52 protein-coding genes, 2 tRNA genes and 1 riboswitch (2 of these 55 cut by a window edge) are annotated in these 57,671 nt (G+C 50.8%); of the genes, 46 read left to right on the plus strand and 8 right to left on the minus strand.

Going from position 1 to position 57,671, the window contains the following annotated elements:
- The 13 genes from hflX to PGS38_RS09035 form a co-directional block, all read left to right on the plus strand.
- On the plus strand, positions 1-277 hold the end of the coding sequence (gene hflX / locus PGS38_RS08975; protein ID WP_118749904.1) for a GTPase HflX. The gene continues 959 nt to the left of window position 1, outside the view; only the last 277 of its 1,236 coding nucleotides appear in the window; the start codon falls outside the window, past its left edge; the stop codon is at positions 275-277.
- 247 nt (positions 278-524) lie between these two features.
- Entirely contained in the window at positions 525-2,936 is a 2,412-nt protein-coding gene (locus PGS38_RS08980) for a ribonucleoside triphosphate reductase (protein ID WP_055227013.1), read from the plus strand.
- Positions 2,937-3,094: 158 nt separating this feature from the next.
- Positions 3,095-4,372, plus strand: coding sequence for an O-acetylhomoserine aminocarboxypropyltransferase/cysteine synthase family protein (locus PGS38_RS08985; RefSeq protein ID WP_270476167.1), 1,278 nt, complete (start codon positions 3,095-3,097; stop codon positions 4,370-4,372).
- Between the two features lie 41 nt (positions 4,373-4,413).
- Complete coding sequence (locus tag PGS38_RS08990; protein WP_022463109.1) at positions 4,414-4,896, plus strand: acyl-CoA thioesterase; 483 nt, start codon at positions 4,414-4,416, stop codon at positions 4,894-4,896.
- A 121-nt stretch (positions 4,897-5,017) separates the two neighbouring features.
- Positions 5,018-5,098: riboswitch (ZMP/ZTP riboswitch) on the plus strand.
- Between the two features lie 78 nt (positions 5,099-5,176).
- Complete coding sequence (locus PGS38_RS08995) at positions 5,177-5,890, plus strand: IMP cyclohydrolase (protein ID WP_118749903.1); 714 nt, start codon at positions 5,177-5,179, stop codon at positions 5,888-5,890.
- Between the two features lie 31 nt (positions 5,891-5,921).
- Complete coding sequence (locus tag PGS38_RS09000) at positions 5,922-7,100, plus strand: phosphoribosylaminoimidazolecarboxamide formyltransferase (protein ID WP_117760499.1); 1,179 nt, start codon at positions 5,922-5,924, stop codon at positions 7,098-7,100.
- Between the two features lie 183 nt (positions 7,101-7,283).
- Entirely contained in the window at positions 7,284-7,526 is a 243-nt protein-coding gene (locus PGS38_RS09005; protein ID WP_022463113.1) for a hypothetical protein, read from the plus strand.
- Positions 7,513-8,040, plus strand: coding sequence for a DNA-deoxyinosine glycosylase (locus PGS38_RS09010; protein WP_270476170.1), 528 nt, complete (start codon positions 7,513-7,515; stop codon positions 8,038-8,040). Before PGS38_RS09005 ends, PGS38_RS09010 begins: the two co-directional genes overlap by 14 nt.
- 4 nt (positions 8,041-8,044) lie before the next feature.
- A complete protein-coding gene (locus PGS38_RS09015; RefSeq protein WP_022463115.1) occupies positions 8,045-8,275 on the plus strand; it encodes a hypothetical protein in 231 nt (76 codons plus the stop codon).
- Between the two features lie 38 nt (positions 8,276-8,313).
- A complete protein-coding gene (locus PGS38_RS09020; protein WP_119221113.1) occupies positions 8,314-8,658 on the plus strand; it encodes a metal-sensing transcriptional repressor in 345 nt (114 codons plus the stop codon).
- Between the two features lie 30 nt (positions 8,659-8,688).
- Positions 8,689-9,513: an Mrp/NBP35 family ATP-binding protein gene (locus tag PGS38_RS09025; protein WP_055219741.1), complete on the plus strand. Its 825-nt coding sequence runs from the start codon at positions 8,689-8,691 to the stop codon at positions 9,511-9,513.
- A gap of 335 nt (positions 9,514-9,848) precedes the next feature.
- Entirely contained in the window at positions 9,849-10,076 is a 228-nt protein-coding gene (locus PGS38_RS09030) for an HPr family phosphocarrier protein (protein ID WP_022463118.1), read from the plus strand.
- Between the two features lie 328 nt (positions 10,077-10,404).
- A complete protein-coding gene (locus tag PGS38_RS09035; RefSeq protein WP_270476173.1) occupies positions 10,405-12,897 on the plus strand; it encodes an ATP-dependent DNA helicase in 2,493 nt (830 codons plus the stop codon).
- Here the strand turns inward: PGS38_RS09035 and PGS38_RS09040 are convergent.
- Positions 12,888-13,781 (minus strand): AraC family transcriptional regulator, encoded by an 894-nt coding sequence (locus PGS38_RS09040; protein ID WP_055219743.1) that lies wholly within the window; start codon positions 13,779-13,781, stop codon positions 12,888-12,890. The genes PGS38_RS09035 and PGS38_RS09040 overlap by 10 nt on opposite strands.
- 262 nt (positions 13,782-14,043) lie before the next feature.
- Between PGS38_RS09040 and PGS38_RS09045 the strand changes: the two genes are divergently transcribed.
- The 7 genes from PGS38_RS09045 (at position 14,044) to PGS38_RS09075 (ending at position 23,856) form a co-directional block, all read left to right on the plus strand.
- Complete coding sequence (locus tag PGS38_RS09045) at positions 14,044-15,213, plus strand: galactokinase (protein ID WP_022463121.1); 1,170 nt, start codon at positions 14,044-14,046, stop codon at positions 15,211-15,213.
- Positions 15,214-15,253: 40 nt separating this feature from the next.
- On the plus strand, positions 15,254-16,747 hold the full coding sequence (galT, locus tag PGS38_RS09050; protein WP_055219747.1) for a UDP-glucose--hexose-1-phosphate uridylyltransferase: 1,494 nt from the start codon (positions 15,254-15,256) through the stop codon (positions 16,745-16,747).
- 73 nt (positions 16,748-16,820) lie between these two features.
- Complete coding sequence (gene galE / locus PGS38_RS09055; RefSeq protein ID WP_118749938.1) at positions 16,821-17,837, plus strand: UDP-glucose 4-epimerase GalE; 1,017 nt, start codon at positions 16,821-16,823, stop codon at positions 17,835-17,837.
- Positions 17,838-18,023: 186 nt separating this feature from the next.
- Complete coding sequence (gene ftsH / locus PGS38_RS09060; protein WP_055227005.1) at positions 18,024-19,925, plus strand: ATP-dependent zinc metalloprotease FtsH; 1,902 nt, start codon at positions 18,024-18,026, stop codon at positions 19,923-19,925.
- A gap of 92 nt (positions 19,926-20,017) precedes the next feature.
- Positions 20,018-21,877, plus strand: a complete 1,860-nt coding sequence (gene uvrC / locus PGS38_RS09065; protein ID WP_117509664.1) for an excinuclease ABC subunit UvrC — start codon at positions 20,018-20,020, stop codon at positions 21,875-21,877.
- Positions 21,878-21,971: 94 nt separating this feature from the next.
- Entirely contained in the window at positions 21,972-22,907 is a 936-nt protein-coding gene (hprK, locus tag PGS38_RS09070) for an HPr(Ser) kinase/phosphatase (RefSeq protein WP_022463126.1), read from the plus strand.
- Between the two features lie 4 nt (positions 22,908-22,911).
- Entirely contained in the window at positions 22,912-23,856 is a 945-nt protein-coding gene (locus PGS38_RS09075; RefSeq protein ID WP_117760497.1) for an ROK family glucokinase, read from the plus strand.
- Between the two features lie 91 nt (positions 23,857-23,947).
- Here PGS38_RS09075 and PGS38_RS09080 read toward each other — a convergent pair whose 3' ends face one another.
- Positions 23,948-26,545, minus strand: a complete 2,598-nt coding sequence (locus PGS38_RS09080) for a transglycosylase domain-containing protein (RefSeq protein ID WP_117760496.1) — start codon at positions 26,543-26,545, stop codon at positions 23,948-23,950.
- Positions 26,546-26,750: 205 nt separating this feature from the next.
- On the opposite strand from PGS38_RS09080, the gene PGS38_RS09085 reads away from it, so the two are divergent.
- Positions 26,751-27,446: a YigZ family protein gene (locus PGS38_RS09085; protein ID WP_117760495.1), complete on the plus strand. Its 696-nt coding sequence runs from the start codon at positions 26,751-26,753 to the stop codon at positions 27,444-27,446.
- Positions 27,447-27,459: 13 nt separating this feature from the next.
- On the plus strand, positions 27,460-28,488 hold the full coding sequence (locus tag PGS38_RS09090; protein ID WP_117509660.1) for a S66 family peptidase: 1,029 nt from the start codon (positions 27,460-27,462) through the stop codon (positions 28,486-28,488).
- 72 nt (positions 28,489-28,560) lie between these two features.
- On the opposite strand, the gene PGS38_RS09095 is transcribed toward PGS38_RS09090, so the two are convergent.
- The 5 genes from PGS38_RS09095 to PGS38_RS09115 all read right to left on the minus strand — a co-directional run bounded on the left by PGS38_RS09095 (position 28,561) and on the right by PGS38_RS09115 (position 30,936).
- Positions 28,561-29,244: a Crp/Fnr family transcriptional regulator gene (locus tag PGS38_RS09095; protein ID WP_117509659.1), complete on the minus strand. Its 684-nt coding sequence runs from the start codon at positions 29,242-29,244 to the stop codon at positions 28,561-28,563.
- Between the two features lie 153 nt (positions 29,245-29,397).
- Positions 29,398-29,715, minus strand: coding sequence for a thioredoxin (trxA, locus tag PGS38_RS09100; RefSeq protein ID WP_117509658.1), 318 nt, complete (start codon positions 29,713-29,715; stop codon positions 29,398-29,400).
- Positions 29,716-29,842: 127 nt separating this feature from the next.
- Positions 29,843-30,691, minus strand: a complete 849-nt coding sequence (gene nudC / locus PGS38_RS09105; protein WP_118594608.1) for an NAD(+) diphosphatase — start codon at positions 30,689-30,691, stop codon at positions 29,843-29,845.
- 82 nt (positions 30,692-30,773) lie between these two features.
- A tRNA-Gly gene (locus PGS38_RS09110) sits at positions 30,774-30,845 on the minus strand.
- Between the two features lie 20 nt (positions 30,846-30,865).
- A tRNA-Gly gene (locus PGS38_RS09115) sits at positions 30,866-30,936 on the minus strand.
- A gap of 251 nt (positions 30,937-31,187) precedes the next feature.
- On the opposite strand from PGS38_RS09115, the gene PGS38_RS09120 reads away from it, so the two are divergent.
- The 10 genes from PGS38_RS09120 to PGS38_RS09165 all read left to right on the plus strand — a co-directional run bounded on the left by PGS38_RS09120 (position 31,188) and on the right by PGS38_RS09165 (position 40,986).
- Positions 31,188-31,454 carry a 4Fe-4S dicluster domain-containing protein gene (locus PGS38_RS09120; protein WP_022463134.1) on the plus strand — a complete coding sequence of 89 codons (267 nt, stop codon included), beginning with the start codon at positions 31,188-31,190 and terminating at the stop codon, positions 31,452-31,454.
- A 172-nt stretch (positions 31,455-31,626) separates the two neighbouring features.
- Positions 31,627-32,082, plus strand: a complete 456-nt coding sequence (locus PGS38_RS09125) for an Lrp/AsnC family transcriptional regulator (RefSeq protein WP_022463135.1) — start codon at positions 31,627-31,629, stop codon at positions 32,080-32,082.
- Positions 32,083-32,193: 111 nt separating this feature from the next.
- Positions 32,194-33,318: an alanine racemase gene (alr, locus tag PGS38_RS09130; RefSeq protein ID WP_117509656.1), complete on the plus strand. Its 1,125-nt coding sequence runs from the start codon at positions 32,194-32,196 to the stop codon at positions 33,316-33,318.
- Positions 33,319-33,525: 207 nt separating this feature from the next.
- Entirely contained in the window at positions 33,526-34,380 is an 855-nt protein-coding gene (locus tag PGS38_RS09135) for an amino acid ABC transporter substrate-binding protein (protein ID WP_117509655.1), read from the plus strand.
- Positions 34,381-34,386: 6 nt separating this feature from the next.
- Positions 34,387-35,034, plus strand: coding sequence for an amino acid ABC transporter permease (locus tag PGS38_RS09140; protein ID WP_022463138.1), 648 nt, complete (start codon positions 34,387-34,389; stop codon positions 35,032-35,034).
- Between the two features lie 24 nt (positions 35,035-35,058).
- Positions 35,059-35,817: an amino acid ABC transporter ATP-binding protein gene (locus PGS38_RS09145; protein WP_270476176.1), complete on the plus strand. Its 759-nt coding sequence runs from the start codon at positions 35,059-35,061 to the stop codon at positions 35,815-35,817.
- 167 nt (positions 35,818-35,984) lie between these two features.
- On the plus strand, positions 35,985-37,421 hold the full coding sequence (gene purB, locus PGS38_RS09150; RefSeq protein ID WP_022463140.1) for an adenylosuccinate lyase: 1,437 nt from the start codon (positions 35,985-35,987) through the stop codon (positions 37,419-37,421).
- Between the two features lie 141 nt (positions 37,422-37,562).
- A complete protein-coding gene (locus PGS38_RS09155; protein ID WP_118749898.1) occupies positions 37,563-38,843 on the plus strand; it encodes an adenylosuccinate synthase in 1,281 nt (426 codons plus the stop codon).
- A 25-nt stretch (positions 38,844-38,868) separates the two neighbouring features.
- The gene (locus PGS38_RS09160) at positions 38,869-39,561 is read left to right on the plus strand and encodes a hypothetical protein (RefSeq protein ID WP_022463142.1); all 693 of its coding nucleotides are present in this window, start codon (positions 38,869-38,871) and stop codon (positions 39,559-39,561) included.
- A 27-nt stretch (positions 39,562-39,588) separates the two neighbouring features.
- On the plus strand, positions 39,589-40,986 hold the full coding sequence (locus PGS38_RS09165; protein ID WP_022463143.1) for a glycine--tRNA ligase: 1,398 nt from the start codon (positions 39,589-39,591) through the stop codon (positions 40,984-40,986).
- Positions 40,987-41,062: 76 nt separating this feature from the next.
- On the opposite strand, the gene arcC is transcribed toward PGS38_RS09165, so the two are convergent.
- Entirely contained in the window at positions 41,063-41,992 is a 930-nt protein-coding gene (gene arcC / locus PGS38_RS09170; protein WP_022463144.1) for a carbamate kinase, read from the minus strand.
- Positions 41,993-42,189: 197 nt separating this feature from the next.
- Between arcC and PGS38_RS09175 the strand changes: the two genes are divergently transcribed.
- The 14 genes from PGS38_RS09175 to lgt all read left to right on the plus strand — a co-directional run.
- Positions 42,190-43,665 carry a UDP-N-acetylmuramoyl-L-alanyl-D-glutamate--2,6-diaminopimelate ligase gene (locus PGS38_RS09175; protein ID WP_117801949.1) on the plus strand — a complete coding sequence of 492 codons (1,476 nt, stop codon included), beginning with the start codon at positions 42,190-42,192 and terminating at the stop codon, positions 43,663-43,665.
- On the plus strand, positions 43,662-45,890 hold the full coding sequence (priA, locus tag PGS38_RS09180) for a replication restart helicase PriA (protein ID WP_270476178.1): 2,229 nt from the start codon (positions 43,662-43,664) through the stop codon (positions 45,888-45,890). The genes PGS38_RS09175 and priA overlap by 4 nt, the downstream gene beginning before the upstream one ends.
- Before the next feature lie 63 nt (positions 45,891-45,953).
- Entirely contained in the window at positions 45,954-46,445 is a 492-nt protein-coding gene (gene def, locus PGS38_RS09185; protein ID WP_055219778.1) for a peptide deformylase, read from the plus strand.
- 27 nt (positions 46,446-46,472) lie between these two features.
- The gene (gene fmt, locus PGS38_RS09190; RefSeq protein WP_118660194.1) at positions 46,473-47,444 is read left to right on the plus strand and encodes a methionyl-tRNA formyltransferase; all 972 of its coding nucleotides are present in this window, start codon (positions 46,473-46,475) and stop codon (positions 47,442-47,444) included.
- An 86-nt stretch (positions 47,445-47,530) separates the two neighbouring features.
- On the plus strand, positions 47,531-48,226 hold the full coding sequence (locus tag PGS38_RS09195; RefSeq protein WP_022463149.1) for a zinc metallopeptidase: 696 nt from the start codon (positions 47,531-47,533) through the stop codon (positions 48,224-48,226).
- On the plus strand, positions 48,219-49,583 hold the full coding sequence (gene rsmB, locus PGS38_RS09200) for a 16S rRNA (cytosine(967)-C(5))-methyltransferase RsmB (protein ID WP_117509650.1): 1,365 nt from the start codon (positions 48,219-48,221) through the stop codon (positions 49,581-49,583). The genes PGS38_RS09195 and rsmB overlap by 8 nt, the downstream gene beginning before the upstream one ends.
- A gap of 3 nt (positions 49,584-49,586) precedes the next feature.
- On the plus strand, positions 49,587-50,627 hold the full coding sequence (gene rlmN, locus PGS38_RS09205) for a dual-specificity RNA methyltransferase RlmN (RefSeq protein ID WP_117509649.1): 1,041 nt from the start codon (positions 49,587-49,589) through the stop codon (positions 50,625-50,627).
- A gap of 30 nt (positions 50,628-50,657) precedes the next feature.
- Complete coding sequence (locus PGS38_RS09210; RefSeq protein WP_022463152.1) at positions 50,658-51,401, plus strand: Stp1/IreP family PP2C-type Ser/Thr phosphatase; 744 nt, start codon at positions 50,658-50,660, stop codon at positions 51,399-51,401.
- Positions 51,395-53,662: a Stk1 family PASTA domain-containing Ser/Thr kinase gene (gene pknB, locus PGS38_RS09215; protein WP_117509648.1), complete on the plus strand. Its 2,268-nt coding sequence runs from the start codon at positions 51,395-51,397 to the stop codon at positions 53,660-53,662. Before PGS38_RS09210 ends, pknB begins: the two co-directional genes overlap by 7 nt.
- A 2-nt stretch (positions 53,663-53,664) precedes the next feature.
- Positions 53,665-54,549: a ribosome small subunit-dependent GTPase A gene (gene rsgA, locus PGS38_RS09220; protein ID WP_055219788.1), complete on the plus strand. Its 885-nt coding sequence runs from the start codon at positions 53,665-53,667 to the stop codon at positions 54,547-54,549.
- 1 nt (position 54,550) lies between these two features.
- Positions 54,551-55,234 (plus strand): ribulose-phosphate 3-epimerase, encoded by a 684-nt coding sequence (gene rpe, locus PGS38_RS09225; protein WP_117509647.1) that lies wholly within the window; start codon positions 54,551-54,553, stop codon positions 55,232-55,234.
- A 34-nt stretch (positions 55,235-55,268) separates the two neighbouring features.
- A complete protein-coding gene (locus tag PGS38_RS09230; RefSeq protein ID WP_147342458.1) occupies positions 55,269-55,922 on the plus strand; it encodes a thiamine diphosphokinase in 654 nt (217 codons plus the stop codon).
- Between the two features lie 124 nt (positions 55,923-56,046).
- Complete coding sequence (gene ychF / locus PGS38_RS09235; protein ID WP_022461456.1) at positions 56,047-57,144, plus strand: redox-regulated ATPase YchF; 1,098 nt, start codon at positions 56,047-56,049, stop codon at positions 57,142-57,144.
- A 28-nt stretch (positions 57,145-57,172) separates the two neighbouring features.
- On the plus strand, positions 57,173-57,671 hold the 5' portion of the coding sequence (gene lgt / locus PGS38_RS09240) for a prolipoprotein diacylglyceryl transferase (RefSeq protein ID WP_022461071.1). 377 nt of this gene lie beyond the right edge of the window; only the first 499 of its 876 coding nucleotides appear in the window; the start codon lies at positions 57,173-57,175; the stop codon falls past the right edge of the window.

Raw genomic sequence — 57,671 nt, forward strand, 5'->3', positions numbered from 1 at the left:
GGATAAGCTTCTCGCCCCGATGGTTGTAAAAGATTTCCGGGCAGACGCGAGCCTTGCGGTCTCTGCCAAAACAGGACAGGGACTCGAAGACCTCAAAAATTTACTCTCCTCGTGGATGATGGAGGGAAAAATCTATATCGAGCGCCTCTATCCGTACGATAAGGCGGGAACGATTTCACTGATCCGCGGATACGGAATTCTGCTCGAAGAAGAATATCTGCCGGAAGGCATCCGCGTAAAAGCCTATGTACCGAAGGATATCTATCCGAGGGTATAGAGGTATGGCAAGCGGGCTTAAAAACGGCAGTACATCCCTTTAAGCGCCGTACAGCGCCGAAAAATGGAAGGGACAGAACACAAGTAAAAGTACCATATCTAGTGATGTTAGAAAATTTCACACTAGATATGGTACTTTTTACTATTGACGGGAGAAACATGCTCTGCTATCATATGGTTCAGACACTGCAAAGAGTGGAACCTTAAAAAGGCCTTGCAGAAACGGTTGAATTAACAGGAGGGATTCCATGTTTCAGGTAGAAAAGAGAGACGGAACGATTGCAGAGTTCCAGATGAAAAAGATTACCGATGCGATTGGAAAAGCATTCGGCGCAAAAGATATGCAGTTCAGCGATGACATGCTTCAGATGCTGGCATTGCGCGTAACAGCGGACTTTCAGTCCAAGATCAAAGACGGAAAAATTTCAGTGGAGGCAATTCAGGACAGCGTGGAGAACGTGCTGATCCAGTGCGGCTACGCAGAAGTGGCAAAAGCTTACATTCTGTACCGCAAGCAGAGGGAAAAAATCCGCAACATGAAATCGACGATCGTAGACTACAAAGAGATCGTGGACAGCTACGTAAAAGTAGAGGACTGGCGTGTCAAAGAGAATTCGACCGTAACGTATTCTGTCGGCGGTCTGATCTTAAGCAATTCCGGCGCGATCACAGCCAACTACTGGTTATCAGAGATTTATGATGACGAGATCGCCGAGGCACACCGCAACGCGGATATTCACATCCACGACCTGTCGATGCTGACCGGCTACTGTGCAGGATGGTCGTTAAAACAGCTCATCAAAGAAGGACTTGGCGGCATCAACGGAAAGATTACTTCTTCTCCGGCAAGACATCTTTCGGTTCTGTGCAACCAGATGGTCAACTTCCTCGGCATTATGCAGAACGAGTGGGCAGGTGCGCAGGCATTTTCTTCGTTTGATACGTATCTGGCGCCGTTCGTCAAAGTGGACAACTTAAGCTACGGCGAAGTGAAGAAGTGCATCGAGGCGTTTATCTACGGCGTCAACACACCGAGCCGCTGGGGAAGCCAGGCACCGTTCTCCAACATCACACTCGACTGGACCGTACCGGATGACCTCGCGGAGCTTCCGGCGATCGTCGGCGGCAAGGAGATGGACTTCAAGTACAAAGACTGTAAAAAAGAGATGGATATGGTCAACAAAGCGTTCATCGAGACGATGATCGAGGGAGATGCCAACGGAAGAGGCTTCCAGTACCCGATCCCGACCTACTCCATCACATCCGATTTTGACTGGTCCGATACGGAGAATAACCGTCTGCTGTTCGAAATGACTGCAAAATACGGTACCCCGTACTTCTCCAACTACATCAACAGCGATATGAAACCAAGCGACGTGCGCTCCATGTGCTGCCGTCTCCGCCTGGATCTGCGTGAGCTTCGAAAGAAAACCGGCGGATTCTTCGGTTCCGGCGAGAGCACCGGATCGGTCGGCGTTGTCACCATCAATATGCCGCGTATCGCATATCAGTCCAAAGATGAGAAAGAGTTCTACCGCCGTCTCGATCATATGATGGATATTGCCGCACGTTCGTTAAAGACGAAACGTGAGGTCATTACCCGCCTCCTGGACGAGGGACTGTATCCATATACGAAACGGTACCTTGGAACGTTTGAGAACCACTTCTCAACCATCGGTCTGATCGGTATGAACGAGGCCGGCTTAAATGCCGCATGGCTCGGAAAGGGTCTGGAGGATCCGAAGACACAGCAGTTTACGAAAGAAGTTCTGAACCATATGAGAGAGCGTCTTTCTGATTACCAGGAGGAGTACGGCGATCTGTACAACCTTGAGGCAACTCCGGCGGAGTCGACCGCATACCGTCTGGCAAAACACGACCGTGCAAAATGGCCGGATATCAAGACCGCAGGCCATGAGGGAGATACCCCGTACTACACCAACAGCTCCCATCTGCCGGTGGACTATACCGAGGATATTTTCTCTGCGCTTGATATTCAGGATGATCTGCAGACGCTGTACACCTCGGGAACTGTATTCCATGCGTTCCTTGGCGAAAAACTGCCGGACTGGAAAGCAGCAGCTTCCCTTGTGCGGAAGATTGCAGAGAACTACAAACTGCCGTACTACACGCTGTCCCCGACGTATTCTGTCTGTGCGAACGACGGCTATCTCGCCGGCGAGCATTTTACATGTCCGATCTGTGGAAAAGAGGCAGAGGTTTACAGCCGTATCACGGGATATTACCGTCCGGTCAAGAACTGGAACGACGGAAAACGCCAGGAGTACAAGAACAGAACTGTATATGATATCATCCACTCCAAATCGCCGGAGCAGAAAATGAAATCGTACGGCGCAGCAGAGAAACTGGCAGAGCAGGCCGCTGGAAAAGAAGAGCCGAAAGCCGCTGCAGCAGCAGATAAAATCGAGGAAGACGGCATGTACCTGTTCACGACAAGCACCTGCCCGAACTGCAAAATGGCAAAAGAAATGCTCGCCGAGGAGCAGTATGAGGTGATCGACGCAGAGCGTCACCCGGATCTTGCCGCACAGTACGGCATCATGCAGGCACCGACTCTTCTCGTTGTGGAGGACGGCCAGGCGCAGAAGATTGTGAATGCTTCCAATATCCAGAAATATGTGGATGAATATCTCTCCTAAATCTGTGCGCATATAGTTGCAGGAAAGAACAAACAGAGTTATAATAGGAAAAAGTGATACCCTCGCCCGGGCATCCCGGGTGGGGGTATTATTATGGCGCTGAGCACAGCAGAAATCGGCCCGGTGGACCGGTTTCACTTACAGAAGGGAGAAAAATTATGGGATACAGCCAGGACACAATCTGTGTACAGGGAGGATGGCAGCCGAAAAACGGTGAGCCGCGTGTATTTCCGATTTACCAGAGCACAACATTCAAATATGCAACCAGCGAGGAAATGGGAAAACTGTTCGATCTGGAGGAAGAGGGATATTTCTATTCCCGTCTGCAGAACCCGACGAACGACGTCGTAGCACAGAAAATCTGCGATCTGGAGGGCGGCGTGGCAGCCATGCTCACATCTTCCGGCCAGGCGGCAACGATGCTTGCTGTTACCAACATCTGTGAGGCAGGCGACCACGTTGTCTGCGCGGCAAAGGTTTATGGAGGAACCTCCAACCTGCTCGCCGTTACCTTAAAACGATTCGGCATCGAGACTACCCTCGTGGACCAGGATGCGCCGGCAGAGGAGCTGGAAAAAGCATTCCAGCCGAACACCAAAGCTGTCTTTGCCGAGACGATTTCCAACCCGGCAGGTGTTGTACTTGACATTGACAAGTTTGTTAAACTTGCACATGAGCACGGCGTTCCGATGATCTGCGACAACACCTTTGCAACCCCGATCAACTGCCGTCCGTTCGAGTTCGGTGTAGATATTGTCACCCATTCCACCACAAAATACATGGACGGCCATGCAATGGCGCTCGGCGGAGCGATTGTCGATTCCGGAAACTTCGACTGGGATGCGCATGCAGACAAATTCCCGGGCCTTACTACACCGGACGAATCGTACCACGGCGTGATTTATACGCAGAAATTCGGTAAAAAAGCGTATATCACAAAAGCAACCGCACAGCTGATGCGTGATATGGGAGCGTGCCAGTCCCCGCAGAATGCATTCCTGACGAATGTCGGTCTGGAGACCCTGCACCTGCGCGTGGAGCGCCACTGCAGAAATGCCGAGAAAGTGGCAGAGTTCCTGAAAAATCATCCGAAGGTAGCGTGGGTTGAGTACGCAGGCCTTGCAGACAGCAAATACCATGCACTGGCAGAAAAATATATGCCGAACGGAACGTGCGGCGTTCTCTGCTTCGGACCGAAGGGCGGAAGAGACGGTGCGATGCGTTTTACGAACGGCCTGAAAATGGTAGCAATTGTAACACACGTTGCCGATGCAAGAAGCTGCGTTCTGCACCCGGCAAGCCATACCCACCGCCAGCTGAACGATCAGCAGCTCATCGAAGCCGGTGTTCTGCCGGATCTGATCCGTCTGTCGGTCGGCATTGAGGATGTGAACGATATCATTGCAGACCTTGATCAGGCGCTTGCGAACGTATAAAGATACAAAAAACAGGATGTGAAAAGGAGCGTATTGGTAAAATGGAAGAAATGGCAAAGAAACGCGTAAAAGATTCTGAGACAGAGCAGTCGTATCTTCTGATGCACCGCCATATCAACGGCTATGGCCGTCTGTTCGGCGGCCAGCTGGTCGCGTGGATCGATGAGCTTGCCGGTCTGGTGGGACGCCGCCACTGCGGCCACGAAATCACCACCGCGTGCATCGACAATCTGAACTTCAAGCATCCTGCTTTTCTGAACGACACCGTCGTACTGGTCGGAAGAGTGACGTATGTCGGACGCACCTCAATGGAGGTGCGCGTCGACACGTACGTGGAAGAGCTTGCGACCGGCATTCGGAAAATGATCAACCGTGCCTACGTGGTGATGGTGGCCATCGACGAGAACGGCCGCGCACTTCCCGTCCCGGGCCTGATTCTGGAATCCCCGGAGCAGGAGGCCGAGTGGGAGGGCGGAAAACGCCGCTATGAACTGCGAAAAGAGCGTCACAGAGAGGGGTTCTAAGTTGACGTTCACCCGCACATTTGCAGAATCCACCGGAGCTGTCTTCGTGCATTCTGAAAATTTTATTTTAAGAAAATCCCGCCGTGTCCCTTGACAGGCGGGATTTTCCATGTTAAGGTAAAGGCAGTTATACGACTGACGGAAGTGGAAATGACCACAGGGAGTATAGCGTGAGAAGAGGCCGACCGTCTGGGCAGAAGAATGCTTGGGGGAGTGGGTCTGTTTTTTTATCCAAAAACAGAAAATCCCATTCCAGCCACCTTGAAAAGGAGATCAGAAGATGAAAAAAGTATCACTGGAACAGGAATTAAAAGGAAATGCATATCCAGGAAGAGGAATTGTGATCGGCAGATCCAAAGACGGCACAAAAGCCGTTGCCGGATACTTTATTATGGGCAGAAGCCAGAACAGCCGCAACCGTGTCTTTGTTGAGGAGGGTGAGGGAATCCGCACACAGGCGTTTGATCCGTCGAAGCTGGAAGATCCGAGCCTGATCATCTACGCACCGGTACGCGTTCTGAGAAATGATACGATCGTAACAAACGGAGACCAGACCGATACCGTATATGAAGGACTGGAGCAGGGAAAAACGTTTGAGGTATCCCTTAGAAGCAGAGAGTTTGAGCCGGATGCACCGAACTACACTCCTCGTATTTCCGGTGTGATGCACGTAGAGAACGGAACGTACGGCTACCAGATGTCGATCTTAAAGAGCAACAACGGCGATCCGTCCCAGTGCAACCGCTACACCTTCTCCTATGATAACTGTGTAGCAGGGGAAGGTCATTTCATCCACACCTACATGCACGACGGCAATCCGCTGCCAAGCTTTGAGGGTGAGCCAAAACTGGTCGAGATTCCGGATGACATCGATGCTTTCACCGAACTGCTCTGGAGCAGCTTAAACGAGGACAACAAGGTGTCCCTCTTCACACGCTATATCGACATTGCAACCGGCAAGTATGAGACAAGAATCGTGAATAAAAATAAATAAGAAATCGAGTGTTTTGCGAAAGGAGAAAATCATGAAAGAATTAGCGTTAAAATACGGATGCAACCCGAACCAGAAACCTTCCAGAATTTACATGGATGATGACAGAGATCTTCCGATCGAAGTATTAAGCGGCCGTCCGGGCTATATCAATTTTCTGGATGCCTTCAATGGCTGGCAGCTGGTACGTGAGCTGAAAGCAGCCACCGGTCTTCCGGCAGCAACTTCCTTCAAGCATGTTTCCCCGGCAGGTGCAGCCGTAGGTCTTCCGCTGGACGAGACCCTGCGTAAAATTTACTGGGTAGACGATATGGGAGAGCTTTCTCCGTTAGCATGTGCTTATGCAAGAGCCAGAGGCGCAGACCGTATGTCTTCTTTCGGCGACTTTATCGCACTTTCTGATGTCTGCGACAAAGACACCGCATCCCTGATCAAACGCGAGGTTTCTGACGGTGTCATCGCTCCGGGATTTACCGATGAAGCACTGGAAATCCTGAAAGCAAAGAAAAAAGGTAACTACTGCGTCATCAAAATCGACGAGAATTACCGTCCGGCTCCGCTCGAGCACAAACAGGTCTTCGGCATTACCTTTGAGCAGGGCCGCCAGGAGCTGCCGATCGACGATGAGCTGCTCTCCAACGTGGTAACCGAGAACAAAGAGATTCCGGAAGCAGCAAAACGCGATCTGAAGATTGCACTGATTACCTTAAAATATACCCAGTCCAACTCCGTATGCTTCGTCAAAGACGGTCAGGCCATCGGTGTCGGTGCAGGCCAGCAGTCCCGTGTGCACTGCACCCGTCTTGCCGGACAGAAAGCCGACAACTGGTTCCTGCGTCAGTGCCCGAAGGTGCTGGATCTGCAGTTTGTAGACGGCATCCGCCGCGCAGACCGTGACAATGCGATCGACGTTTACATCGGCGAGGAGTACATGGATGTTCTCGCAGACGGCGCATGGGAGAAGATCTTCAAAGTAAAACCGGAAGTCTTCACAAGAGAAGAGAAACGTGCATGGCTCGACCAGATGAAGGGCGTAACCTTAGGTTCCGATGCCTTCTTCCCGTTCAGCGACAACATCGAGCGCGCACACAAGAGCGGCGTCCAGTACATCGCAGAGCCGGGCGGATCAGTCCGTGATGATGCTGTGATCGAGTGCTGCAACAAGTACAACATGGCAATGGCGTTTACGGGAATCCGTCTGTTCCATCACTAAGAAGAAAAAAACATATAATAAAAAGAATCCGGCTCCGGCAGCCGGGTTCTTTCTATTATATGGCAGAGAAATTTTAGAACAGGGGGAATTTCGGGAAAATCCCCTGTTCTTTTTGGAGAAAGTATGATAAAATACCCCATGGGCGTATTTTTTGGCGCCGCTACAAAAAGGAGGATGAGGAATATGCGGCAGATGGAATTTAAAATGGAGCGACAGGGACTTCTCGAGGAAGGCCAGGAAGTCAACGTGACAGAAAGCGCACTGCCTACCTCCTATTATTATACGATTACCCCGGCAGTGGCCATGAGCAGGAATTATCAGGCGTATGAGAGGCTGCAGTCCCGGAAGGGAATCGTAAAAGAAGTAAAAGAGACACCGAGAGGATTCTATACGGTAGTGGAGTTTGATGAAGATGAGCCGACCTGACGAGAACAAAAATGAGCACCCGGTGGTGCATCCGATTCCGCCGGTTTACAGCGCCGATTCCCGGATTCTGATTCTCGGCAGTTTTCCGTCCGTAAAATCCAGGGAGACCGGATTTTTTTACGGCCATCCGCAGAACCGTTTCTGGAAAGTGACGGCAGCCGTGTGCGGGGAAGAGGTGCCGCAGACCGTGGAAGAGAAGAAGGCGTTTCTGCTCCGGAATCATATCGCTGTCTGGGATGTGATCGCGTCCTGCGTCATCACAGGCTCGAGCGATGCGAGCATCCGCGATGTTGTGCCGAATCCGCTGCAGGACATTCTGGAATGCGCCGATATTCGGCAGATTTACTGCAACGGGGCGACCGCGTGGAAGTATTACCGGAAGTACCAGGAGAAGCAGCTGGGACGGGAAGCGGTTCGCCTTCCGTCGACGAGTCCCGCGAACGCCGCATGGTCTGTGGAGCGGCTGCTTGGCGAGTGGAGCCAGTGCGGAGAAGTCTTACGAAACGGAGAGTGACAGGATGAAAAAAGAGTACGAGACCGTCTGGGAGATTTTTAATGAGTGTGCCAATAATCAGATGCGGGACGTCTTTTTCGACGAGATCGAGACGGATGACCCGGAGGCGTATATCCGTCAGAAATTTCCGGACAAAAACTTAAAATATGAAAAAACGGTGGAAGCGGACGGATCTCTGGTCTTTGACATTGAGACCTCCGGCATCCGCCAGCGGTTTACGTTTACAGAAATCTGAATCGCGCAGAAAATACCAGAAAAGCGGAGAAAAAAACGATGAGTGAAGAAAAACACACGCATGTGCATGTGCTGGAAGACGGCACCGTGATCGAGCATTCCCACGATCACGCCCACGGGCACCATCATACAAATACAAAAGCAGTCTTAAACCGCCTCTCCCGCGCGATCGGACACATGGAGTCGATCAAGCGGATGGTAGAGGAAGGCCGGGACTGCGCTGAGGTTCTGATCCAGCTGTCTGCCGTGAAGGCGGCCATCAACAACACAGGAAAAATTATCCTGGAGGATCACATTGAACATTGCATCGTCGATGCAGTCGAGCATGGGGACACAAAAGCGATTGAGGAGCTGAATAAGGCGATCGACCGCTTTGTCAAATAAGCAAGAAAAACAAGAAAAGAGGAAAGAAACATGGCAAAAGAATGCAGCAATTCGAGCTGTTCCAAAGAAAGCTGCGAAGGATGTCCAAGCAAAGCAGGACAGGGCAAACCGGATTTTCATATTGATCTGAATGCCGATTCTTCGATCAAACATGTCATTGGCGTTGTCAGCGGCAAGGGCGGTGTTGGTAAATCCATGGTAACCGCATCTCTGGCAAACCAGAAAGCAAAAGAGGGCTACAAGGTTGGTATCCTCGATGCCGATATCACAGGACCGTCCATCCCGAAAATGTATGGCCTGAAAGGACCTGCAAACGTAGATGACAAGGGCGTTTACCCGGCAGTTGCAGCAAACGGCGTAAAGGTAATGTCCATCAACCTCCTGCTTCCGGGCGAGGAAGAGCCGGTCATCTGGAGAGGACCTGTCATCGCAGGAACCGTAAAACAGTTCTGGACCGACGTCATCTGGGGCGACCTGGACTATCTCTTCGTCGATATGCCGCCAGGAACCGGTGATGTTCCGCTGACCGTTTTCCAGTCTCTTCCGGTAGACGGCGTAGTGATCGTATCTTCCCCGCAGGATCTGGTGCGCATGATCGTCATGAAAGCCTACAAGATGGCACAGATGATGAGCGTTCCGGTGCTCGGTATCGTAGAGAACTACAGCTACCTCGTATGTCCGGACTGCGGCAAAAAGCTGTCCATTTTCGGTGAAAGCCACATCGACGAGATCGCAGCCGAGATCGGCGTGCCGGTTCTCGGCAAAATGCCGATTCATCCGGAGTTTGCCGAGCTGGTGGACGAAGGAAGATTTGCAGAAGTGGATAACACCGATATTGCAAAGATCAACATCTAATCATTAAATATAGAAGCAAGTAATGGCATGAAAAACTCGTTTTTCCTTGATTTTACAAGGAAAAGCGGGTTTTTTTGACAAGATTTTTACGTTTCTTTTGGCAAAAACTATTTTATTTTAAACGGATTTTGTGTAACCGGTTACACACGACTGCGCAAATGAGACAAAAAGCGACAAATATGAAGGGTTAATGAGAAAAACTTGCATAAAAAACATGCATAATATGGCAAAAACAAGGAAATAAATTCAATATTGACATTTAAAGAGAAAAAGTGCATAATCTACCTCAACGATAGGAAAACAAACAGCTATTGATTAAGAAAGAGGTGAATCGTATGTCACACTGCGTAGTAAGACTCAATGGAACTGAGGAAGTAGAGGAGTTTGTAAAAGCAGCTTCCAAATGTGATTTTGATATTGACATTTTTTACAACCGCGTTATTATTGATGCCAAATCCATTCTTGGCATCCTCAGCATGGATCTGAACCGTGATCTCACCGTACACTGCTATGGTGACAGCCCGGCATTCAATAAAACCCTGCAGAAATTTGCTGTAGCATAAATTTTATTAAGGGAAACGAAAAAAATTCAGCCTGCGCCGCCAGCGAGAGTAGAGACAGAATTTGCGCAGGGGACTTTCTGAAGAAAAACTAATCACACGAGACACATAACTTCAGAGAGAAAAAAGGAGACTGTTGCGGCAGTCTCCTTTTTTCTGTATAATGATAACTATTCAGAGCCATGCGAAATTCCAGAAAAGGACACGAATCATGCTTGCATGAATGAGCGTTCTTTTCTGGAATTTCATATGGCGAGAAGCCACATCGAGATGCAGCGCAGCGGAATCGAGATGGGGCTCTGAATAGTCTGGTTAGAAAAGGAGCGGGCTAGTGGAAGAGAAGAAGAAAGAGATCCGGATTTCCGTGCGGAATCTGGTGGAGTTTATTCTGCGCAGCGGGGATCTGGACAACTCGTCGGGCGGTTTTGGCGAGCGGGATGCCATGCAGGCGGGAACGCGGGTGCATCAGCAGATTCAGAAAAAACGGGGCGCCGATTACCGTGCGGAGGTTCCGCTGGTTCACGAAAAAGAATATGAGCATTTCATCCTGCGCGTCGAGGGAAGAGCAGACGGCATGTACGAGGACGGAACCACGACCGTGATCGAGGAGATCAAGGGAACGTACCGTGACCTCGAAACGATGGAAGAGCCGGTTCCGGTACATCTGGCACAGGCGAAGTGCTACGCTTACATCTACGGCCTTCAGAACCGCAAAGAGGAGATGGGCGTGCTGATGACGTACACCCTGCTCGCCTCCGAGGAGGAAGGCCTTCTGCGCCCGCTCACCAAAGAAGAGGTAAAGCCGGAGCACTCCAACTGGCGCATCCGCCATTTTCTGCAGATGTACAAGCTCCCGGAACTGGAGCAGTGGTTCGATGAGCTACTCGACGCCTGGTTTATCTGGGCGGAATTCCAGTACCAGTGGCAGAAAGCGCGAGATGCCTCAATGCAGCACCTCGAATTCCCCTTCCCGTACCGGAAAGGCCAGCGGGAACTGGTGAGCGGCGTCTACCGTACCATTCTGCGGAAAAAAGAACTCTTCGTCCAGGCGCCGACCGGCATCGGAAAAACAATGTCCACGGTCTTTCCGGCTATCCGCGCGATCGGAGAGGGCTGCGGCGACCGTCTTTTTTATCTGACTGCGAAAACCATCACCCGTACCGTGGCAGAGGAGGCGGTCTCCATTCTAAAAGAGAAGGGACTGCAGTTCAAAGCAATCACGCTGACCGCAAAAGAAAAAATGTGCATCCTCGATGAGCCCGAATGCGATCCGATCCACTGCCCGCGCGCGAAAGGTCATTTTGACCGGATCAACGCGGCGGTGTACGAGATGCTGACGGAATGCGATTCCTACACAAGAGAGGAAGTCCTGCGCCAGGCGGAAAAATGGAACGTCTGCCCGCACGAGTTCCAGTTTGATGTGGCTTCGTGGGTGGACGGCGTGATCTGCGATTACAACTATGCGTTTGATCCGACCTCGAAATTAAAACGCTTTTTCGCAGAAGGAACGAAGGGTGACTACATCTTTCTGATCGACGAGGCGCACAACCTGGTCGAGCGGGGCCGCGATATGTTCAGTGCCACGCTCGTCAAAGAGGAGATTTTAAAGGTCCGCCAGCTCCTCCGCCCGTATGCACCGGGCAAAAAGCTCGAGAAGGCGCTGAATCGCTGCAATCACCAGATGCTCGTCTACAAAAGAGAGTGCGATTCCTGCACGGAGCTGGAAAGCGTATCGACGTTTCTTATGATGGTCAATCAGCTGCTGGAAGAACTGGCGGGCTGGCTGGAAGCGCATAAGACAAGCGAAATCCGGAAGCAGGTTCTGGATTTTTACTTTAACTTGCGAAATTTTTCCGAGATTTACAATTTAGTGGATGAAAATTATCTGATCTACACGAGTTATCTCGATAACGGCGATTTTGCACTGCGCCTGTTCTGCGTCAACCCGGCGGAGAATCTGCAGCAGTGTATCAACCAGGGGCGGTCGGCCGTCTTCTTTTCCGCGACGCTGCTGCCGGTGCAGTATTATAAGAAGATGTTCAGCACGAATACGGACGATTACGCGATTTACGTGGAGTCCCCGTTTGATCCCACGAAGCGGTGTCTGGCGATCGGAAGCGAGGTCAGCACGAAGTATCAGCGGAGAAACCGCGCAGAGTTTGAGAAGATCGCTGCCTATCTGAACGAGATGATCCAGAGCCGGAAGGGCAACTATATGGCGTTCTTCCCGTCATACCGCCTGATGCAGGATGTCTATGCGGTCTATGAGGAACTGTATGCAGATGAAAACGTGACCTGCCTGATCCAGGAGTCGGCGATGCGGGAGCAGGAGAGAGAAGCGTTTCTGGAAGCGTTTGCGAAAGACAACGAGAAAACGCTGGTGGGATTCTGTATCATGGGAGGCATTTTCTCGGAGGGAATTGATCTGGACGGGGAAAAGCTGATCGGCGCGGCCGTTGTGGGAGCCGGAATCCCGCAGGTGGGGCCGGAGAGAGAACTTTTAAAGCAATATTTTGACCGCAGCGGAGAGAACGGTTTCGACTACGCGTACCGCTATCCCGGCATGAATAAAGTATTGCAGGCGGCAGGGCGCGTGATCCGTACGACGGAGGACACGGGTGTGATTCTGTTGCTCGATGAGCGGTTCCGAAACCGGGAGTACCGCGAGCTGTTCCCAAGAGAATGGGAGGACTGCCGGATTGTGCAGCGCAGCAGCCTCCCGGAGGTAATCCATTCGTTTTGGGAGAGGGTGGATTGTGAGAGCGGATCAAAAGCCGGGCAGCAGGAAATGAAATCTCGGTGCAGCGCTGAACGTTACGTGTGATCCGCGCGGTTCCGGTATTCGCTCGGCGAGCAGCCCATCTGCTGCCGGAAAATTTTAGAAAAATAGGCAGGACTGGAAAATCCTGTCTGTTCCGCTACGGAAGTGATACTGGCCTGGCGCTCGAGAAGGAGCGGCAGGCTTTTTTCAATACGGTAATCGAGAAGATAGTCAAACAGGGATTCGTTCATGCATTTCTTGAAAAAACGGCAGCATTCACTGCGGCAGATGTGGATCTGTGCGGCGAGATCCTCGAGCGTCAGATGCTCCATATAATGGCGGTGGATGTAGTCGAGCAGAATGCGGAGCCGCTCAACATCACGCGCTGCCGCCGTGTTCTGGGATTCACCGGAAAACGATGCGTGGCGGTAAATCTCAATCCAGATCGACAGCAGAAGCTCCTGGATTTCCATCTCAAACGCGGACGGCTGTGAAAGCGAGAGGTCGTAGATGCGGTGCATACAGGCAAGTACCTGGTTCTGCCAGTCGATCTCCGGCGAAAAGACGATGGAGGCGAGCTGCATATCCGTCAGCACCGGTTCGACGTAGCGCGTCTGGATCACACTGTTTGAAAAACCATAGAGAAAGCGCGGGGCGAACGTGGTTGAAATATAGACGCAGTCCATCCCGTCGATCATGTGGCCGCTGTGAAGCGCATTCGTGTTGCAGAAAATGCCGTCCCCTTCTTTTAAGACATACGATTTGCCGTTGACCTGATATCCGATCTGCCCCGAGAGGACAAACGTCAGCTCAATTTCCGGGTGCCAGTGCCAGGAAAAGGAGCCGCGCTCGTAGCGGGAGAGCTGTTCGTAACTGATGTTGACAGGAAATTCATAGCTGCCGTGGGCCTTCAGTTCACGGTTTTCTTTATCCATGCGGATCTGCATGAAACGTACCTCCAATCCATAAAATCCATTAAAAATCATACGATAAGTAAAGTATGCGGCAAAAAGGGAAAAAAAACAAGAAAAAATCGAAGATCATCTCAATATAATTATCGTTTGCCCAAATATTGTTGTTGCAGATGGGCGTATGGCTCACTATAATGATACTTAAGAAGATAAGAAAAAACACACAAACACACAACACACACAACACACAAAACGAAACCACGAAAACAACACACCAAAAAGAAAAGGAGACAACAAAATGAAACAGCAGGTACTGGATTGTTTTGCAAAACTGTTCGGGGGAGAGGGCGACATCCGCACCTACTTCGCACCTGGACGTGTGAACCTGATCGGTGAGCACACGGATTACAACGGAGGCCACGTGTTTCCATGCGCACTGACCATCGGAACCTACATGGCAGCAAGAAAACGTGACGACAGAAAGCTTCGTTTTTACTCTATGAACTTTGAAAAACTCGGCGTGGTAGAATCTTCTCTCGATGAATTCCTGATGGGAAAAGAAGGCAACTGGACCGCATATCCGAAGGGAATGATGTGGGCATTTTGCCAGAAGGGCTTCCCGGTAGAGCAGGGCTTCGATATCGTGCTCTACGGAAACATTCCGAACGGCTCCGGCCTTTCCTCTTCCGCATCCGTTGAGACCGTAACCGGCGTAATGCTGCGTGACATGTTCGGCTACGACACCATCTCCATGATCGACATCGCTCTGTACGGCCAGTTCTCCGAGAACAACTACAACGGCGTCAACTGCGGTATCATGGATCAGTTCGCCATCGCCATGGGCAAAAAGGACTGTGCGATCTTCCTTGACACCAGCGATCTGAAATATGAGTACGCACCGGTTAAACTGGAAGGCGCAAGAATTGTCATCTCCTGCAGCAACAAGAAACGCGGCCTTGGCGACTCCAAATACAACGAGCGCCGCAGCGAGTGCGAGACTGCTCTGGCTGAGATTCAGAAAGTCAAAGACATCAAGAGCCTTGGCGAGCTGACCGAGGAAGAGTTTGAGGCAGTGAAAGATGCCATCAAAGATCCGGTCCGCCAGAAACGTGCAAAACATGCTGTTTACGAGAACCAGAGAACCGTTCAGGCCGTTGCAGCTTTAAAGGCAAACGACATCGCAAAATTCGGCGAGCTGATGAACGCATCCCACGTTTCCCTGCGTGATGACTATGAGGTAACCGGCATCGAGCTGGATACTCTTGTGGAAGAAGCATGGAACTGCCCGGGTGTCATCGGATCCCGTATGACAGGCGCAGGCTTCGGCGGATGCACCGTCAGCATCGTAAAAACAGAAGATATTGACAACTTCATCGCAAAAGTAGGCGCAGCTTACAAAGAAAAAATCGGCTATGCCGCAGACTTCTATGTCGTAGACATCGGAGACGGCGCAGGCGTATTAAAATAAGAAATAAAAAAGCTGGATCGGCAGCAGGGAGGAAGCTACAGTGATTAACGAGAGTATTGCAAAACTGGTAAAATATGGAGAAAATGCCGGTCTTGTTTCGGGACTGGATAAAATCTATGCGACAAACCGGATTCTGGAAGTCATGCAGATTTCCGATTACGAAGAGCCGGAGCAGATTCCGGAGACCCCGGATCTGGAAGAGACTTTAAATGAACTGCTTGATGATGCAGCTAAGCGCGGTCTTCTCGAACACAACAGCGTCGTTTACCGCGATCTGTTTGATACGAAACTGATGGACTGCCTGATGCCGCGCCCGGGAGAGGTGGTAAAGAAGTTTGAGGAACTCTATGCGAAGAGCCCGCAGGAGGCAACCGATTACTTCTACAAACTGAGCCAGGATTCCAACTACATCCGCAGATACCGCATCGCAAAGGATATCCGCTGGAGCGTACCGAGTGCCTACGGCGATATCGATATCTCGATCAACCTCTCCAAACCGGAGAAGGACCCGAAGGCGATCGCGGCTGCAAAACTGGCAAAACAGAGCGGTTATCCGAAATGCCTGCTCTGCAAGGAGAATGTGGGCTATGCGGGACGCGTCAACCACCCGGCGCGCCAGAACCACCGCATCATTCCGCTGACGATCAATCAGACGGAGTGGGGATTCCAGTACTCGCCATATGTGTATTACAATGAGCACTGCATCGTGTTCAATTTCCAGCATAACCCGATGAAGATCGAGCGCGCGACCTTTGTGAAGCTGTTTGACTTTATCAAGCTGTTTCCGCACTACTTCATCGGTTCCAATGCGGATCTGCCGATCGTGGGAGGCTCCATTTTAAGCCACGATCATTATCAGGGCGGTCACTATACCTTCGCAATGGCGAAAGCGCCGATCGAGCGCCATTTTACCATCAAAGGATACGAGGATGTGGAAACCGGCATCGTCAAATGGCCGCTGTCCGTCATCCGGATCCGCCACAAAGATGAGAAACGGCTGATCGATCTGGCAGAGCATATCCTGAACTGCTGGAGAGGTTACACGGATGAGGATGCGTTTGTATTCGCCGAGACTGACGGAGAGCCGCACAACACGATCACGCCGATCGCAAGAAAAGTGGGCGATACGTTCGAACTCGATCTGGCACTGCGCAACAACATCACGACGGACGAATGCCCGCTCGGTGTTTACCATCCGCATGCACAGTATCATCACATCAAAAAAGAGAACATCGGCCTTATTGAGGTTATGGGACTTGCGATTCTGCCGGCGCGCTTAAAAGATGAGCTGGAAGAGCTTTCCAAATGCCTTGTAGAGGGAAAAGATGTCCGCGCTGTCGCAGAGCTGGAGAAACATGCCGACTGGGTAGACGAATTCCTGCCGCGCCATCCGGAGCTGAACAGCGAAAATGTGATGGATATCCTGAAAGAGGAAGTCGGAAAAGTCTTTGTCGGCGTACTCGAGGATGCCGGCGTTTACAAGTGCACCGAGGAAGGCAGAAGTGCATTTGCAAAATTCATGGAAACGTTGTAGAATAAACTAAATGCTTCAATTAACCCGCTGCGGCAAAAAAGCAGCAGCGAAGGAAAACATGGAGGATACCAAAATGAAAATCTTAGTTACTGGCGGTGCAGGCTATATTGGAAGCCACACCTGTGTGGAACTGCTGAACGCAGGCTATGACGTTGTTGTCATGGACAACCTTTACAATGCAAGCGAGAAAGCCATCGAGCGTGTAGAACAGATTACCGGAAAGAAAGTAACCTTCTACAAAACCGATATGCTGGACCGCGAAGGCGTAAAGAAAATTTTCGACAACGAGAAAATTGACGCTGTCATCCATTTCGCAGGCTTAAAAGCAGTCGGCGAGTCCGTACATAAACCGATTGAATATTATCACAACAACATGACCGGAACCCTGATTCTCTGCGATGAGATGAGAAACCACGGCGTAAAGAACATCATCTTCAGTTCTTCTGCAACCGTATACGGCAATCCGGCACAGATTCCGATCACCGAGGAGTGCCCGAAGGGAACCCCGACCAACCCATACGGCTGGACAAAAAGTATGCTCGAGCAGGTTCTGACCGACATCCACACTGCAGATCCGGAATGGAATGTTATCCTGCTTCGTTACTTCAACCCGATCGGAGCGCATAAGAGCGGCCTTATCGGAGAGGATCCGAAGGGCATCCCGAACAACCTGCTTCCGTATGTCGCACAGGTTGCCATCGGAAAACTCGAGTGCATCGGCGTTTTCGGTGATGACTACGATACTCCGGACGGAACTGGTGTCCGCGATTACATCCATGTTGTTGACCTGGCACGCGGCCATGTAAAAGCCATCCAGAAACTGGCTGACAACGACGGCGTTTCCATTTACAACCTCGGAACCGGCAAAGGCTACAGCGTACTCGATGTGATCCACGCATTCGAGAAAGCATGCGGCCATCCGCTGAAATACGAAATCAAACCGCGCCGTGACGGTGATATCGCAACCTGCTACTCCAAATGCGACAAAGCAAAAGAGGAGCTTGGCTGGGAGGCTGAGTACGGCATCGAGGAGATGTGTGCCGATTCCTGGAACTGGCAGCAGAAGAATCCGAACGGATATAACGACTAATGTAATGTGAGTGTTATCTGGCGGCCCGCCGATACTTGAAAGAGTGTCGGCGGGCCGTTTTTGTATAGATAAATTCAGTCTTTTTTCACAAAGTCCGGCTTGCTAATTAAGAGGGAATCCGATATAATGTAAGAGTTAAAGTGTCCGTAAAAAAGAGGGGCGGTTTGACATACAAGGAGGAAAAGCATGGACGATAGAAAAAATCAGAACCGGGAACCAGAAAAAGGCTCCGGGGGAGGACCGAAAAACAGACAGACGATACTCATTATCCTGATCTGCCTCCTCGTCAGCCTGATGGTGATGGGACTTCTGAACAATGCCCTTGGGGGAATTACTTCCGAGGATCTTGACTATAGCAAATTCCTGGACATGGTAAACAACGATGGAGTGCAGGAAGTTGTCTTGAAATCGGGAACACTGACCGTAACGCCGAAAGACCAGAAATCGGAGGGAATCACCTATCAGGTAACGATGATGGGAGATGAGCAGGAGCTGGTCGATCTGTTACAGGAGAAAGGCATTACGTACCACAAAGATCCGCCGGATTCTACCGGAACGATCATTTACACATTGCTGACCGTCATTCTGCCGGTTGTGATGCTTGTCGCTGTCATGGTATGGGTGATGCGCAGCATGAACAAAGGCGGCGGAGTCATGGGCGTAGGAAAGAGCAGAGCAAAGGCCTACGTACAGAAAGAAACCGGCGTGACATTCCGCGATGTTGCGGGACAGGACGAGGCAAAAGAATCGCTCCAGGAGGTTGTGGATTTTCTGCATAACCCTGGAAAATACACGACAATCGGTGCAAAACTTCCGAAAGGAGCGCTTCTTGTAGGCCCTCCTGGAACCGGAAAAACACTGCTTGCCAAAGCCGTAGCCGGTGAGGCGCACGTACCGTTTTTCTCGATGTCCGCTTCGGAATTTGTCGAGATGTTCGTCGGTGTCGGTGCATCGCGTGTGCGTGACCTGTTTGAGGAAGCAAAGAAAAACGCACCGTGCATCATCTTTATCGATGAGATCGATGCGATCGGAAAGAGCCGTGACAACAGCTACAACAGCAACGACGAGCGGGAGCAGACGTTAAACCAGCTCCTCGCCGAGATGGACGGATTCGACAGCTCCAAGGGTATTCTGATCCTTGCGGCCACAAACCGCCCGGAGGTTCTTGACCCGGCGCTGCTGCGTCCAGGCCGTTTTGACCGCCGGATTATCGTAGAAAGACCGGACCTGAAAGGCCGTGTGGAAATCCTGAAAGTACACGCCAAGAACGTATCGCTCGATGAGACGGTTGATCTCGACGGCATCGCACTTGCGACATCGGGAGCCGTTGGTTCTGATCTTGCAAATATGATCAACGAGGCAGCGATTCTTGCGGTCAAGAACGGAAGAAAAGCCGTTTCCCAGAAGGATCTTCTCGAGGCAGTCGAGGTTGTCCTCGTCGGAAAAGAGAAGAAGGACCGCATCTTAAGCCAGGAAGAGCGAAAGATCGTTTCCTACCACGAGGTAGGCCACGCACTTGTTACTGCACTGCAGAAGGATTCCGAGCCGGTACAGAAAATCACGATTGTGCCGCGTACGATGGGTGCGCTCGGCTACGTCATGCAGGTGCCGGAGGAGGAGAAATACCTCAACACGAAGAGCGAACTCGAGGCGATGATCGTCGAGTGCCTCGGTGGAAGAGCGGCAGAGGAGATCGTATTCGGCAACGTGACAACGGGAGCTTCGAATGATATCGAGAAAGCGACGAAGATTGTCCGCGCGATGATCACGCAGTACGGTATGTCGGAGAAATTCGGTCTGATCGGTCTTGCGACCCAGCAGAATCAGTACCTCGACGGAAGAATGGTCTTAAACTGCGGCGATGCCACAGCAACCGAAATCGACCACGAGGTCATGAAGATCCTGAAAGAGTCGTATGAGCAGGCAAAAGAACTTCTGGCAGCTAACCGCGATGCGATGGATGAAATCGCAGCTTACCTGATCCAGAAAGAGACGATCACCGGAAAAGAATTTATGGAGATTTTTCATCAGGTGATTGCAAAACGGAATGGAAACGCGGAAGAAGCGGTTGAAAATCCAGAAATATAAAAAGAAAGCAAAAAGGCCCGGCGGGAGCAGAGAAAACGATCTCTGCACGCTGGGCATTTTCAACATTACAGTCCCAAAAAGAGGAGGGTCATATGGCGTTTGATATCCAGGAAGAACTGAAAAAACTGCCGGGGAAACCCGGCGTCTATCTGATGCACGACGCGGACGATACAATTATCTACGTAGGAAAGGCGATTTCGCTGAAAAACCGTGTCCGCCAGTATTTCCAGACGAGCCGCAACAAAGGGCCGAAGATTGAGCGGATGGTCACGCATATCGCCCGTTTTGAGTATATTGTGACGGATTCCGAACTGGAGGCGCTCGTGCTGGAGTGCAACCTTATCAAAGAGCACCGTCCGAAATACAATACGATGCTGAAAGATGACAAGGCGTACCCGTACATTAAGGTGACCGTGAACGAGGATTTTCCACGCATTCTGTTTTCCCATCAGATGAAGAAGGACAAGGCGAAATATTTCGGCCCGTACACGAGCGCCGGAGCTGTGAAAGATACGATCGAACTGTTGCGGAAGCTGTACGATATCCGTTCCTGCAATAAGAGCCTGCCAAAGGAGATCGGCAAGGACCGCCCGTGTCTTTACTATCACATCCACCAGTGTAAGGCACCGTGCCAGGGATACATTTCCAAAGAAGAGTACGGCGAGCAGATCAAAAAGGCGATCAGTTTTCTGAATGGAAATTACAATGACATGATCAAAGAGCTGACTGGAAAAATGACGGAGGCGGCTGAGGAGATGCGGTTCGAGCAGGCGGCGGAGTACCGTGATCTGATCGACAGCGTGCGCAGGATCGGCGAGCGGCAGAAGATTACGAACAGTGACGGCGAGGACAAGGATGTCATTGCGCTTGCGATGGACAAAGAGGATGCGGTGGCGCAGGTCTTCTTTATCCGGAACGGAAAGCTGATCGGGCGGGAGCATTATTATCTGCGGATCGGCGAGGAGGAGCAGAAAAGCGAGGTGCTGCTCACGTTTATGAAACAGTTCTATTCCGGCACGCCGTTCATCCCGCGGGAAATCATGATTTCCGAGGAGATTGCCGAGCAGGAGCTGATGGAAGAGTATTTAAGCAGCAAACGGGGCCAGAAGGTCCGCATCCGCGTGCCGAAAAAGGGCAGCAAGGAAAAAATGGTGGAACTGGCAGAGCGGAACGCACAGATCGTTCTCGACCAGGACCGCGAGCGGATCAAGCGGGAAGAGGGTCGGACGGTCGGTGCCGTAAAAGAGATCGCCAGATGGCTGAACCTGCCGTCGATCGACCGCATCGAGGCGTACGATATCTCCAATATCAGCGGTTTCCAGTCGGTCGGCTCGATGATCGTCTACGAGAAAGGAAAGCCAAAGCGCGCCGATTACCGAAAATTCAAGATCAAATCCGTCGAGGGACCGAACGATTACGCCAGTATGAAAGAGGTCTTAAGCCGCCGTTTTCTGCGCGGCATCCAGGAGGACAGCGGTTTCGAGCGGCTGCCGGACCTGATCATGATGGACGGCGGACGCGGCCAGGTTAACATTGCGCTTGAGGTGCTTGAAGAAATGGATCTTGCGATTCCGGTCTGCGGTATGGTAAAGGACGACAAGCACCGCACGAGGGGTCTGTATTTCCGAAACGTGGAAATTCCGATCGACCGGAACAGCGAGGGCTTCAAACTGATCACACGCGTGCAGGACGAGGCACACCGCTTTGCAATCGAATACCACCGCCTGCTGCGGAGCAAGGGCCAGGTCCACTCGATTCTCGACGACATCCCGGGCATCGGGCCGACAAGAAGGAAAGAACTGATGCGCCACTTTCAGGGAATTGATGATATCAAGGCGGCAACCGTGGAAGAACTTTCCGGACTTCCGGGCATGAATAAAAAGGCGGCGGAGCAGGTTTACACATTCTTTCACGCACCTGCACAGGAGGAAAATGAGGATTCGTCAAAATAGTTAAATTTCTAGGTTGCCCGTGATGCTTTATTGTGCTAAAATCATAGAAGAGACGGATTTAAAAAGACGTCGAATGAAGTCGGAGGACAGGAAAATGAAAGAAATTGAAATGACCAAAATGGTGGAGGAAATGGATCTCCGCAACCTGACACCAGAGGTTGATATGACAGATCTTGTCATTGCCACACCGGATATCAACCGTCCTGCACTGCAGCTGACCGGTTACTATGAGCATTTTGCCAATGAGCGTGTGCAGATCATCGGTTATGTAGAGTTCACGTATCTGCAGCATCTTGAAGAGAGCGAGCGCGTCCGCGCGTTTGAAGAGTTTGTAAGCCGCAAGATCCCATGTGTCATTTTCACCACGAAGATGATTCCGGGACCGGAAATTCTGGAGCTGTGCAATCGTTATCAGGTACCGGCCTTTGCGGTAGACAAATCGACTTCCGTTTTCATGGCTGAAATCATCCGCTGGCTGAATGTCCAGCTTGCCCCGATGATCTCCATCCACGGCGTGCTGGTCGATGTATTCGGCGAGGGCGTTCTGATCATGGGCGAGAGCGGAATCGGAAAGAGCGAGGCTGCACTGGAGCTGATCAAACGAGGCCATCGTCTCGTCAGCGATGATGTGGTTGAAATCAGCCGTGTCAGCGACATTACGCTGGTCGGAACGGCACCGGATATCACGCGTCACTTTATCGAGCTGCGCGGTATCGGTATCATCGACGTCAAGACGCTGTTTGGTGTCGAGAGCGTAAAGGATACCCAGTCTATCGACCTTGTTATCAAGCTTGAAGAGTGGGACAAAGAGAAAGAATACGACCGTCTGGGCCTGGAAGAAGAGTATATTGAGTTCCTTGGAAACAAGGTTGTCTGCCATTCCCTTCCGATCCGTCCGGGCCGTAACCTGGCGATCATCGTAGAAACCGCTGCTGTCAACCACAGACAGAAGAAGATGGGCTACAATGCCGCACAGGAGCTGTACCGCCGTGTACAGGCTAACTTAGTGAAAAAAAGAGAGGAGAAGTAAGAAAATGGCAAACTATGTATTTGGAATCGATGTTGGGGGTACTTCAGTGAAATGCGGAATGTTCCAGACAGACGGAACTCTGTTGGAAAAATGGGAAATCCCGACCCGCACCGAAAACGGCGGAAGCGAAATTCTGCCGGATATCGCAAAAAGCGTAAAAGCAAAAATGGCTGAGAAGGGTATCGCAGCAGATGATGTTGCCGGTGTCGGCATTGACGTACCTGGCCCGGTTAATGACAAAGGTGAGCTTTCCATCGCAGTCAACCTGAACTGGGGATATAAAAATATCGTAAAAGAGCTTTCCGACGAACTCGGCGGAATGGCAGTAAAAGCAGCAAACGACGCAAACGCAGCAGCTCTCGGTGAGATGTGGGCAGGCGGCGGAAAGGGAAGCAAGAACCTGGTTATGGTTACCCTTGGAACCGGTGTCGGCGGCGGAATCATCGTGGACGGCAAGATCGTAGCAGGTGCTCACGGCGCAGGCGGCGAGGTTGGTCATGCATGTGTTGAGCCGGAAGAAGAAGCGGTCTGCAACTGCGGAAACCACGGATGCCTCGAGCAGATGACATCTGCAACCGGTATCGTTCGTCTGGCAAAGAAATATCTGGCATCCCATGATACTCCGTCTTCTTTAAGAGAAAGAGGAGAGTCCATCAGTGCAAAAGCTGTCTTTGATGCATTAAAAGAAGGCGATGCAGCAGCAGAAGCAATCGTTCAGGAGTTCTCCGAGTACCTCGGAAGAGCACTTGCAGTATTCGCATGCGTTGTTGACCCGGAAGTTATCGTAGTCGGCGGCGGTGTATCCAAAGCAGGCCAGATCCTGATCGACGGCGTAGCTAAATACTACCGTGAAGCAGCATTCATCGCATGCAAAGATACCCCGATCGTACTCGCTTCCCTTGGAAACGATGCTGGTATCTACGGCGCAGCAAAAATGCTGATTGACTAATTGATTCAGATGGAAAAAGAAGTATAGAAAAACCGGTCCTGCTGGCATATGCCAGAGGGCCGGTTTTTTGTGTATAGACTGACTGAAAAAGTTATTCGGAAGAGCCGCTCTCTTCGGACTGCGGCTGTACTTCCGATATCTCCGCCGGGGTATCCGGTTCTGACGGTGCATCAGGGGTCTCCGGTGTGTCAGGAGTCTCCGGTGTGTCAGGAGTCTCCGGTGTATTAGAAGGCGGATCGGCAGGTGTTTCGGGCGGAGCCGGAGTTTCCTGCGGTGCCTCCGTCGGTGTCGGGGTTGCCTGCGGAGTTGATGCTGCAGAAGGGGTTCTGGTCGGCGTCGGTGTTGAGGCCGGCGCGGTGTAGTGGCCCTTGCAACGCTCGGTCGGCAGATCGGATACCGCAAAGTATTCGGTGATGGACGGGCAGCTTGAGCGGGCGAGCAGGCCGGTCTTCGTACAGATCGTTGCCTCCTGTACTGTTGCGGAAGTTTCGAAATCCATATCGGCAAGGCCTTCGTGGATTTCATTCATGACCTTTGCCCAGAGACGTTTGTGGAATTCACGGTCGCTCTCCGGAAACTCCGCGTGTGTATCATACGTTGCCCAGATGGCAGCGGTATAATATGGTGTAAAGCCTGCAAAGACGAGATCCTTGGCCTCATTCGTCGTACCGGTTTTTCCGGCTGCGTGCATATTGTCGAGGCGGGCGGCAACACCGGTACCTTTTTCCAGAACATCCTCCATGACATTGGTGAGGAGGGAGGCAGTGCTTGCCTTGAAGACCTGCGTTGCCTTGTTTTCTGTGTTGTCAATTAAAACATTTCCCTTGCTGTCGGTAACCTTTGTGTAGAACACCGGCTTGCGGTACTGGCCGCCGTCTGCGATTGCCGCGTAGGCTGCCGTCAGTTCGAGATCACTGACACCGTAGGTGATACCGCCGAGAGCCAGCGGCTGGATCACATCGTATTCCTCGGAGAGTTTGGAAAAACCAAGCTTCTTCAGATAATCAAAGCCGACCTTCGGCGTAAGCTCGGTCAGTACCTTGACGGCCGGGATATTGATGGAATTGATGATCGCCTGGCGGACGGTAACATCACCATGGTAAGTAAGATCCGAGTTCTGCAGCGGTGTGCCGTCACTGTAGTTGAACGGCTCATCCTTAATTACCGTAGCGAGTGTAATCTTTCCAAGGTCGAGCGCCGGTCCGTACGCGGAAAGAATCTTGAACGTGGAACCCGGCTGGGAATAATTATCGGTTGCGCGGTTGAAGGTAAGACTTGCTGTTTTTTCGCCGCGTCCGCCGACGATGGCTTTCACGTAACCGGTGCGCTGGTCCATAACGGTCATGCACGCCTGCGGCTGCGGGGTGAAGCTGCTGCGCTCGGCAACAATCGTATCGCCCTCCTGCATGATAGCGGCTTTGTACTGGTCGATATAGCTCTGTGCCTCCTCCTGGGAGTCAAAGAGCAGATCGAAATTCGGATCGCTGTTGCGGAAGTAGAGCTGCAGCATCTCTTTGCTGTAGTTCTGTACCTCGCCGTCTGCCTGCTCTACGGTGAGCGCCCAGTCGAGACCGATCTGCGTGTTCGCCGGGAAGTTCTCCGGATTCTGGAATTCCGTATCGAGAATCGACTGCATGTAGGAATCCTGTGTGGTATAGATTTTGAGGCCGCCGCTGTAGACAACGTTCTTTGCCTGCACTTCGGTGTAGCCTTTCTGTACCATCAGATCGTTGATCAGGTTGGTGATGACTTCATCGATAAAGTAGGAGTACGGCGCGCTCTCCGCCTGGGACTGCGTGTGCATGGCGATGCGGTCGTAAACATTGTCGTTCATGGCAATGGTGTATTCTTCTTCGGTGATGTAGCCCTGCTCTTTCATGTTGTTCAGGATCTTGTCGCGGCGCTGCTGGTTTTTCTCCGGGTGGTTTTTCGGATTATATGCCGTCGGCGCCTTTGGAATTGCGGCAAGAACGGCGCATTCAGAGAGCGTCAGATCTTTTGCATCCTTTCCGAAATACGTCTGCGCTGCCGTCTGGACACCGTAGCAGCCGGAACCTAAGTTGATCGTATTCAGATAATTTTCCAGAATAACGTCTTTGGCGTTTTCACCCTCTGCGGTCAGTGTTTTTTCCAGCTTCAGCGCCAGGTACTGTTCCTGGATCTTCCGCTTGAAGCTCTGCATCCGCGTCTCTTCCATCCAGTCAGTGAAAACATTGTTTTTTAAGAGCTGCTGTGTGATCGTGCTGGCGCCCTCGGTAAAATGAAAGCCGTGGCTGACGCCGACAACGAAAGCACGGATGATACCGCTCGGATCGATGCCGTTGTGCTCATAAAAACGGGCATCCTCAACCGCGACGATCGCGTGCTGCATATCGAGCGGAATCTCCTCAATCGAAATCGAGACACGGTTTCCCTGAGCCCCGGTCAGCTTCTGTACCTGGTTGCCGTCAGCATCGTAGATAAACGACGCGTTGCCGAGCGGCATGATATTTGCCTCCGAGATATCAGGGGCACTGTCAATCACGCCGCGGACAGCGCCGATCACAAGCCCGGCACCGCAGACGAGAACGACAAGAAGAAGACAGAACGCGATGCGCAGCGCCGTCACGCCGGCCGTCTTTTCAATCTTTCCGTAATGGGACCGCAGATCTTCACGTTTGTCTTCCAGATGACTTTTTCCAAAGTGCATATAGAAAATCCTCCTTATGTCATGTTCCTGCAAAACTGATTCAGTTCAGTAATCAATGGTGTTCCTGCCCTGCAAAAAGCAGGGTATACTTATTTTTATTATACCAAACAAAGGGCTGGAATAAAAGTATTTCTGAAAAGAATGCTGATTTTTCAGAAATGATATGGTAAGATAGGTACATATTTGGGTGAAGGAGTAAGGACATATGATCGATCAGTTTCGGACGGTTTACCGGGGTGGAACCGGGGAAATCGTGGAGAAGAAATCACGTTTTATTGCGACGGTGCGTCTGGTGGAATCTGAGGAGGAGGCACTTTCCTGCCTGGAAGCTCTGCGGAAAAAATACTGGGATGCGCGGCATAACTGTTTTGTGTATATTATTGGAGAAAATCAGGAGACGGTGCGCTGCAGCGACGACGGGGAGCCTTCCGGCACGGCAGGGCGGCCGATGCTCGATGTGGTACAGGGAGCAGGCCTCCGCAATGTGCTTGTTGTGGTGACGCGGTATTTCGGCGGTACGCTGCTGGGAACGGGCGGCCTGGTGCGCGCGTACTCGCAGGCGGTGCAGGAGGGGCTGGCAAACAGTGTTCTGATTGACGAGATCTGCGGCGTGCGGCTGTTGATTGAGACGGATTACAACGGCATCGGTAAAATCCAGTATCTGCTCGGCCAGCGGGGGATTCCGATTCTGGAATCCGAGTACACCGATCAGGTGAAAATCCGCGTTCTCGTTCCGAAAACGGAGGTGGACCGTCTCTGCGCGGAGATTACCGAGGGGACGAACGGAAAGGCAAAACTGGAAAAAGAAGAGGAGCTGTACTTTGCGCAGAACGACGGAGAGCTGATCTTCGGGGATGAGCTGACGCAGTATAAGAATCTGGAGGCAGAAGAATTAGGATAAAGGAGGATGCGACATGAGGTTTCCGGAAAATCTGAAAAAGGGCGGAACGATCGGCTTTGTGGCACCATCGTTTGGATGCACAACAGAGCCATACAAGTCCGCGTTTGCAAATGCACAGAAAAAATGGAAAGAGATGGGATATCAGCTGGATCTTGGGCCAAACTGCTATGCAGAGCACGGCATCGGAATCAGCGCGGCACCGGAGGAGTGCGGAAAAGAGCTGACGGAATATTATGTCAGTGAGAAGAATGACTGTCTGATTTCCTGCGGCGGCGGAGAGCTGATGTGCGAGGATCTCGATTACGTGGATTTTGAAAAGATCAGAAAGGCACCGGCGAAATGGTATCTCGGCTATTCTGACAATACGCATTTTACGTATCTTCTGCCGACCATCTGCGATACGGCGGCTGTTTACGGTCCGTGTGCGAGTGATTTCGGCATGGAGCCGTGGCATAAATCCGTAGCGGATGCGTTTGGCGTACTGACGGGAGAAGTGCGTACCGTCCGCGGCTATGAGGGATGGGAAAGAGACGATGCGAAGGGCAGAAGCGAGGAAAATCCGTATCTGCCGTACCAGATTACAGAACCGCGCGTTCTGCGCCGCTTCCCGGATGCGGACAGTGCATTTGAGGGACGGCTCATCGGCGGCTGTCTCGACTGTCTCGTCAATATTCTTGGAACGAAGTACGACGGAACGGTTGATTTTGTGGAAAAATATAAAGAGGACGGTTTTGTCTGGTTTCTGGAAGCGTGCGATCTGAACGTCTTTGCGATCCGCCGCGCAATCTGGCAGATGGAGCACGCCGGCTGGTTCCAATATGTGAAAGGCTTTTTGATTGGCCGCCCGCTGCAGTTCGGACAGAAATTCGGGGAACTCGACCAGTACCGCGCCGTGACGGATCTGCTTGGAAAATACAACGTGCCGATCGTGATGGATCTCGACATCGGACACCTTCATCCGGCGATGCCGCTGATCGTCGGAAGTTATGCGAAGGTGGCCGTGGAAGGAAATGAGATTGAAATTAAGATGGAGTGCCGTTAGAACGCTTTTGAAAAATATTTTCTCGAGCGGCAGGGCAGAGCCTGTGGGAAAATGTCTGCGCGCGTAGAAGAACTATCGGCGCATCCGGCAGATGCCGCGGAGCTTTTTGACATCGAGAATCGTGACCGTGCCGCGGGAGAGTGCGACGATGCCGTCTTTCTCGAACGACTTTAAGGTGCGGGAAACGACCTCTCTGGCACTGCCGAGGTTCCGCGCGATCTGTTCGTGCGTGGTGGAGAGCACCGGGGAACCGGTGCGGATGCGTTCATCCTCGAGATATCCGGCAAGGCGCTGGTCAAGCCGCGTAAAGAGGAGCTGGCCCATCGCCCACATGACTTCGGAAAAATGCTCCGTTGTTTCCCGGTAAATGTAGTTTTCAACGTAAATATTCTGATTCAACAGTCTGCGGAACGTGCTGGCCGGAGTGATGAGAACTTTCGTCTCCTCCTCGGCCTCAATCAGAATATCAAAGCTGATTTCCTGCATCGCACAGGAGGCAGACAGCGTGCAGACTTCGCCGGGACCGGTGGTAAACAGGGTAATTTCCCGCTGCTCGCCGGACTGGATAAAGATGCGGAGCTTGCCGGAGAGGACAAGCAGAACGCCGAGACAGTCATCGTCACAGCTGTAGAGAAAATCGCCGCGCTGATACGTCGTCAGGACGGAAGAGAGCACGAGTGTCTGCTGTTCATCGGCGGTAAGCTTTGAATAAAATGGATAATGCTCCTGAAAACAGGATTCCAGAAAAGATGACATAAATAAAACTCCTTTCGGAAGAAGAACGTTCTTTTGTAAACTACGGCAGCAGCCGTTTCTTCCATGATAGAAAAGAACGGAAAGAAATGCAAGAAAAAACGTATCGGTTTTTGTGCCGATACGTTTTTTCTTGCATTTCCAATATTACGCTGTTTATTTTACAGAGTTAATCAGTTCTTCCAGCTCCTCATAGGAAACGGCGCCGACGTTTTTCTTTACGAGTTCGCCGTTTTTGAAGAAAGCGAGGGTCGGAACGCTCATGACTTTAAAGGATCTTGCCAGCTCCGGTGCTTCGTCAACGTCTACTTTGTAGAACTGGATCTCCGGCATATCCTCAGCTGCCTCTTCGATGACCGGGGCGAGCATTTTGCACGGTCCGCACCAGGTAGCAAAGAAATCAACAACGGCAACGCCAGGTGCTGCCTGCAGAGCTTTTTCAAAGTTTTCGGATGTAACATGAATTAATGACATAATAGAAGTCCTCCTTTTTTAAAACGGGATTTTTTATTTCCCGGTAAGTGTTTTTCTGTTGTGACTGTAGAATACCACAGCAGAACGGGAAGTTCTGTGACTAAGTCACAAAATGATTTCTTATTTTTTATTTCGGTTCTTTTCCCTGGCGGAAGCATTCGATCATTTCACCGGTCAGACTGATGAGGTTCGGCGTCTCCGGAAGAGAATCGCGGTCAAACCATTCGGCAACGGAGAGTTCCTCGCGGTCGAGGGTAATGGACGGATCGCCGTCCACATCGCAGTAAAATCCGGCGAGCAGCGAGCCGCTGAAGGACCACGGCTGACTCTTATAGTATCTCAGATTTTTGACCTTTAATCCGACTTCTTCCATGACTTCACGGTGCACCGTCTGTTCCAGCGTCTCACCGACCTCGGTATAGCCGGCCACGAGGGCGTACTGGCGGTGGCTGCTGTGGGAAGGTGCGTACTTCGTGAGCAGCAGGCGGTCACCATCAGTGATGGCGACAATGACGCTTGGGCAGATCACCGGATAGGAGAGTGCGCCGCAGGACGGGCACTGCATCGCACGTTCATTTCCGGGCGCGTGCATCTTGGTTCCGCAGCGGCCGCAGTAGGTGTGGTCTGTGTACCAGGTGTGGATCTGGTAGCCGGTGATGCCGGCGAATCCGAGCCATCCCGGAACGGCGCGGCGCAGAATCAGTGTGTTTTCATATTTCCAGATATCAAATTCCGAAAGCTGCGGGCGGCGCAGTTCATAGTAATTGGTTTCGTCGATACGGAACAGAAATTTTGCTTTTTCCCGGATTTCCGGGAAAACAGGTGCAATTTCTGCAATCGAAGGATAGCGGATCTGCGGATCTTCAAAATTGCACAGAATTGTGTGATGACCGTAGATGAAAACGAGATCGGTATCGTTCGGTGTGGAAGGGTGGTAATCTACATAATATTTATGCGGAGCGATATCCTGAATCATAAGAACTCCTTTCCTTGGTAAAAAAAGTTTTTGATAAAACAAAAAACCGAAATTCCTGTGAAGAAATTTCGGTAATAAAAAGAGCGCGAGACGGGATTCGAACCCGCGACCCCAACCTTGGCAAGGTTGTACTCCACCCCTGAGCCACTCGCGCATATACATCCTTTTGGATGAAGCGGGTGATGGGAATCGAACCCACGTATCCAGCTTGGAAGGCTGGTGTTCTACCATTGAACTACACCCGCAGATGATGGGCACTGATTTTTTTCTCTGTCTTGTTGACTGCCGTGCCTCACTGACAAAACGTATTCTACAGGAAAGCTGAGAAAAAGTCAACCCCTTTTTTGAAAAAAATTAAAAAATTTTCAAAACACTGAAAAAGGAGAAAATTCAGGGTGAAAGGGGCGTGAAAATGTCCGCAAAGATCAGCCTTGTTCCAGAACGGGAAATGTACTATAATAGAAAAACGGAAAAGCAAAAAAGGGGGAATTTCCCTATGCAGGAAAATGGAACAGAACTTCTGGTTTGCTGCACCGGTTGTCAGAGCTGTATGCCGTGCATGGTAAAAATCAACATCCCGGGTTTGTTTGCGCTTTACAACCGGACAGCGACGGAAGGCGTCGAAGCGGTTCGTGCAGAGTATGAGCGTCAGGACAAACGTGCCGATGACTGCATCAACTGTTATCGCTGTGAAAAGCAGTGCCCGCAGCACCTCGGGATCGGCATTCTGATGCAGGATATTGCAGAAACCTTCGAAGAATAGAAAAACCGGCATCTGTGCAATTTAAAGAAAAATTCTAATCTTTCTATAAAATATTTTGGGAAAAACTGGACTTATCTGAAAAATTTGATATAATAGAAAGGTAGTGACAGGGAAATTTTATGCTAAAATCTGGAAAGAAGAGCCCTGTCAATTCTTATGGGAGGAAAAATACATGGATGCCATTGATTATAAGATTCTGAAGATATTGCAGAAAAATGCCCGCGAGACGGCTTCCAATATCAGCAAAGAGATTCATTTATCGGTTTCTGCAGTCATCGAGAGAATCCGTAAAATGGAAGAAACCGGAGTGATTAAAGAATACACCATTATTGTAGACGAAAAGAAAACGGGAAATGAGATGACCGCGCTGATGGAAGTCAGCCTGGAGCATCCGAAGTTCTTTGACAGTTTTGCAGATGCGATCCAGAAACTGGAGTACATCGTATCCTGCTATTATCAGACCGGAGATTTTGATTTGATTATCCGCATTTCCTGTCACTCATCCGACGAACTCGAAGAAATCCACCGCCAGGTGATGAGCCTTCCGGGCGTCGATGCGACAAGAACGCATGTAGTGCTGAAAAATGTAAAAAATATCTATTCCGCCATCCGCAGACCGGACAAATAAAAACCGGCACAGCCGGAATCTGATACGAGAGCGTGTCTGAAAATAATCCGAAAGAGTTTTCAGGCACGTTTTGGCGTCTCAGAAAAAGTACGGAAAGAAAGAAGGAAAAAAGTGAACAGATACTTACGCTGTTATGCAGAGATTTCACTCGAAGCGATCGGGCATAACATCAGAGAAGTGAAAAAAAGACTACCGGAGGGCGTGAAACTCCTTGGCGTTGTAAAAGCGAACGCCTACGGCCACGGTGCCGTTCCGGTAGCATCCTATCTGGAAAACCAGGTTGATTATTTTGCAACCGCAACCATCGAGGAGGCTGTCGAGCTCAGAGAAAACGGCATTTCCGCGCCGATCCTGATTCTCGGCTACGTGTCCCCGTCCCAGTACGGCGACCTTGTGGAATACGACATCACTCAGACGATCGACAGCTACGCACAGGCACTTGCCCTCGAAAAAGAGGCAGCACGCCAGAACCGGAAAGCAAAAGCACACCTCGCGGTCGATACCGGCATGACGCGGATCGGCTTCCAGGTGACAGAGCACGATGCGGATGAGGCGGCAAAAATCGCGGATCTTCCGCACATCGAGCTGGAAGGTATGTTTACGCATTTCTCCTGCGCCGATCAGGAAGACAAGACGTACTGTTCGATGCAGATGGAAAAATATGATAAGATGACGGCACTTTTAGCAGAGCGCGGCGTGACGATTCCGCTTCGCCATATCTGCAACTCCGCCGGAATCATGGAATTTGATGATCACCGCTTTGAGATGGTACGTTCCGGTATCATCACCTACGGCATTTACCCATCCGAGAAGGTAAAAAAAGAGCGTCTCGATCTGATCCCGGCGCTTTCCTGGAAGAGCCATGTCATCCATGTGAAGGAAGTCGGCCCGGGCATCGGCGTCAGCTACGGTGCCACGTATGTGACCGAGAAACCGATGACACGGATCGCAACTGTTTCAGCCGGCTATGCAGACGGCTATCCGAGAGCTCTCTCGAACCAGGGCTGTGTGCTGATCCACGGGAAAAAAGCACCGATCATCGGAAGAATCTGTATGGATCAGATGATGGTGGACGTGACCGACATCCCGGATGTGCAGGTGGAGGACGTTGTAACGCTTGTCGGAACCGACGGGGATGAGACCATCACGATCGAAGAGATCGCCAACCCGGCGGCACGTTTCGATTACGAGATGCTCTGCGATATCAGCAGCCGTGTAACAAGGGTTTATAAATAGTTATCCAAAATAGAAAAATCAAAGTCTCCGAAGACGGAAAAAAGCAGAATCTGCTGACCGTTTCGGAGACTTTTTTTGTGTTGGAACAGGTTTTCTGGATTATTTAACCGGTGCGGGTTGACAGGCGGTGCCGGAGTATGGTAGGATACCAATTAGTTTAGCGTAGTACAGTGATAACATGATCACGTAGAAAAGGAGAAGATTATTATGAAAAAGAAAATGGTTAGCATTTTGACAGCAGCCTTTTGTGTATCTGCCCTGCTGGCTGGCTGCGGCTTTGCAGACACAGCAAAAACATCTGCCTCATCAGCAGGAGCAGCATCCTCTTCCGCAGACGGAACGACAACCTTTACCGTGGGCTTCGATGCAGAATACCCGCCGTACGGCTACATGGACGATGAGACCGGCGATTACACCGGATTTGACCTGGAGCTCGCCGAGGCAGTCTGCGAGATTTACGGCTGGAAGCTGGTAAAAACCCCGATCAACTGGGATGCGAAAGATACCGAGCTGAATTCTGGTGCGATTGACTGCATCTGGAACGGCTTTACCATGAACGGCAGAGAGGACGATTACACCTGGTCCGATCCGTACGTGGACAACAGCCAGGTGATGGTCGTATCTGAGAATTCCGGCATCAACAGCCTGTCCGATCTGGCAGGAAAGACGGTTGGTGTGCAGGCAGCATCCGCAGCACTCGATCTTTTACAGAGTGAGGAAGAAGGCGGTCAGAAAGAACTCGCCGATACTTTCGCCGCTCTGCAGCAGTTCCCGGATTATAACAATGCGTTTGTAGAGCTTCAGGCAGGTTCCATCGATGCGGTTGCCATGGATATCGGCGTTGCCAAATATCAGCTGGAAAGCCGCGGAGAAGGATACAAAATCCTCGACGAGCACCTGAACTCTGAGAAATATGCGATCGGATTCAAAAAAGGAAATACCGAGCTCTGCGATAAAGTAAACGAAGGCCTGCAGCAGGTTCTGGCCGACGGAACATTCGACAAACTCGCAGAAAAATACGGAATCGCAGACATGGTGTGTCTGGAGAAAAAAGGAGAGTAAAGCAGCATGAAGTTGTCCATGATTCTATCACAGCTTAGTACCGGAATGGCGGGAACGATCTCGATATTTGTCCTGACGCTCGTATTTTCCCTGCCGCTCGGTCTGCTGATCGCCTTCGGGCGTATGTCGAAAAACCGGATTGTGAGCGGAATTTTCCGGCTCTATATCTCCCTGATGCGCGGCACGCCTCTGATGCTGCAGCTCATGGTGGTTTACTTCGGACCGTTCTATCTGTTCGGTATGAACATCGGAAAATGGCGCTTTCCGGCGATTATCACCGGATTTGCCTTAAACTACGGCGCCTATTTTGCAGAAATCTACCGCTCCGGCATCGTTTCGATGGATCGTGGACAGTACGAGGCAGCAAAGCTTCTTGGTTATTCGAAGGGACAGACGTTTGTCCGCATTATTCTGCCGCAGGTTGTGAAACGGATTCTGCCGGCGATCACCAATGAGGTGATTACGCTGGTCAAGGATACGTCGCTGGCCTTTTCCATTTCCTATGTGGAAATGTTCACGATCGCAAAACAGATCGCGGCGGCCAAGACCACGATGGTTCCGTTCGTCGCCGCCGGTATTTTCTACTACATCTTCAATTTTGTCGTGGCGTGGGTGATGGAACTTTTGGAAAAGAAATTTTCTTATTATCATTAACTATAGAAGAGAGCGGAAAACGATATGATTTATCTGGAAATGAACCATGTAAGAAAGAGCTTTGGGGATCTCGAAGTGTTAAAAGATATTTCCCTCAAAGTAGAAGAGGGCGAGGTGCTCTCGATCATCGGCCCGTCGGGATCGGGAAAATCGACACTGCTGCGGTGCGCGGCAATGCTTGAAACGATGGACGGCGGTGATCTGGCGTACCTTGGCAAGCAGGCAGTTACAATGGAAAACGGAAAATCCGTCTATGCGAAGCCTGCCGTACTACGGAAAATACAGGAGAATTTTGGAATGGTATTCCAGAGTTTCCATCTGTTTCCTCATTATAATGTTATGAAAAATCTCTGCGATGCGCCGATCCATGTACAGAAGCGGAACCGCGCGGAGGTGGAAGCACAGGCGGAAGAGCTGCTTGGAAAAATGGGTCTGACCGGAAAGGAAAAGGCGTATCCGTGTCAGCTTTCCGGCGGCCAGTGTCAGAGAGTTGCGATTGCGCGCGCGCTGATGCTGAAACCGAAGGTGCTCTTTTTCGATGAGCCGACATCGGCACTCGATCCGGAGCTGACAGGCGAAGTTTTAAAGGTCATCAAATCTCTTGCGGAGATGAACATGACGATGGTGATCGTTACCCACGAGATGAATTTTGCCCGGGAAATTTCCGACCGCGTCATCTTTATGGACCAGGGTGTGATCGCCGTGGAGGGAACACCGGACGAAGTTTTCGATTCCGAAAATGCCAGAATGCAGGGCTTTTTGGGAAAATTTCGTGAGAAGTAACGACGTTGCACTTGCCTAAAAAAACAACATGCGTTATACTAGAGCGTGGTTGAAACGTATTTCAAACACGCTCTTTATACGTCCCATTCTGTTTTTGGGAATGAAAAAGAGCGGGGATAAAAGAGAAACCGAATACACATTTTGACAAGAAAAGGAGAATCGTGTCTATGAGCGGAACTGACAGATATGTAAGCCCTCTTTCCGAACGTTATGCAAGCAAGGAGATGCAGTACATCTTCTCCCCGGATATGAAATTCCGTACCTGGAGAAAGTTATGGATTGCACTGGCTGAGACAGAAAAAGAACTGGGACTTTCTATTACTGATGAGCAGATCGAAGAACTGAAAGCAAATGCCGAGAACATCAACTACGATGTGGCAAAAGAAAGAGAGAAAGTCTGCCGTCATGACGTAATGTCCCATGTGTATGCCTACGGCGTACAGTGTCCGAAAGCAAAAGGAATCATCCATCTGGGAGCAACCAGCTGCTACGTAGGCGACAATACCGATATCATTGTCATGAACGAAGCCTTAAAGCTGGTGAAGAAAAAACTGGTGAACGTTATCGCTGAGCTGGCAAAATTTGCGGATACCTACAAAGACCAGCCGACCCTTGCATTCACCCACTTCCAGCCGGCACAGCCGACCACCGTCGGAAAACGTGCAACCCTGTGGATGCAGGAGTTCTTAATGGACCTTGAAGATCTCGAGTACGTACAGAGCACCTTAAAGCTGCTCGGCTCCAAAGGAACAACAGGCACACAGGCAAGCTTTTTAGAGCTGTTCGACGGAGATCAGGAGACCATCGACAAGATTGATCCGATGATCGCTGAGAAAATGGGCTTCAAGAACTGCTATCCTGTTTCCGGACAGACGTATTCCAGAAAAGTCGATACGAGAGTATTAAACGTTCTGGCAGGCATTGCGGCAAGCGCAACAAAATTCTCCAACGACATCCGTCTTCTGCAGCACTTAAAAGAAGTTGAGGAGCCGTTCGAGAAAGGACAGATCGGATCTTCCGCCATGGCATACAAGAGAAATCCGATGAGAAGCGAGCGTATCGCATCCCTGTCCCGTTATGTGATCACCGATGCATTAAATCCGGCCATCACCTCTTCTGTACAGTGGTTTGAGAGAACCCTCGATGACTCTGCAAACAAGAGACTTTCCATTCCGGAAGGCTTCCTTGCCATCGACGGTATCCTGGATCTGTGCATGAACGTCGTAGACGGACTTGTGGTTTATCCAAAGGTTATCTTAAAACACATGATGGCAGAGCTTCCGTTTATGGCAACTGAGAATATCATGATGGATGCGGTAAAAGCAGGCGGCGACCGTCAGGAGCTGCATGAGAGAATCCGCGAGCTGTCCATGATCGCCGGAAAACATGTCAAAGAGGAAGGCCGCGACAACGATCTTCTGGATCTGATCGCAGCGGATGAGATGTTCCATCTGACCAAAGAAGAGCTGGAAAAGACGATGGATCCGTCCAAATACACAGGCCGCGCATCCGTACAGGTTGACGCATTCCTGAAGAACGTAGTTAATCCGGTGCTTGAGGCAAACAAAGAGGCACTTGGCATGACTGCGGAAATCAACGTCTGATGCGTTTGATAAACAGAAATAATAAAAAAACAAATTTTATAAGTAATAATAAGTTTTACTTATGAAGAAAACATGGTATACTATGCATGAACGGCCGAAACAAAGAGGCCGCAAGTATACGTTGAATTAGGAGGATGTCACATGATTAAGGCAGTAGTAGGAGCAAACTGGGGAGACGAGGGAAAAGGTAAGATTACCGATATGCTCGCAAAAGAGGCAGACATTATTGTCCGTTTCCAGGGTGGTGCGAATGCAGGCCATACCATTGTAAACAACTATGGAAAGTTTGCACTTCATACCCTTCCATCCGGCGTATTTTACAGCCACACAACAAGCGTAATCGGAAACGGTGTTGCACTCAATATTCCGGTTCTGATCAAAGAGTTAAATGAGATCGTTTCGAAGGGAGTGCCGGCACCGAAGATCAAAATTTCCGACCGTGCACAGATGGTAATGCCGTACCACATCCTGTTCGATCAGTATGAGGAAGAGCGTCTGGGCGGAAAATCCTTTGGTTCCACCAAATCCGGTATCGCTCCGTTCTACTCAGATAAATATGCAAAAATCGGTTTCCAGGTAAACGAGTTGTTCGACGATGAGCACCTGAAAGAGAAACTGAAATCCGTATGCGAAACCAAGAACATTCTGCTCGAGCATCTGTATCACAAACCGCAGTTAAATCCGGATGAGATCTATGCAGAGCTGATGGAATACAAAAAAATGGTTGAGCCATACGTATGCGATACTTCCGCATTCCTGTGGAACGCGATTCAGGAAGGCAAGGAGATCCTGCTTGAGGGTCAGCTTGGTTCCTTAAAAGACCCGGATCACGGAATTTACCCGATGGTAACTTCTTCTTCCACACTGGCCGGCTACGGCGCAGTAGGAGCAGGTGTTCCGCCATATGAAATCAAGAAAATCGTAACCGTATGCAAAGCTTACTCCAGCGCAGTAGGAGCAGGTGCTTTCGTTTCCGAGATCTTCGGCGATGAGGCAGATGAGCTCAGAAGACGCGGCGGAGACGGCGGAGAGTTCGGTGCAACCACAGGCCGCCCGAGACGTATGGGATGGTTCGACTGTGTTGCTTCCCGTTACGGCTGCAGAATGCAGGGTACCACCGATGTAGCATTTACCGTACTTGACGTTCTCGGATATCTGGACGAGATTCCGGTTTGCGTAGCATACGAAGTAGACGGAAAAGAAATCCACGATTTCCCGAACACCAGCATTCTTGAGAAAGCAAAACCGGTTCTGAAAACCCTTCCGGGATGGAAATGCGATATCCGCGGCATCAAGAAATACGAGGAGCTGCCGGAGAACTGCAGAAACTACATCGAGTTTGTAGAGAAAGAAATCGGATTCCCGATCACCATGATCTCCAACGGGCCGGGAAGAGACGATATCATTTACCGCAACAAATAATTCAGGCGGTTTTTAGAGGATTTTTATGAAAAAAGCAGGACAGCTTCTCGCAGTTCTGACAGCGGCTTCCGTGCTGCTGTCGGGCTGTGAGAAGTTAAAAGATGTGACAACGACATCTGTCTATGTGAGCAAAAATGGTGTTGTGACAGAAGCCATTGTGGAAGATTACAGCAAAGACGATGATTACACGGAAGACGAACTGAAGGTCTTTGTGGAGGATGACATCAAAAAATTCACAGAGGAGCGCGGCGATGCGGATTCCGTGAAGCTGGAAAAATGCCAGATCAAAGAGGACAAGGTGGAGATCCGGATGGAATACGGAGATTACCAGTCCTACGCGGATTATCACGGAGCAGAATTTTTCGCAGGCACGCTGGATGAGGCAGAAGAAGCGGGATATGATTTTTCCGCTTCCTTTGTCGATTCTAAAGGCAATGAGGTTTCAGTCGAAGATGCGGTCAAAGGCGTTAAGCATGTACGCGTGATTGTCTGCGAGGAGCCGCTGGAAATCGTAACGGAAGATCCGGTGCTCTGCGTTTCCGGTACAGCCGTGATCAAAGGAAAAAACACGGTGGATACGGCCGGCGAGTGGACCACAAAGTCCACAGAGAGTGCTTCTGCGTCATCATCAGAGCAGACTAAGACAGAAGAAACAGAGCAGGAATATGAGCAGGACGTTCTTCTTGCCAGTCCTGTTATTGTTGTTTATGGTAAGTAAACAAATAAAATAGAGGAGTAACTAACTATGGAAAAGACAATGGACAAAATTGTGGCAGTAGCAAAATCCAGAGGTTTTGTATATCCGGGTTCCGAAATCTACGGCGGCCTGGCAAATACCTGGGATTACGGCCCGCTCGGTGTTGAGCTGAAAAACAACGTGAAAAAAGCATGGTGGCAGAAATTCGTGATGGAGAGCCCGCACAACGTAGGTGTTGACTGCGCGATCCTGATGAACCCGCAGACATGGGTAGCTTCCGGTCATCTCGGCGGATTTTCCGATCCTCTGATGGACTGTAAAGAGTGCCACGAGCGTTTCCGTGCAGACAAGCTGATCGAAGACTTCTGCGAGGAAAAAGGCATTGAAATCGAAGGCGGCAGTGTAGACGCATGGTCCCAGGAAGAGATGAAGAACTTCATCGAGGAGCATCAGATTCCGTGTCCGTCCTGCGGAAAACATAACTTTACCGATATCCGTCAGTTCAACCTGATGTTCAAAACCTTCCAGGGTGTTACAGAGGATGCGAAGAACACCGTATATCTTCGTCCTGAGACTGCACAGGGTATCTTCGTAAACTTCAAAAACGTACAGCGTACTTCCAGAAAGAAAATTCCGTTCGGAATCGGCCAGATCGGTAAATCTTTCCGTAACGAGATTACACCGGGTAACTTCACCTTCCGTACCCGTGAGTTCGAGCAGATGGAGCTGGAGTTCTTCTGCGAGCCTGGCACCGATCTTGACTGGTTCCAGTACTGGAGAGGCTTCTGCATCAACTGGCTGAAGAGCCTCGGCATGAAAGACGAAGAGATGCGTGCAAGAGACCATTCTCCGGAAGCGCTGTGCTTCTACAGCAAGGGAACAACCGATATCGAGTTCCTGTTCCCGTTCGGATGGGGCGAGCTGTGGGGAATCGCAGACCGTACCGATTACGACCTGACCCAGCATCAGAATGTATCCGGACAGGATATGACCTATTTCGATCCAGAGAAGAACGAGAAATACATCCCGTATGTTATCGAGCCGTCTCTTGGTGCTGACCGTGTCGTTCTGGCATTCCTGTGCAGCGCTTATGACGAGGAAGTTCTCGACGCAGAGAAGAATGATGTTCGTACCGTGATGCATTTCCATCCGGCACTGGCACCGGTAAAAATCGGTGTGCTTCCGCTTTCCAAGAAGCTGAACGAGGGCGCTGAGAAAGTCTTTGCAGAGCTGTCCAAGAAATACAACTGCGAGTTTGATGACCGTGGAAATATCGGAAAACGGTATCGCCGTCAGGATGAGATCGGTACTCCGTACTGCATCACCTACGACTTCGATTCCGAGACCGATGGTGCTGTTACCGTCCGTGACCGTGACACCATGGAGCAGGAGAGAATTAAAATTGAGGATCTCGATGCTTACTTTGCAGATAAATTTACTTTCTAATCTGGCTTTTTAGTCCGGAAAAAGAGTAGAAAAAAAGGATTCCCACTCGCGGGAATCCTTTTTTGTATACTTTGTATTACTCGATAATCGTACCTGTTTTTCCCTGGAATCCGGCGAGTGCAGAATCAATGGAAGTGATGACTGCGGTACGGCCGATGCCTTTCTCGAGGAAAGAAACAGCTGCTTCCATCTTCGGCAGCATGGAGTTTTCTCCGAACTGGCCTTCTGCGATGTATTTCTTCGCGTCAGCAACGGTGATGTGCTCCAGCGGTTTTTCGTCCGGGGTACCGTAGTTGATGGAAACGTTTTCCACGCTGGTCAGGATCATCAGCATGTCTGCGTTCAGCATTTCTGCCATCAGGCCGCTGGTGAGGTCTTTTTCGATGACTGCGGATGCACCCTTTAACTCTTCATTCTGCGGGAGAACCGGGATTCCGCCGCCGCCTGCTGCGATGACAACCTGTCCGGCATCGAGAAGAAGACGGATGGAGTCGATCTCTACGATATCCTGCGGCTTCGGAGCAGCAACGATTCGGCGGTAGCCGTCCTCGGTTTTCGTTACGTAGTTTCCTTTTTCTTCCTCTGCGTCAGCCTCCTCTTTGGTAAGCGTACGGCCGATCAGTTTGACCGGATTGTTGAAGGCATCGTCGTACGGATCTACTTCAACCTGTGTAAGAATCGTGGATGTGGTTTTGAAGATTCCTCTGCGGAGAAGCTCAGCACGGATGGCGTTCTGCAGGTCGTAGCCGATGTAGCCTTCGCTCATAGCGGAGCAGACAGACATCGGGGCTGCGCTGTAGTCGGTGTGCATTTTGCCGAATTCATTCATCGCCATGTGGATCATGCCGACCTGCGGCGCATTGCTGTGGGTGATGACAACATCAGCACCGGCAGCAACGAGATCTGCGATTACTTTTGCGGAACGTTTTACGGCTGCTTTCTGTTCCGGCAGCGTCGTTCCAAGAGCTTTGTGTCCTAGTGCAACAACTATTTTTTTTCTTTTCATTGGAAGATACCTCTCTTTGCAGTTCATAGATTTTGATACGAAAAAACCAGGCATCAATATAGAACTATTATAAAGTTTATGGGGGCAAAAATCAAGAAGAAACCGACATTGCGCACATTGAAATGTTTTTCGGACTATGGTATTCTATAAAAGTATCTGAGTCGTAGGGATTTGAAACGTGAAAGGGAGGTCCCGGCATGAAAAACATGCGCACGTTACAAAAACGGATCGCATATCAGCTCCAGCAGGGCAGTCTGGATGCGGAAGTTACAGGAATCACATGCGACAGCAGAAAAGTACAGCCGCAGAACGTGTTTGTCTGCATCCGCGGAAACAGGATGGACGGGCACGTATATGCAGAAGAAGCAGTCGAGAGGGGCGCTGCTGTCCTGGTTGCGGAGCGGGAACTGGAAGGGATTCCGGAAAAGGTAACCGTACTCGTAGTAAAGGACAGCAGAGAAGCACTCGCACAGCTTTCCTGTGCCTGGGAGGACGATCCGGCGCAGCACCTTGTGACAATCGGAGTGACCGGCACGAAGGGAAAGACGACGACTGCATATATGATTTACGAAATCCTGCGAAAAGCAGGGATCCACGCAGGACTCATCGGAACGATCGAGACGAGGATCGGGGAAAAAAGCATTCCGTCAGAAAATACAACGCCGGAGCCGGTTGTGCTGCAGAAGCTGTTTTCTGAAATGATGCGGGAGGGCTGCACCCATGTTGTGATGGAGGTTTCCTCGCAGGCGGAAAAACAGCACCGGTGTGATGGAATTACGTTTGATTACGGTGTGTTCACCAACATTGGAAACGACCACATCGGCGCCGGGGAGCATGCATCGTTTGCAGAATATCTGTCCTGCAAAAAGAAGCTGCTTCGCACCTGCAGAACCGGAATTGTAAACCGGGATGACAAAAGGTTTCCGGAGATCATAAGGCAGAGCACCTGCCGTCTGGTGACATTCGGATGCAGGGAAAAAGCTGATTTTATGGCAGCAGATGCAGCACTCGATCAGGCGCCCGGCGTGCTCGGTGTCTCATACCGGGTGCAGGGCGCAGCGGATTTTCCGGTACGGGTAGATCTGCCGGGTCTGTTTTCCGTTTCCAACTCGCTTGCCGCCATTGCGGTCTGCGCGCAGATGGGAATCCCGGAAAAGGCGATGCAGGAGGCACTTTCCGCAGTCCGCGTCCGTGGGCGGTGTGAGGCAGTTCCGGTGTATCCGGAAATGACGCTTCTCATTGACTACGCACACAATGCGATGAGCCTCGAAAGCCTGTTAAAGACACTGCGGAAGTACCATCCGAAGCGCCTGATCTGTCTCTTCGGCTGCGGCGGAAACCGCGCGCGGGACCGGAGATTCCAGATGGGAGAGGTGTCGGGGCGTCTGGCGGATCTGACCGTCATCACCTCGGACAATCCGCGGGATGAGGAACCACAGGCGATTCTGGACGATATCCGGACGGGAATCGGGAAGACAGAAGGCGCTTTCGTTGAGATTGCAGACCGTAAGGAGGCGATCCGGTATGTGATCGAAAACCGGCAGCCGGGCGATCTCGTGGTGCTCGCGGGAAAAGGCCACGAAACGTATCAGATCCGGAAGGGGAAACGGTACGAGATGGATGAGCGCGTGCTGATCCGGGAAATACTGGAAGAAAGTAAGGGGAATGTATGAGCGGCGTTTACGCTGATGTAATCGTAGACATCACAAATGAAAAACTGGACCGGACCTTTCAGTACAAGGTTCCGCCGGAACTGACAGGGGAGATCGGTCCGGGAACGGCGGTACAGATTCCGTTTGGAAATGGAAACCGCACGATCACCGGCTATGTGCTTTCCGTCGGAAACGAGCCGAAATATCCGCAGGACCGGATGAAGGCCATCCTCGCGGTACAAAAGGATGCGGCGACCGTAGAGACGAAGCTCATCGCGCTCGCCGCGTGGATGCGTCATACGTACGGATCGACGATGATCCAGGCGTTAAAGACGGTGCTTCCGGTCAAAGTAAAGGCGCGCGGGAAAGAAACCCGCGAAATTGCGCTTCTTGCAGATCCTGCGAGATGTGAGGAGCTGCTGGAAAACTACAGAAAGAAAAATTATAAAGCGAGAATCCGTCTCTTAAACGCGCTGCTGGCCCAGCCGGTTCTTCCAGGGCCGGTTGTGAGCAAGAAACTGAAAATCACGGCAGATACGCTGCACGTGATGGAAGAGCAGGGCGTGTTGGAAATCCGCCGTACGAGCACCTGGAGAAATCCGGTATCTGATGCGGCAGGAAGAACAACTGCGGGAAAACCAAACGAACAGCAGCAGGCCGTGGTGGACGGCATTCGAAAGGAATGGGAAGGACAGAACCGCCCCTGCCTGATCCGCGGTGTGACGGGAAGCGGCAAAACGCTCGTCTATATGGAGCTGATGGAGCGAGTGCTGAAGGAAGGAAAACAGGTGATCGTGCTGATCCCGGAGATTGCGCTGACGTATCAGAACGTGGAGCGGTTCTGCGCACGGTTTGGAACAAGGGTCACGGTGGTCAACTCGCGGATGACACCGTCCGAGCGCGCCGACCAGATGGAGCGCGCGCGGCGCGGGGAGGTCAGTATTATGATCGGTCCGCGTTCCGCACTCTTTGCACCGTTTCCGGATCTGGGGCTGATCGTAATCGATGAGGAGCATGAAACCTCCTATAAAAGTGAAGTGACGCCGCGCTACCATGCAAGGGAGACCGCTGTGCGCCGTGCCGGGCTGGAGCATGCCCATGTGGTGATGGGTTCGGCAACGCCGTCGGTGGATGCTTCTTACGCCTGCGAGACGGGAGCGTACGCGCTGTTCCGGATGGATGCGCGGTACGGAAATGCAGCACTTCCGTCCGTATGGATCGCGGATATGCGGGAAGAATTACAGATGGGAAACCGTTCGATTCTGTCCGGAAAACTGCGGGAAGAGATCGAAAAACGGCTTGAAAAAAAGGAACAGGTTGTACTGTTTCTGAACCGCAGAGGCTATGCGGGCTTCGTCTCATGCCGTGCATGCGGCCATGTGATGAAATGCCCGCACTGCGATGTATCACTGACAGCACACAATAACGGAAAGCTCGTCTGCCATTACTGCGGTTATGAAACACCGCAGGTACATGCGTGCCCGTCGTGCGGTTCCCCGTACATCGGCGGCTTCCGTGCCGGCACACAGCAGATCGAGCAGAACGTGAAAAAGCTGTTTCCAAAGGCACGCGTTCTTAGGATGGATGGCGACACGACAAAAACGAAAAACAGTTATGAAGAAATCCTGTCCTCATTTGCGGCGGGGGAGGCCGATATCCTGATTGGAACCCAGATGATCGTAAAAGGCCACGATTTCCCGAATGTCACGCTGGTGGGAGCGCTGGCGGCGGATCTCTCCCTGAATGCAGTCGATTACCGTGCCGGGGAGCGTACGTTTCAGCTGCTGACGCAGGCAGTCGGCCGCGCCGGAAGAGGCGAAAAGCCGGGAATGGCAGTCATTCAGACGTACCATCCCGAACATTACAGCATTCAGACGGCGGCAGAGCAGGATTACGGGACATTTTACGAGAAAGAAATGGACTACCGCCGTCTGATGGGATATCCCCCGGCGGCGGAGCTTCTGGCGATCCACGGAGCCGGGGAGGATGAAGCGCATCTGGCGCAGGCGATGGAATACATTCGCAGATATCTCATCCGCATCCGGGGAAACTGCGAAGTCCAGATCATCGGCCCGGCAAGTGAGGCAGTGTCGAAAATCAATGACCTGTACCGCATGGCCGTGTATGTACGCGCGCCGCAGGAAGAGGTGCTGGCAGAGCTGCGGGAAAAACTGGAGCGGTATATCGAGATTAACAAAGGCTTCCGTACCGTTTATTTACAGTTTGACTTCAGCAGAAAGTATTAGTTTTTTCATACTATTTACACATAGATTATTTATAATAGAAGAGCAAAAGAAAGGAAAAGAATTATGGCAATCAGAGAAATCAGAGTCGTAGGCGACCGCGTATTAACGAAAAAATGCAGACCGGTGGAGAAGATGACACCAAGAATCAGCGAGCTGATCGACGACATGTTTGACACCATGTATGAGGCAAACGGTGTCGGCCTTGCCGCACCGCAGGTCGGCATCTTAAAGAGAATCGTAGTCATGGATGTGGATGGAACCCCACATCTTCTGATCAATCCGGAAATCCTGGAGACTTCCGGAAGCCAGACAGGAGCAGAAGGCTGCTTAAGCCTTCCGGGAAAATCCGGTACAGTAACCCGTCCGAATTACGTAAAGGTAAGAGCGCTGGACCGCGACATGCAGCCGTTTGAACTGGAGGGAACCGAACTTCTTGCCCGCTGCATCTGCCACGAGTGCGATCACCTTGATGGACATATGTATACAGAAAAAGTAGAAGGTGAACTCTGGGACAACACGTACGATGAGTATGAGGAGTACGAGGACGAAGAGTAAGTCTTAAAATAAAGGAGATGACTTCAGATGAAAGTGGTATTTATGGGAACCCCGGATTTCTCCGTGGGAACACTTGAGGCACTCGTGGAGGCCGGTTATGAGATCACAGGCGTTGTGACCCAGCCGGACAAACCGAAGGGCCGCGGAAAACAGATGATGCCGACACCGGTGAAAGAGGCAGCCGAAAAACACGGCCTTCCGGTCTATCAGCCGCGCCGCGTGCGGGATGCAGAGGCGATCGAGGAGATCCGGAAAATGGAGCCGGATGTGATCGTTGTCGTTGCATTCGGCCAGATTATTCCAAAAGAGATTTTGGACATGCCGAAATACGGATGCATCAACGTTCATGCATCCCTGCTTCCGGCTTACCGCGGAGCAGCGCCGATCCAGTGGGCTGTCATGAACGGCGATGAAGTGAGCGGCGTAACCATTATGAAGATGGATGAAGGCCTCGACACAGGCGATATGCTGACGAAAGTGGAAGTTCCGCTTGCAGCAGATGAGACCGGCGGCAGTCTCTTTGACAAGCTCGCCGCAGCCGGAGCAAAACTTCTGGTGGAGACACTTCCAAGACTTGAAAAAGGCGAAGTGACACCGGAAAAACAGCCGGAGATAAGCACTACAGAGTATGCGCGGATGATCAAAAAAGAAGACGGAAAGATCGACTGGACGAAGAGTGCCGTTGAGATCGAACGTCAGATCCGTGCGATGAGCCCGTGGCCGAGTGCTTTTACAAAAGTAAACGGAAAGAACCTGAAAATCTGGGATGCCAAAGTCATTGCCATGTTCGGCGGCGATCTGTTTTCGAAAATTCCGGGACAGAATCCGACGAAGAGTGCCGGAAAAGTCTGGGTGGCAGATGAGACAGGTCTCCATGTAAAGACGGGAGACGGCATTCTGGTGATCGAGGAGCTGCAGCTCGAAGGAAAGAAACGGATGAAGACCGCCGATTTCCTGCGCGGCTATGCGATCGAGCCGGGTACCAGACTTGGCGAATAAAAGAGAAAAAGCAACCTGAAGTTAAGGCGGGGAACGGCACAGCGGTGTGATGGCTGCTGTGCCTGAGAAAAAAGGAGAAAAACGATATGGGACTTTTTTATGACAGTACGTATCTGCTGGTGATTCTTGCCGCACTGATTTCCATGGCGGTATCCGCCCGCATGAACACGATTTTCAGCAAATATCAGACCGTCCGCTCGTACAGCGGCATGACGGGACGCGAGGCGGCGATGCGCATTCTGCATCAGGCCGGCATCTACGATGTGACCGTCCGCCACGTATCCGGTAAACTGACCGACCACTATGATCCGCGGACAAAAACCGTGAATTTATCGGATGCGGTTTACGATTCAACCTCGGTCGCAGCGATCGGCGTCGCAGCGCATGAGTGCGGCCATGCCGTACAGCACAATACGGATTACGTGCCGCTGAAAGTAAGAAGCGCCATTGTTCCGGCAGCGAACCTTGGATCCCAGCTTTTCTGGCCGCTGTTCCTGATCGGACTGATTTTCAGCCTTCCGATGCTGGTGAAAGCCGGGATCTGGCTGTTTGTGCTGGCACTGGCATTCCAGGTGGTAACACTTCCGGTCGAGTTCGATGCGTCGAGAAGAGCATTAAAAATGCTCAGTGAGGGCGGTATGGTGACAGAGACGGAACACGACGGAGTCAAGAAAGTACTCTGGGCTGCAGCCATGACATACGTGGCAGCGGTGATCGGTTCTCTGCTGCAGCTGCTCCGGCTGCTGATTTTATCCGGAGCATTTAGGAGAAATGATGACTGATACAATCAATACAAGAGAGCTGATTATGAACATTCTGCTTGAGATGGACAGGGAGAAAACGCCCTGCCATCTTGCTGTAAGGGACGCCCTCGATAAATACCAGTTCCTGCCGCGGCAGGACCGTGCGTTTATCAAGCGGGTCTGCGAGGGAACCGTGGAATACGGCATCCAGAATGACTACATCATCAATCAGTATTCCAAAATCAAGATCAACAAATGCAAGCCGGTGATTCGTGCGATCTTACGGATGTCGGTGTACCAGATCCGTTTTCTTGACGCAGTACCGGATTCGGCAGTCGTCAATGAGGCGGTGAAACTGGCGGAAAAGAAGCATTTTTACAACTTAAAGGGCTTTGTCAACGGCGTTCTGCGCACGATCGTGCGGGAGAAAGATCATCTGCCGATGCCGAAGGAGAACAATACTACGCAGTATCTTTCCGTGAAATACTCCATGCCGGAATTTCTGGTTGAGGAGTTCGTATCCCAGTACGGAAAAGAAACGGCAGAAACGATGATGGCGGATTTCCTGAAAGAAAAACAGGTGACGATCCGTATCAACCGCTGGAACAATACGATCGAGGAGACGAAGAAAAGCCTGGAAAGCCAGGGGGCAGAGCTGGAAAAAGCGCCGTATCTTGGCGAGGCGTTCTATTTGAAAAACTTTGAGACGATCGCATCACTGAATGCCTTCCAGGAAGGCCGGTTCCAGATTCAGGATGTGAGCTCCATGATGGCGGCGCATCTGGCGGATCCAAAGCCGGGTGACCAGGTGCTGGATCTCTGCGCGGCACCGGGCGGAAAGAGCCTCCATGCAGCAGATAAAATGAGAAATCAGGGATGCGTGGAAGCGCGTGATCTCACCGAATACAAGGTCGATCTGATCCGGGAAAATGTGCAGAGAGTAGGTGTTTCCTGCGTCGTGCCGAAGGTAAAAGATGCGGAACAGCTCGATGCGGAATGGATCGGAAAAGCGGACGTTGTGATTGCAGACCTGCCGTGCACCGGATACGGCGTCATCGGCAGAAAGCCGGATATCAAATATTACGCTTCAAAAGAAAAAGAAGAGGAGCTGGTACGGATTCAGCGGGCAATCCTTGCAAATGCCGCATCGTACGTAAAGCCGGGCGGCACACTGTTGTACAGCACATGTACCGTCAACAGAAAAGAAAACGGCGAGAATGCCGCATGGTTTCTGGAACAGTTCCCGTTTGAAGCAGTCAGTCTGGATGAACTGCTGCCGGATGAGCTGAAAAGCGGAGAAACGGCCGAAGGACAGCTGCAGCTGATCCCGGGGGTACACAAGACAGACGGATTTTTCCTTGCAAAATTCCGGAAAACAGAGGAAGGACGGGCGTAACAGATGGATATTAAATCAATGACCTTAGACGAATTAAAGGACGCCTGCCAGCAGATGGGAGAAAAGCCATTCCGTTCCAAACAGTTATACGACTGGATGCATCATCGTCTGGCGGGCAGCTACGATGAGATGACGAATCTCTCGCTTGCCTTCCGGGAAAAATTAAAGGAACAGTATCCGCTTACCTGTCTCGAAAAAGTGCAGGTGCAGGAGTCTAAAATCGACGGAACGAGAAAATACCTGTTCCGCCTTAGCGACGGCAACGTGATCGAGAGCGTCTGGATGAAGTACTACCACGGAAATTCCGTCTGCATCTCATCCCAGGTCGGCTGCCGGATGGGCTGCCGCTTCTGCGCGTCCACAATCGGCGGACTGGTGCGGTGTCTGACACCGTCGGAGATGCTGGATCAGATTTACCGGATTCAGGAGGACACAGGGGAGCGGGTCTCCAATCTGGTTGTGATGGGGACGGGAGAGCCGATGGATAATTACGACAATCTGGTGCGTTTTGTGCGACTGCTTTCCAGCCCGGAGGGTCTCAATATCAGCCAGCGGAATATCACGGTTTCAACCTGTGGAATTGTACCGAATATGTATAAACTGGCGGATGAGGGACTCCAGATTACCCTGGCACTTTCCCTCCATGCACCAAACGATGAGAAGCGCCGTGAGCTGATGCCGATCGCCAATAAATATTCCATTGATGAGGTACTTGATGCGTGTCGCAATTACTTTGCAAAAACAGGACGCAGGATTACATTTGAATATTCTCTTGTTGGTGGAAAAAATGACAGCGAGGCTGATGCAAAAGAGCTTTCCTCGCGTATTTCGGATATCAACTGCCACGTAAATCTGATCCCGGTCAACCCGATCAAAGAGCGCGATTACGTGAAATCAACGAAAAAAGTCGTAGAGAATTTCAAAAATAAACTTGAAAAATACGGAATTAATGTTACTATTAGAAGGGAAATGGGCGCTGATATTGACGGAGCCTGTGGACAGTTAAGAAAAAGTTTTATTGATAAATCAAACGAACAGCCGTAAAAAAGCGGCTGTCAATACAGGAGAAAAAGCATGAAGGTATTTTCTGCAACCGATATCGGACAGAAACGGACGATGAACCAGGATTTTGTGTTTGCCTCCGCCTCTCCGGTCGGAAACCTTCCGAACCTCTTTGTCGTTGCAGACGGCATGGGAGGCCATAACGCGGGCGATTTTGCTTCGCGTTACGGTGTTTCTGTACTGGTGGAATCTGTAAAAAGGGATACGAATTTCAACCCGGTGCGGATCATTCGGCATGGAATTGAAGCAGCAAACAGCCAGATTTTTGAGCAGGCAAAACGAGATATATCCATGGAAGGCATGGGTACGACGATGGTAGTAGCTACGGTTGTCGGCAACTATGCCTACGTTGCAAACGTAGGAGACAGCAGGCTGTATCTGGCAGCAGATGGCACGTTTGACCAGGTGACGCAGGACCATTCCCTGATCGCAGAGATGGTGCGCCTTGGAGAACTCACTCCCGAGCAGGCGCGGAATCACCCGGACAAAAACATTATTACCAGAGCAGTAGGCACACAGGATACCGTAAAGATTGATTTCTTTGACATTCAGCTTGAAGAGGGCAATCAATTGGTGATGTGCTCGGACGGCCTTTCCAACATGGTAACGGATGAGGAGATTTTCGAACTCATCTGCCGAGAAGACGGTGAGGACAAGGCGAAACGTTTAATTGATAAAGCAAATGCAAATGGCGGCAGAGACAATATCGCAGTCATTGTCGTTGAACCATTTACAAACGAGGTGAAAGAATGTTAAAAGAGGGCGTTATTTTAGGAGAACGATATGAGATCATAAGCCGGATCGGTTCCGGCGGTATGGCTGATGTCTACAAAGCAAAAGACCACAAGCTGAACCGCATGGTGGCCGTCAAGGTTTTAAAACCGGAATTCCGGGAGGATAAAACCTTTATCCGCAAGTTCCGCACGGAGGCACAGGCCGCAGCAGGACTGTCCCATCCGAATATTGTAAACGTGTACGATGTCGGGGAGGACCGCGGCGTTTACTATATCGTCATGGAGCTTGTCGAGGGAATTACTCTGAAGGATTACATTGACCGCAAAGGAAAACTGAGCGTAAAAGAGGCAACCAGCATCGCCATTCAGGTTTCCCTTGGTCTTGAAGCAGCACACAACCGCAATATTGTACACCGCGATGTCAAACCGCAGAACATCATCATTTCCACAGACGGAAAAGTAAAACTTTCCGACTTTGGTATTGCAAAGGCAACTTCTTCCAATACGATCAGTTCGAACGTTATGGGAAGCGTACATTACAGCTCTCCGGAGCAGGTGCGCGGCGGATATTCGGACTATAAGAGTGATATCTATTCCCTTGGTATCACCATGTACGAGATGGTAACCGGAAGAGTGCCGTTTGACGGCGACACCACCGTTGCCATCGCAATCAAGCATCTGCAGGAGGAGATTGAATCTCCATCCAAATATACCCCGAACCTTCCGTTCGCACTGGAGCAGATTATCTTAAAATGTACCCAGAAGAGCCCGGACCGCCGTTACAATAACATGGCGGAGCTGATCGACGACTTGAAGCATTCGCTGATGGAGCCGCAGGGCAATTTCGTAAAAGTAACTCCGTTAAGCTCTCACGCCGAGACTGTTATGGTATCCGCAGAGGAGTTAAGCCAGATCCGTTCCGGCGCAGCAGCAAAGGCAAATGCGCAGACGGCAGAGGAGCCGGCCCGCAAGCGCTACAGCAAGATCGAGGATGAGGAAGAGGACGAAGATTACAGCTACGAGGACGAAGAAGACGAGGATGAGGACGAAGAAGAGGATGACCGCGATTCCTACGATGAGGATGACGACGATTCCTACTACGACGATGACGACGACGATGACAAAGCCGGAAACAAACTCGAAAAGATCATCACAATCGGCGGTTTTGCGATTGCAGCCATCATCATCTGCATGCTGATCTACTTTATTGCACAGGCAGCCGGCATTGTCGGCGGAAAAGGACCGACCGCAGCCTCTTCCAGTTCCGCATCATCTTCGAGCAGCACGGAAGTTGTTTCTTCCAGCAGCAAAGAAGAGGAAAAAGTAACCGTTCCGGATCTGACCAATAAAACCGAGGCAGATGCAACCACACTGGCAAACAGCCTGAAACTTGGTGTGGTCAACGGCGGAACCGAGGCATCGGATGTCATTGAGGCAGGAAAGATCTGCCGCCAGGATCTGAAACCGGGAACGAAAGTCGATAAAAATGCAACGATTACGTATTATGTAAGCTCCGGAAAAGAAACCGTAACGATTCCGACCGGCATTGTGGGAACACAGAAAGACGCTGCAAGCGCTGCTCTGACCCAGCTTGGACTTCAGGTTTCTACCACAGAGGATTTCAGCGATACCGTTGCCGAAGGATACGTAATTTCCGTTGATCCGGCCGAAGGAAGCCAGGTTGCACCGGAATCCACCGTTACCCTCGTTGTCAGCAAGGGATCAAAGGACGCGGAAGAAATTGCAATCCGTGATGTAATTGGTCTGGATGAGGAAACTGCAAAATCAATCCTGAGCGATTTCAATATTATTGTAAAAACAGGAACCAGCAGCAAGGTGGCCGAGGGTGAAGTCATGGAGGTTGACCCGGCAATCGGAACCAAAGTGAAGAAAGGTTCGGACGTTACGATTTATGTCAACAGCCCAAGTGCACAGCCAACGACGCCGGATGAGAATACACCGACCCCGACACCGGCCGAGCCGGGCGCAAATACCGCTACGGATGTTACCTGGTCCTGCAGCCAGACCTTAAGTGCGCCGGATCAGTATCAGGGTGGTATTGCAAAAATTGAGCTGATCCAGGATGATGGAAACGGAAACGAAACCTCCATCACCATCATGGACGGACAGGCCATTACGAGCTGGCCGTATTCTGTCAACACCAACTGGAGTGCTTCATCGTCTGCTTCTTCTACCGGAAGAATCGTCTTCTATGAGATGGATTCGAGCGGAAGTTATCAGGCAATTGCACAGTACCCATCGGTTCCGTTGAGTGAAGGGTGAGTATGACAGGAAAGATTATGAAAGGAATTGCCGGATTCTACTACGTAGACGTAGAAGAATCCGGCATTTATGAGTGCAAAGCAAAAGGAATTTTCCGAAAGGAAGGCCAGAAACCGCTCGTCGGAGATCTTGTGGAAATCGAGATTCTGGATGAAGCGGAAAAAACAGGAAATATGACCCGGATTCTGCCGCGAAAAAATGAACTGATCCGTCCGGCAGTGGCCAATATCGATCAGGCGCTTGTGATTTTTGCGCTGGAAAATCCGACCCCGAACCTGACGCTTCTGGACCGTTTTCTTGTGATGATGGAACAGCAGAACGTTCCGACGGCAATCTGTTTCAATAAAAGAGATCTTGCGGGGGAAGATTACACAGACCATCTGCGAAGCGTCTATGAGAACTGCGGTTACCGTGTCTTTACGGTGAGTGCAGCGAAAGAGCAGGGCATGCAGGAAGTGGAAGCATACCTGAAAGGGAAAACAACGGTGGTAGCCGGTCCGTCCGGCGTCGGAAAATCTTCGATCACAAACCGGATGCAGAAAGAAATCCAGATGGAGACCGGAGAGATCAGCAAAAAGCTGAAAAAAGGAAAACACACGACGCGCCATTCCCAGATGATCCCGATCGACCATGAGACGTATCTGTGCGATACGCCGGGGTTCAGCTCGCTTTATACAACCGATATGGAAAAAGAGGAGCTGAAAAACTTTTTCCCGGAATTTCATCCGTACGAAGGAAAATGCCGTTTCCTCGGCTGCATCCACGGAAAAGAGCCGGGCTGTGCCGTCAAAGAGGCACTGGAACAGGGAAATATCAGCAAAGAAAGATTTGAAAACTATACCATGTTCTATGAAGAACTGAAAGAACAGGAAAAGAGGAGATACTAGCATGAGCCGAGTATATCAGTTGGCACCTTCTATTTTATCCGCAGACTTCAACCGTCTCGGAGAACAGATCCAAAGGGTAGAGAAAGCAGAGTGCCGGTGGCTTCATATCGATATTATGGATGGAATGTTTGTACCATCCATTTCGTTTGGAATGCCGGTGGTAAAGTCGATCCGAAAAGAAAGCAGTCTGTATTTTGATGTTCATATGATGGTAAAGGACCCGGAGCGGTACGTAGAAGAATTTCAAAGCTGCGGGGCGGATATGATCACGGTTCACGCGGAGGCATGCCGCGATCTGGCAGAAACCGTGAAAAAGATTCATGAAACAGGCGCAGATGCCGGAGTTGCCGTAAATCCGGATACGCCGCTTTCTGCGGTTACGGACGTGATGGATCAGGTAGAAATGATTCTGATTATGAGCGTTTATCCTGGCTTCGGCGGCCAGAAGTATATCCCGGAGTCGACGGAGAGGATCCGTACGCTCCGCAGAATGCTGGATGAAAAGGGACTGGAGCATGTGCACATTCAGGTCGATGGCGGCATCAACCGCGCGACCATCGATGAAGTCCTTGCGGCAGGTGCCAACATCATCGTGGCAGGCTCTGCTGTATTTGGCAGCAACATCGAGCAGAACGTGCGCGAGCTGCAGGAAAAAATTTCTTTATACAGCAAAAAGGCAGAATAAGATACAAAAAGACAGAAAAAAGAGGCAGGGAAACGTGAGAACATGTATTATTTCGGGAGGGATGATCGAACCGGATTTTGCCTTCCCATATCTTCAGAAACAGCAGTTTGATATTATCCTGGCAGCAGACCGGGGACTGGAGTTCTGCTACCATTACCAGATTATGCCGACGTATATTCTGGGAGATTTTGACAGTTTATCTCCGGAGATTTTAAATTATTACAAGGAGAACCATGTCGCACCGATCCGGGAATTTAATCCCATGAAGGACAATACGGACACGGACATCGCATTTCAGCAGGCGATTGTTCTGGGAAGCAGTGAAATCACGATCCTCGGAGCAACAGGAGGAAGACTCGACCATTTCTTAAGTATTGTGCAGAACCTGAAAACGGCATGGGAGAAGAAAATTCCGGCTTACATCGTGGACAGCCGCAATCTGATTACGATTCCGGTGGAAACTTCGTTTGAAATCCGGAAAGAAGAGCAGTTCGGAAAGTACGTTTCGTTCTTCCCGCTGGAAAAGGAAGTCGCATCCATCACCCTGGAGGGCTTCGCCTACCCGCTCGACCATCACTATCTGCCGAATACTTCGGGTGGTCTGTGCGTGAGCAATGAGATTGTCGAGGAGACCGCGCATGTATCGTACGAGGGCGGCATTCTTCTGATGGTACAGTCAAGAGATTAAAATCCATTGAAATCAAAGAGCCCGTGTGCTATAATTTATAGTTGCATTGGGCTCTTTTTGTGCATAAAAAGAACCCGAACAGAAAAAGAAGCGAAAAATAAAAACAAAGGAGATATAGATTACTATGAAATTAGGTATCGTGGGCCTTCCGAACGTCGGAAAAAGTACACTTTTCAATTCCCTGACCAAAGCAGGAGCAGAGAGCGCAAACTATCCGTTCTGTACCATTGACCCGAATGTCGGCATCGTGCCGGTTCCGGACAAGCGTCTGCAGCAGCTCGGAGATTTCTATCAGTCCAAGAAAGTAACACCGGCTGTCATCGAGTTCGTTGACATCGCAGGTCTTGTAAAAGGTGCATCCAAAGGAGAGGGACTTGGAAACCAGTTCCTTGCCAATATCCGTGAGGTAGACGCTATCGTTCACGTTGTCAGATGCTTCGAGGATCCGAACGTTATCCACGTAGACGGCAGCATTGATCCGCTCCGTGATATCGAGACCATCGACCTTGAGCTGATCTTCGCCGACCTTGAGGTACTCGAGCGCCGTATTTCCAAAACTGCAAAATCTGCAAGAATGGACAAAGAGGCAGCAAAAGAGCTCGAATTCCAGGAGCGTCTGAAAAAACTGCTCGAGGACGGAAAAGATGCCATCCTGATGGAGCTGCAGAACGAGGACGAGGAGAAATGGATCGCAGAGTACAACCTGCTGACCAGTAAACCGGTCATCTACGCAGCAAACGTAGCAGAGGATGATCTCGCTGACGACGGTGCAAACAACTCCTATGTACAGTCCGTCCGCGAATATGCAAAAGAGCACAACAGCGAAGTATTCGTCATCTGCGCCGAGATCGAGGCAGAAATCTCCGAACTCGAAGAGGATGAGAAAAAAATGTTCCTCGAGGATCTTGGTCTTACCGAGTCCGGCCTGGAAAAACTGATCGCAGCAAGCTACCGTCTGCTCGGCCTCATGAGCTTCCTTACAGCAGGAGAGGATGAGACCCGTGCATGGACCATCAAAGTCGGAACAAAAGCACCGCAGGCAGCCGGAAAAATCCACACCGATTTCGAGCGCGGATTCATCAAAGCCGAGGTTGTCAATTATCAGGATCTGCTCGACTGCGGTTCCTACGCAGGAGCAAGAGAGAAAGGCCTTGTGCGTATGGAAGGAAAAGATTACATTGTCCGCGACGGCGATGTCATCCTGTTCCGTTTCAACGTTTGATAAGTAATAATAAGAGAGAATATAAGTTATGGATATGGAAATTAATTTTCCCAATCTCGGGATCTATCTCGACCATGTGGGAAAAAACATCAGTATTTTCGGATTTTCCATTGCCTATTACGGCATCGTGATCGTAACCGGTATGATGATTGCGATCTGGATTGCCCAAAGAGAGGCAAAGCGGACAGGGCAGAACCCGGAGCAGTACCTCGATCTTGCGATGATCGGCATCGCAGCCGGTATTCTCGGGGCGCGGATTTACTACGTTATATTTGCCTGGGACTATTATAAGGATGATCTTTTGAGTATTTTCAACATCCGCCAAGGCGGACTTGCCATCTACGGCGGCATCATCGGTGCCTGCATTGCGGTGGTGATTTACAGCAGAAAGAAGAAACAGAACTTCAGCCTTCTGATGGATACCGCGAGCATGAGCATCGTGTTCGGTCAGATTATGGGACGGTGGGGAAACTTCTTTAACCGTGAGGCATTCGGTGACTACACTAACAACCTGTTTGCAATGCAGC

Source organism: Fusicatenibacter saccharivorans, from assembly GCF_027667425.1.
Classification (GTDB): Bacteria; Bacillota; Clostridia; order Lachnospirales; family Lachnospiraceae; genus Fusicatenibacter; species Fusicatenibacter saccharivorans.

Excerpts from the sequence above, each read along its gene's own strand:
- PGS38_RS08980 (WP_055227013.1), top strand. The coding sequence starts at position 525 with ATGTTTCAGGTAGAAAAGAGAGACGGAACGATTGCAGAGTTCCAGATG.
- PGS38_RS08985 (WP_270476167.1), top strand. The coding sequence starts at position 3,095 with ATGGGATACAGCCAGGACACAATCTGTGTACAGGGAGGATGGCAGCCG.
- PGS38_RS08990 (WP_022463109.1), top strand. The coding sequence starts at position 4,414 with ATGGAAGAAATGGCAAAGAAACGCGTAAAAGATTCTGAGACAGAGCAG.
- PGS38_RS08995 (WP_118749903.1), top strand. The coding sequence starts at position 5,177 with ATGAAAAAAGTATCACTGGAACAGGAATTAAAAGGAAATGCATATCCA.
- PGS38_RS09000 (WP_117760499.1), top strand. The coding sequence starts at position 5,922 with ATGAAAGAATTAGCGTTAAAATACGGATGCAACCCGAACCAGAAACCT.
- PGS38_RS09005 (WP_022463113.1), top strand. The coding sequence starts at position 7,284 with ATGCGGCAGATGGAATTTAAAATGGAGCGACAGGGACTTCTCGAGGAA.
- PGS38_RS09010 (WP_270476170.1), top strand. The coding sequence starts at position 7,513 with ATGAGCCGACCTGACGAGAACAAAAATGAGCACCCGGTGGTGCATCCG.
- PGS38_RS09015 (WP_022463115.1), top strand. The coding sequence starts at position 8,045 with ATGAAAAAAGAGTACGAGACCGTCTGGGAGATTTTTAATGAGTGTGCC.
- PGS38_RS09020 (WP_119221113.1), top strand. The coding sequence starts at position 8,314 with ATGAGTGAAGAAAAACACACGCATGTGCATGTGCTGGAAGACGGCACC.
- PGS38_RS09025 (WP_055219741.1), top strand. The coding sequence starts at position 8,689 with ATGGCAAAAGAATGCAGCAATTCGAGCTGTTCCAAAGAAAGCTGCGAA.
- PGS38_RS09030 (WP_022463118.1), top strand. The coding sequence starts at position 9,849 with ATGTCACACTGCGTAGTAAGACTCAATGGAACTGAGGAAGTAGAGGAG.
- PGS38_RS09040 (WP_055219743.1), bottom strand. The coding sequence starts at position 13,781 with ATGCAGATCCGCATGGATAAAGAAAACCGTGAACTGAAGGCCCACGGC.
- PGS38_RS09045 (WP_022463121.1), top strand. The coding sequence starts at position 14,044 with ATGAAACAGCAGGTACTGGATTGTTTTGCAAAACTGTTCGGGGGAGAG.
- galE (WP_118749938.1), top strand. The coding sequence starts at position 16,821 with ATGAAAATCTTAGTTACTGGCGGTGCAGGCTATATTGGAAGCCACACC.
- ftsH (WP_055227005.1), top strand. The coding sequence starts at position 18,024 with ATGGACGATAGAAAAAATCAGAACCGGGAACCAGAAAAAGGCTCCGGG.
- uvrC (WP_117509664.1), top strand. The coding sequence starts at position 20,018 with ATGGCGTTTGATATCCAGGAAGAACTGAAAAAACTGCCGGGGAAACCC.
- hprK (WP_022463126.1), top strand. The coding sequence starts at position 21,972 with ATGAAAGAAATTGAAATGACCAAAATGGTGGAGGAAATGGATCTCCGC.
- PGS38_RS09075 (WP_117760497.1), top strand. The coding sequence starts at position 22,912 with ATGGCAAACTATGTATTTGGAATCGATGTTGGGGGTACTTCAGTGAAA.
- PGS38_RS09080 (WP_117760496.1), bottom strand. The coding sequence starts at position 26,545 with ATGCACTTTGGAAAAAGTCATCTGGAAGACAAACGTGAAGATCTGCGG.
- PGS38_RS09085 (WP_117760495.1), top strand. The coding sequence starts at position 26,751 with ATGATCGATCAGTTTCGGACGGTTTACCGGGGTGGAACCGGGGAAATC.
- PGS38_RS09090 (WP_117509660.1), top strand. The coding sequence starts at position 27,460 with ATGAGGTTTCCGGAAAATCTGAAAAAGGGCGGAACGATCGGCTTTGTG.
- PGS38_RS09095 (WP_117509659.1), bottom strand. The coding sequence starts at position 29,244 with ATGTCATCTTTTCTGGAATCCTGTTTTCAGGAGCATTATCCATTTTAT.
- trxA (WP_117509658.1), bottom strand. The coding sequence starts at position 29,715 with ATGTCATTAATTCATGTTACATCCGAAAACTTTGAAAAAGCTCTGCAG.
- nudC (WP_118594608.1), bottom strand. The coding sequence starts at position 30,691 with ATGATTCAGGATATCGCTCCGCATAAATATTATGTAGATTACCACCCT.
- PGS38_RS09120 (WP_022463134.1), top strand. The coding sequence starts at position 31,188 with ATGCAGGAAAATGGAACAGAACTTCTGGTTTGCTGCACCGGTTGTCAG.
- PGS38_RS09125 (WP_022463135.1), top strand. The coding sequence starts at position 31,627 with ATGGATGCCATTGATTATAAGATTCTGAAGATATTGCAGAAAAATGCC.
- PGS38_RS09135 (WP_117509655.1), top strand. The coding sequence starts at position 33,526 with ATGAAAAAGAAAATGGTTAGCATTTTGACAGCAGCCTTTTGTGTATCT.
- PGS38_RS09140 (WP_022463138.1), top strand. The coding sequence starts at position 34,387 with ATGAAGTTGTCCATGATTCTATCACAGCTTAGTACCGGAATGGCGGGA.
- PGS38_RS09145 (WP_270476176.1), top strand. The coding sequence starts at position 35,059 with ATGATTTATCTGGAAATGAACCATGTAAGAAAGAGCTTTGGGGATCTC.
- purB (WP_022463140.1), top strand. The coding sequence starts at position 35,985 with ATGAGCGGAACTGACAGATATGTAAGCCCTCTTTCCGAACGTTATGCA.
- PGS38_RS09155 (WP_118749898.1), top strand. The coding sequence starts at position 37,563 with ATGATTAAGGCAGTAGTAGGAGCAAACTGGGGAGACGAGGGAAAAGGT.
- PGS38_RS09160 (WP_022463142.1), top strand. The coding sequence starts at position 38,869 with ATGAAAAAAGCAGGACAGCTTCTCGCAGTTCTGACAGCGGCTTCCGTG.
- PGS38_RS09165 (WP_022463143.1), top strand. The coding sequence starts at position 39,589 with ATGGAAAAGACAATGGACAAAATTGTGGCAGTAGCAAAATCCAGAGGT.
- arcC (WP_022463144.1), bottom strand. The coding sequence starts at position 41,992 with ATGAAAAGAAAAAAAATAGTTGTTGCACTAGGACACAAAGCTCTTGGA.
- PGS38_RS09175 (WP_117801949.1), top strand. The coding sequence starts at position 42,190 with ATGAAAAACATGCGCACGTTACAAAAACGGATCGCATATCAGCTCCAG.
- priA (WP_270476178.1), top strand. The coding sequence starts at position 43,662 with ATGAGCGGCGTTTACGCTGATGTAATCGTAGACATCACAAATGAAAAA.
- def (WP_055219778.1), top strand. The coding sequence starts at position 45,954 with ATGGCAATCAGAGAAATCAGAGTCGTAGGCGACCGCGTATTAACGAAA.
- fmt (WP_118660194.1), top strand. The coding sequence starts at position 46,473 with ATGAAAGTGGTATTTATGGGAACCCCGGATTTCTCCGTGGGAACACTT.
- PGS38_RS09195 (WP_022463149.1), top strand. The coding sequence starts at position 47,531 with ATGGGACTTTTTTATGACAGTACGTATCTGCTGGTGATTCTTGCCGCA.
- rsmB (WP_117509650.1), top strand. The coding sequence starts at position 48,219 with ATGACTGATACAATCAATACAAGAGAGCTGATTATGAACATTCTGCTT.
- rlmN (WP_117509649.1), top strand. The coding sequence starts at position 49,587 with ATGGATATTAAATCAATGACCTTAGACGAATTAAAGGACGCCTGCCAG.
- PGS38_RS09210 (WP_022463152.1), top strand. The coding sequence starts at position 50,658 with ATGAAGGTATTTTCTGCAACCGATATCGGACAGAAACGGACGATGAAC.
- pknB (WP_117509648.1), top strand. The coding sequence starts at position 51,395 with ATGTTAAAAGAGGGCGTTATTTTAGGAGAACGATATGAGATCATAAGC.
- rsgA (WP_055219788.1), top strand. The coding sequence starts at position 53,665 with ATGACAGGAAAGATTATGAAAGGAATTGCCGGATTCTACTACGTAGAC.
- rpe (WP_117509647.1), top strand. The coding sequence starts at position 54,551 with ATGAGCCGAGTATATCAGTTGGCACCTTCTATTTTATCCGCAGACTTC.
- ychF (WP_022461456.1), top strand. The coding sequence starts at position 56,047 with ATGAAATTAGGTATCGTGGGCCTTCCGAACGTCGGAAAAAGTACACTT.